Annotated in this window: 61 protein-coding genes and 1 pseudogene (2 of these 62 cut by a window edge); 48 read left to right on the top strand and 14 right to left on the bottom strand. The window is 63.1% G+C overall.

The genetic code is table 11. The annotated features are described in order from the left end of the window. The 3 genes from ASU23_RS14735 to ASU23_RS14725 all read left to right on the top strand — a co-directional run. A protein-coding gene (locus ASU23_RS14735; protein ID WP_003941992.1) for a phosphoglyceromutase crosses the window boundary here: on the top strand, positions 1 to 262 show its end. The gene continues 494 nt to the left of window position 1, outside the view; 262 of the gene's 756 nt are visible here — the last part of the coding sequence; its start codon lies beyond the left edge, outside the window; its stop codon occupies positions 260 to 262. 162 nt (positions 263 to 424) lie between these two features. Continuing rightward, positions 425 to 1660 (top strand): cell wall metabolism sensor histidine kinase WalK, encoded by a 1236-nt coding sequence (locus ASU23_RS14730; RefSeq protein ID WP_058038156.1) that lies wholly within the window; start codon positions 425 to 427, stop codon positions 1658 to 1660. Further along, complete coding sequence (locus tag ASU23_RS14725; protein ID WP_003942020.1) at positions 1657 to 2346, top strand: response regulator transcription factor; 690 nt, start codon at positions 1657 to 1659, stop codon at positions 2344 to 2346. The genes ASU23_RS14730 and ASU23_RS14725 overlap by 4 nt, the downstream gene beginning before the upstream one ends. Positions 2347 to 2433: 87 nt before the next feature. On the opposite strand, the gene ASU23_RS14720 is transcribed toward ASU23_RS14725, so the two are convergent. Beyond that, positions 2434 to 3219: a hypothetical protein gene (locus ASU23_RS14720; protein ID WP_003941928.1), complete on the bottom strand. Its 786-nt coding sequence runs from the start codon at positions 3217 to 3219 to the stop codon at positions 2434 to 2436. Positions 3220 to 3285: 66 nt separating this feature from the next. Between ASU23_RS14720 and ASU23_RS14715 the strand changes: the two genes are divergently transcribed. Genes ASU23_RS14715 through ASU23_RS14705 form a run of 3 tightly spaced genes read left to right on the top strand, consistent with a single transcriptional unit; the run spans position 3286 to position 6246 of the window. Beyond that, positions 3286 to 4236 (top strand): Ppx/GppA phosphatase family protein, encoded by a 951-nt coding sequence (locus tag ASU23_RS14715; RefSeq protein WP_003941975.1) that lies wholly within the window; start codon positions 3286 to 3288, stop codon positions 4234 to 4236. Then, on the top strand, positions 4236 to 5354 hold the full coding sequence (locus tag ASU23_RS14710; RefSeq protein WP_058038155.1) for a hypothetical protein: 1119 nt from the start codon (positions 4236 to 4238) through the stop codon (positions 5352 to 5354). The genes ASU23_RS14715 and ASU23_RS14710 overlap by 1 nt, the downstream gene beginning before the upstream one ends. Before the next feature lie 7 nt (positions 5355 to 5361). Beyond that, positions 5362 to 6246 (top strand): sugar phosphate isomerase/epimerase, encoded by an 885-nt coding sequence (locus ASU23_RS14705; RefSeq protein WP_042923251.1) that lies wholly within the window; start codon positions 5362 to 5364, stop codon positions 6244 to 6246. On the opposite strand, the gene ASU23_RS14700 is transcribed toward ASU23_RS14705, so the two are convergent. From ASU23_RS14700 to ASU23_RS14685, 4 genes are all read right to left on the bottom strand, one after another. Next, positions 6226 to 7659 (bottom strand): HAD-IB family hydrolase, encoded by a 1434-nt coding sequence (locus ASU23_RS14700; protein ID WP_058038154.1) that lies wholly within the window; start codon positions 7657 to 7659, stop codon positions 6226 to 6228. The genes ASU23_RS14705 and ASU23_RS14700 overlap by 21 nt on opposite strands. After that, positions 7656 to 9992: a glycerol-3-phosphate 1-O-acyltransferase gene (locus tag ASU23_RS14695; protein WP_007735324.1), complete on the bottom strand. Its 2337-nt coding sequence runs from the start codon at positions 9990 to 9992 to the stop codon at positions 7656 to 7658. The genes ASU23_RS14700 and ASU23_RS14695 overlap by 4 nt, the downstream gene beginning before the upstream one ends. Before the next feature lie 3 nt (positions 9993 to 9995). After that, the gene (locus tag ASU23_RS14690) at positions 9996 to 11462 is read right to left on the bottom strand and encodes a wax ester/triacylglycerol synthase domain-containing protein (protein WP_058038153.1); all 1467 of its coding nucleotides are present in this window, start codon (positions 11460 to 11462) and stop codon (positions 9996 to 9998) included. A gap of 155 nt (positions 11463 to 11617) precedes the next feature. Beyond that, on the bottom strand, positions 11618 to 12241 hold the full coding sequence (locus tag ASU23_RS14685; protein WP_003942051.1) for a TetR/AcrR family transcriptional regulator: 624 nt from the start codon (positions 12239 to 12241) through the stop codon (positions 11618 to 11620). Between the two features lie 150 nt (positions 12242 to 12391). Here ASU23_RS14685 and ASU23_RS14680 point away from each other — a divergent pair, with 150 nt between their 5' ends. The 7 genes from ASU23_RS14680 to ASU23_RS14655 all read left to right on the top strand — a co-directional run bounded on the left by ASU23_RS14680 (position 12392) and on the right by ASU23_RS14655 (position 17816). Next, a complete protein-coding gene (locus ASU23_RS14680) occupies positions 12392 to 13030 on the top strand; it encodes a MerR family transcriptional regulator (protein ID WP_058038152.1) in 639 nt (212 codons plus the stop codon). Further along, a complete protein-coding gene (locus ASU23_RS14675; RefSeq protein ID WP_058038151.1) occupies positions 13027 to 13872 on the top strand; it encodes a thioesterase family protein in 846 nt (281 codons plus the stop codon). Before ASU23_RS14680 ends, ASU23_RS14675 begins: the two co-directional genes overlap by 4 nt. A gap of 34 nt (positions 13873 to 13906) precedes the next feature. Next, positions 13907 to 14722 carry a pyrroline-5-carboxylate reductase gene (gene proC / locus ASU23_RS14670; RefSeq protein WP_003941923.1) on the top strand — a complete coding sequence of 272 codons (816 nt, stop codon included), beginning with the start codon at positions 13907 to 13909 and terminating at the stop codon, positions 14720 to 14722. Positions 14723 to 14872: 150 nt separating this feature from the next. Continuing rightward, positions 14873 to 15085: a helix-turn-helix domain-containing protein gene (locus ASU23_RS14665; protein ID WP_263284141.1), complete on the top strand. Its 213-nt coding sequence runs from the start codon at positions 14873 to 14875 to the stop codon at positions 15083 to 15085. 244 nt (positions 15086 to 15329) lie between these two features. Continuing rightward, positions 15330 to 15431 carry an AURKAIP1/COX24 domain-containing protein gene (locus ASU23_RS33410; protein WP_003402602.1) on the top strand — a complete coding sequence of 34 codons (102 nt, stop codon included), beginning with the start codon at positions 15330 to 15332 and terminating at the stop codon, positions 15429 to 15431. A 217-nt stretch (positions 15432 to 15648) separates the two neighbouring features. After that, a complete protein-coding gene (locus ASU23_RS14660; RefSeq protein WP_007735316.1) occupies positions 15649 to 16782 on the top strand; it encodes an NAD-dependent epimerase/dehydratase family protein in 1134 nt (377 codons plus the stop codon). Beyond that, complete coding sequence (locus tag ASU23_RS14655) at positions 16779 to 17816, top strand: lysophospholipid acyltransferase family protein (RefSeq protein WP_007735315.1); 1038 nt, start codon at positions 16779 to 16781, stop codon at positions 17814 to 17816. The genes ASU23_RS14660 and ASU23_RS14655 overlap by 4 nt, the downstream gene beginning before the upstream one ends. 39 nt (positions 17817 to 17855) lie before the next feature. On the opposite strand, the gene ASU23_RS14650 is transcribed toward ASU23_RS14655, so the two are convergent. Then, complete coding sequence (locus ASU23_RS14650) at positions 17856 to 18851, bottom strand: HAD family phosphatase (protein WP_003941873.1); 996 nt, start codon at positions 18849 to 18851, stop codon at positions 17856 to 17858. A 200-nt stretch (positions 18852 to 19051) separates the two neighbouring features. On the opposite strand from ASU23_RS14650, the gene ASU23_RS14645 reads away from it, so the two are divergent. The 12 genes and pseudogenes from ASU23_RS14645 (at position 19052) to ASU23_RS14595 (ending at position 27806) form a co-directional block, all read left to right on the top strand. Then, on the top strand, positions 19052 to 19312 hold the full coding sequence (locus tag ASU23_RS14645) for a glutaredoxin family protein (RefSeq protein ID WP_003941953.1): 261 nt from the start codon (positions 19052 to 19054) through the stop codon (positions 19310 to 19312). A 140-nt stretch (positions 19313 to 19452) separates the two neighbouring features. Continuing rightward, positions 19453 to 20340, top strand: a complete 888-nt coding sequence (locus tag ASU23_RS14640) for a redox-sensing transcriptional repressor Rex (protein WP_007735314.1) — start codon at positions 19453 to 19455, stop codon at positions 20338 to 20340. Beyond that, a pseudogene (locus tag ASU23_RS14635) lies at positions 20337 to 21659 on the top strand (glutamyl-tRNA reductase); the annotation flags it as partial. The gene ASU23_RS14640 and the pseudogene ASU23_RS14635, both read left to right, overlap by 4 nt. A 35-nt stretch (positions 21660 to 21694) precedes the next feature. After that, positions 21695 to 22669: a hydroxymethylbilane synthase gene (gene hemC, locus ASU23_RS14630; protein ID WP_007735311.1), complete on the top strand. Its 975-nt coding sequence runs from the start codon at positions 21695 to 21697 to the stop codon at positions 22667 to 22669. A gap of 60 nt (positions 22670 to 22729) precedes the next feature. Further along, positions 22730 to 24292: a bifunctional uroporphyrinogen-III C-methyltransferase/uroporphyrinogen-III synthase gene (locus ASU23_RS14625; RefSeq protein WP_003941969.1), complete on the top strand. Its 1563-nt coding sequence runs from the start codon at positions 22730 to 22732 to the stop codon at positions 24290 to 24292. Between the two features lie 75 nt (positions 24293 to 24367). Then, a complete protein-coding gene (gene hemB, locus ASU23_RS14620) occupies positions 24368 to 25342 on the top strand; it encodes a porphobilinogen synthase (protein WP_007735309.1) in 975 nt (324 codons plus the stop codon). Between the two features lie 49 nt (positions 25343 to 25391). Beyond that, entirely contained in the window at positions 25392 to 26054 is a 663-nt protein-coding gene (locus ASU23_RS14615; protein ID WP_003942024.1) for a hypothetical protein, read from the top strand. Between the two features lie 57 nt (positions 26055 to 26111). Beyond that, the gene (locus tag ASU23_RS34255; protein WP_003941930.1) at positions 26112 to 26267 is read left to right on the top strand and encodes a hypothetical protein; all 156 of its coding nucleotides are present in this window, start codon (positions 26112 to 26114) and stop codon (positions 26265 to 26267) included. A gap of 15 nt (positions 26268 to 26282) precedes the next feature. Further along, positions 26283 to 26720: a hypothetical protein gene (locus tag ASU23_RS14610; protein ID WP_003942066.1), complete on the top strand. Its 438-nt coding sequence runs from the start codon at positions 26283 to 26285 to the stop codon at positions 26718 to 26720. Then, positions 26713 to 27228 carry a hypothetical protein gene (locus ASU23_RS14605; protein ID WP_058038150.1) on the top strand — a complete coding sequence of 172 codons (516 nt, stop codon included), beginning with the start codon at positions 26713 to 26715 and terminating at the stop codon, positions 27226 to 27228. The genes ASU23_RS14610 and ASU23_RS14605 overlap by 8 nt, the downstream gene beginning before the upstream one ends. Then, positions 27221 to 27493, top strand: a complete 273-nt coding sequence (locus ASU23_RS14600; protein ID WP_051649637.1) for a hypothetical protein — start codon at positions 27221 to 27223, stop codon at positions 27491 to 27493. The genes ASU23_RS14605 and ASU23_RS14600 overlap by 8 nt, the downstream gene beginning before the upstream one ends. 31 nt (positions 27494 to 27524) lie before the next feature. Beyond that, positions 27525 to 27806 (top strand): metal-sensitive transcriptional regulator, encoded by a 282-nt coding sequence (locus ASU23_RS14595; protein ID WP_003942012.1) that lies wholly within the window; start codon positions 27525 to 27527, stop codon positions 27804 to 27806. Between the two features lie 12 nt (positions 27807 to 27818). Here ASU23_RS14595 and ASU23_RS14590 read toward each other — a convergent pair whose 3' ends face one another. Beyond that, positions 27819 to 28430: a TetR/AcrR family transcriptional regulator gene (locus ASU23_RS14590; protein WP_003942004.1), complete on the bottom strand. Its 612-nt coding sequence runs from the start codon at positions 28428 to 28430 to the stop codon at positions 27819 to 27821. 254 nt (positions 28431 to 28684) lie between these two features. On the opposite strand from ASU23_RS14590, the gene ASU23_RS14585 reads away from it, so the two are divergent. The 9 genes from ASU23_RS14585 (at position 28685) to ASU23_RS14545 (ending at position 38276) form a co-directional block, all read left to right on the top strand. Further along, on the top strand, positions 28685 to 29431 hold the full coding sequence (locus ASU23_RS14585) for a 3'(2'),5'-bisphosphate nucleotidase CysQ (RefSeq protein WP_042453014.1): 747 nt from the start codon (positions 28685 to 28687) through the stop codon (positions 29429 to 29431). After that, positions 29428 to 30333 (top strand): sulfate adenylyltransferase subunit CysD, encoded by a 906-nt coding sequence (gene cysD / locus ASU23_RS14580; RefSeq protein ID WP_019744365.1) that lies wholly within the window; start codon positions 29428 to 29430, stop codon positions 30331 to 30333. The genes ASU23_RS14585 and cysD overlap by 4 nt, the downstream gene beginning before the upstream one ends. Beyond that, on the top strand, positions 30333 to 32234 hold the full coding sequence (gene cysN, locus ASU23_RS14575; RefSeq protein ID WP_007735300.1) for a sulfate adenylyltransferase subunit CysN: 1902 nt from the start codon (positions 30333 to 30335) through the stop codon (positions 32232 to 32234). The genes cysD and cysN overlap by 1 nt, the downstream gene beginning before the upstream one ends. A 24-nt stretch (positions 32235 to 32258) precedes the next feature. Beyond that, positions 32259 to 32618 (top strand): nuclear transport factor 2 family protein, encoded by a 360-nt coding sequence (locus ASU23_RS14570; protein ID WP_042925649.1) that lies wholly within the window; start codon positions 32259 to 32261, stop codon positions 32616 to 32618. Beyond that, positions 32612 to 33403 (top strand): SDR family oxidoreductase, encoded by a 792-nt coding sequence (locus ASU23_RS14565; protein WP_054187831.1) that lies wholly within the window; start codon positions 32612 to 32614, stop codon positions 33401 to 33403. Before ASU23_RS14570 ends, ASU23_RS14565 begins: the two co-directional genes overlap by 7 nt. A gap of 22 nt (positions 33404 to 33425) precedes the next feature. Beyond that, the gene (locus ASU23_RS14560) at positions 33426 to 34571 is read left to right on the top strand and encodes a sulfotransferase (RefSeq protein WP_047268892.1); all 1146 of its coding nucleotides are present in this window, start codon (positions 33426 to 33428) and stop codon (positions 34569 to 34571) included. A gap of 88 nt (positions 34572 to 34659) precedes the next feature. Then, entirely contained in the window at positions 34660 to 35721 is a 1062-nt protein-coding gene (locus tag ASU23_RS14555; protein WP_058038149.1) for a DUF1214 domain-containing protein, read from the top strand. A 24-nt stretch (positions 35722 to 35745) separates the two neighbouring features. After that, positions 35746 to 37404 (top strand): ABC transporter substrate-binding protein, encoded by a 1659-nt coding sequence (locus ASU23_RS14550; protein WP_058038148.1) that lies wholly within the window; start codon positions 35746 to 35748, stop codon positions 37402 to 37404. Beyond that, on the top strand, positions 37401 to 38276 hold the full coding sequence (locus tag ASU23_RS14545; RefSeq protein ID WP_058038147.1) for a TIGR03619 family F420-dependent LLM class oxidoreductase: 876 nt from the start codon (positions 37401 to 37403) through the stop codon (positions 38274 to 38276). Before ASU23_RS14550 ends, ASU23_RS14545 begins: the two co-directional genes overlap by 4 nt. Here the strand turns inward: ASU23_RS14545 and ASU23_RS14540 are convergent. Beyond that, entirely contained in the window at positions 38267 to 38827 is a 561-nt protein-coding gene (locus ASU23_RS14540) for a TetR family transcriptional regulator (protein ID WP_003941925.1), read from the bottom strand. The genes ASU23_RS14545 and ASU23_RS14540 overlap by 10 nt on opposite strands. Before the next feature lie 131 nt (positions 38828 to 38958). Between ASU23_RS14540 and ASU23_RS14535 the strand changes: the two genes are divergently transcribed. Beyond that, entirely contained in the window at positions 38959 to 39975 is a 1017-nt protein-coding gene (locus ASU23_RS14535) for an ABC transporter permease (RefSeq protein ID WP_058038146.1), read from the top strand. A 40-nt stretch (positions 39976 to 40015) separates the two neighbouring features. Here ASU23_RS14535 and ASU23_RS14530 read toward each other — a convergent pair whose 3' ends face one another. Beyond that, a complete protein-coding gene (locus tag ASU23_RS14530; protein WP_024487810.1) occupies positions 40016 to 41947 on the bottom strand; it encodes an acyl-CoA dehydrogenase in 1932 nt (643 codons plus the stop codon). Positions 41948 to 42006: 59 nt separating this feature from the next. Then, on the bottom strand, positions 42007 to 42354 hold the full coding sequence (locus tag ASU23_RS14525) for a hypothetical protein (RefSeq protein WP_007735283.1): 348 nt from the start codon (positions 42352 to 42354) through the stop codon (positions 42007 to 42009). 110 nt (positions 42355 to 42464) lie between these two features. Between ASU23_RS14525 and hemL the strand changes: the two genes are divergently transcribed. The 7 genes from hemL to ASU23_RS14490 all read left to right on the top strand — a co-directional run bounded on the left by hemL (position 42465) and on the right by ASU23_RS14490 (position 50376). Continuing rightward, the gene (hemL, locus tag ASU23_RS14520) at positions 42465 to 43790 is read left to right on the top strand and encodes a glutamate-1-semialdehyde 2,1-aminomutase (RefSeq protein WP_058038145.1); all 1326 of its coding nucleotides are present in this window, start codon (positions 42465 to 42467) and stop codon (positions 43788 to 43790) included. A 66-nt stretch (positions 43791 to 43856) separates the two neighbouring features. Next, positions 43857 to 44516, top strand: a complete 660-nt coding sequence (locus ASU23_RS14515) for a histidine phosphatase family protein (protein ID WP_003941868.1) — start codon at positions 43857 to 43859, stop codon at positions 44514 to 44516. Next, a complete protein-coding gene (locus tag ASU23_RS14510; RefSeq protein WP_007735280.1) occupies positions 44513 to 45118 on the top strand; it encodes a TlpA disulfide reductase family protein in 606 nt (201 codons plus the stop codon). The genes ASU23_RS14515 and ASU23_RS14510 overlap by 4 nt, the downstream gene beginning before the upstream one ends. 2 nt (positions 45119 to 45120) lie before the next feature. After that, complete coding sequence (locus ASU23_RS14505; protein ID WP_007735278.1) at positions 45121 to 45969, top strand: cytochrome c biogenesis CcdA family protein; 849 nt, start codon at positions 45121 to 45123, stop codon at positions 45967 to 45969. Then, on the top strand, positions 45966 to 47630 hold the full coding sequence (locus tag ASU23_RS14500; RefSeq protein ID WP_042453041.1) for a cytochrome c biogenesis protein ResB: 1665 nt from the start codon (positions 45966 to 45968) through the stop codon (positions 47628 to 47630). The genes ASU23_RS14505 and ASU23_RS14500 overlap by 4 nt, the downstream gene beginning before the upstream one ends. Further along, positions 47627 to 48589: a c-type cytochrome biogenesis protein CcsB gene (gene ccsB / locus ASU23_RS14495; RefSeq protein ID WP_003941951.1), complete on the top strand. Its 963-nt coding sequence runs from the start codon at positions 47627 to 47629 to the stop codon at positions 48587 to 48589. The genes ASU23_RS14500 and ccsB overlap by 4 nt, the downstream gene beginning before the upstream one ends. A 143-nt stretch (positions 48590 to 48732) precedes the next feature. Beyond that, positions 48733 to 50376: a MinD/ParA family protein gene (locus ASU23_RS14490; protein ID WP_082661407.1), complete on the top strand. Its 1644-nt coding sequence runs from the start codon at positions 48733 to 48735 to the stop codon at positions 50374 to 50376. Between the two features lie 25 nt (positions 50377 to 50401). On the opposite strand, the gene ASU23_RS14485 is transcribed toward ASU23_RS14490, so the two are convergent. Together ASU23_RS14485 and ASU23_RS14480 are read right to left on the bottom strand one after the other, a co-directional pair. Further along, positions 50402 to 50608, bottom strand: a complete 207-nt coding sequence (locus ASU23_RS14485) for a hypothetical protein (RefSeq protein WP_003941996.1) — start codon at positions 50606 to 50608, stop codon at positions 50402 to 50404. A gap of 165 nt (positions 50609 to 50773) precedes the next feature. Further along, complete coding sequence (locus ASU23_RS14480) at positions 50774 to 50986, bottom strand: BldC family transcriptional regulator (RefSeq protein WP_003942029.1); 213 nt, start codon at positions 50984 to 50986, stop codon at positions 50774 to 50776. A 393-nt stretch (positions 50987 to 51379) separates the two neighbouring features. Here ASU23_RS14480 and ASU23_RS14475 point away from each other — a divergent pair, with 393 nt between their 5' ends. Next, positions 51380 to 51664 (top strand): DUF4229 domain-containing protein, encoded by a 285-nt coding sequence (locus ASU23_RS14475; RefSeq protein WP_007728513.1) that lies wholly within the window; start codon positions 51380 to 51382, stop codon positions 51662 to 51664. Next, the gene (locus ASU23_RS14470; protein WP_003941980.1) at positions 51661 to 52764 is read left to right on the top strand and encodes a PLP-dependent cysteine synthase family protein; all 1104 of its coding nucleotides are present in this window, start codon (positions 51661 to 51663) and stop codon (positions 52762 to 52764) included. Before ASU23_RS14475 ends, ASU23_RS14470 begins: the two co-directional genes overlap by 4 nt. On the opposite strand, the gene ASU23_RS14465 is transcribed toward ASU23_RS14470, so the two are convergent. Continuing rightward, positions 52662 to 53285, bottom strand: coding sequence for a GNAT family N-acetyltransferase (locus tag ASU23_RS14465; RefSeq protein WP_007728507.1), 624 nt, complete (start codon positions 53283 to 53285; stop codon positions 52662 to 52664). The genes ASU23_RS14470 and ASU23_RS14465 overlap by 103 nt on opposite strands. Before the next feature lie 122 nt (positions 53286 to 53407). Here ASU23_RS14465 and ASU23_RS14460 point away from each other — a divergent pair, with 122 nt between their 5' ends. From ASU23_RS14460 to ASU23_RS14445, 4 genes are read left to right on the top strand one after another with little or no spacing between them, the layout of a single operon-like run. Continuing rightward, positions 53408 to 54145 carry a 1-acyl-sn-glycerol-3-phosphate acyltransferase gene (locus ASU23_RS14460; protein ID WP_007728504.1) on the top strand — a complete coding sequence of 246 codons (738 nt, stop codon included), beginning with the start codon at positions 53408 to 53410 and terminating at the stop codon, positions 54143 to 54145. 54 nt (positions 54146 to 54199) lie between these two features. Further along, positions 54200 to 54451, top strand: coding sequence for an HTH domain-containing protein (locus tag ASU23_RS14455; RefSeq protein ID WP_003941869.1), 252 nt, complete (start codon positions 54200 to 54202; stop codon positions 54449 to 54451). A gap of 5 nt (positions 54452 to 54456) precedes the next feature. Next, positions 54457 to 55023, top strand: coding sequence for a Clp protease N-terminal domain-containing protein (locus tag ASU23_RS14450; protein WP_042925657.1), 567 nt, complete (start codon positions 54457 to 54459; stop codon positions 55021 to 55023). Between the two features lie 48 nt (positions 55024 to 55071). Further along, a complete protein-coding gene (locus ASU23_RS14445) occupies positions 55072 to 55452 on the top strand; it encodes a phage holin family protein (RefSeq protein ID WP_003941998.1) in 381 nt (126 codons plus the stop codon). Positions 55453 to 55464: 12 nt separating this feature from the next. Here the strand turns inward: ASU23_RS14445 and ASU23_RS14440 are convergent, their stop codons facing one another. Then, positions 55465 to 55846 carry the end of a 1,4-dihydroxy-2-naphthoate polyprenyltransferase gene (locus ASU23_RS14440; RefSeq protein ID WP_007728497.1) on the bottom strand. Its footprint extends 488 nt past the window's final position, so only the last 382 of its 870 coding nucleotides appear in the window; its start codon lies off the right edge, out of view — the gene reads right to left on this strand; the stop codon is at positions 55465 to 55467.

Raw genomic sequence — 55846 nt, 5'->3', positions numbered from 1 at the left:
CTGGGAGGACACCATCTCCCAGGAGCTGCTCGCCGGTCGGAACGTGCTGGTCACCGCGCACGGCAACTCGCTGCGTGCGTTGGTCAAGCACCTCGACGGCATCTCGGACGAGGACATCGCGGGCCTGAACATCCCGACCGGAATCCCGCTGCGTTACGACCTCGACGAGAACCTGAAGCCGCTCAATCCCGGCGGCACCTACCTGGATCCGGAGGCCGCAGCTGCCGGCGCCGCCGCGGTGGCGAATCAGGGCGGAAAGTAGCAACCCGATGATGTGCGTCGAGGCCCCCCGAACAGTGATTTCGGGGGGCCTCGGCCAACAGCAGATGAACGACGAACCAACGCCGTCCACCTGGCGGATTACACGGGTGGGAACGTCCGAACCCGCCGTAACCGACTCTTCGCGCGAACGTACGATTGCGCCGTGAGTGTCGTGATTGCAGTGCTGCTGGTCGTGGTCGCCGGCTTGGTCGGCTACCTCGTCGGCGGGGTGCTGGTACCCAGGCTGTCGTCGCGCCAGAGTCAGCGCTCGGACGAACAGACCGGGCTCACGATGTCCCAGGTTCTCGACCTCATCGTGTTGGCTTCGGAAAGCGGTATCGCCGTCGTCGACGGTTTTCACGACGTCGTGCTCTTCAATCCTCGCGCCGAGGAACTCGGTCTCGTCAAGAATCGTCTGGTCGACGAGCGAGCTTGGCGGGCTGCTCAGGAAGTTCTGCGGACGGGTCAACCCGTCGAGGTCGATCTGACGGCGCAGACCGCTCAGCGGGGCCGCGACAAGATCGCGGTACGTGGCACGGCCCGGTTGCTCAGCAAGGACGATCGCAACTTCGTGGTCCTGTTCGCCGACGACGATTCCGAGCAGGTCCGCATGGAGGCGACCCGACGCGATTTCGTCGCGAACGTCAGCCACGAACTCAAGACGCCGGTCGGTGCGATGAGCCTGCTCGCGGAGGCGCTGCTCGAGTCCGCTGACGACCCGGAATCGGTGCGCCACTTCGGCGAACGGGTGCTCGGTGAGTCGATTCGTCTGGGCAAGATGGTCACCGAGTTGATCGCACTCTCGCGTCTGCAAGGTGCCGAGAAGCTGCCGGATCTCGACGTGGTCGACGTCGACACCGTGGTGTCCGAAGCACTGTCGAGGTCGAATCTGTCGGCCGAGGCCGCCGGGATCACGGTCACCACCGACCATCCGAGTGGGCTGGAAGTACTCGGGGATCAGACTCTCCTCGTCACGGCATTGTCCAACCTCATCGAGAACGCTATTGCATACTCGCCCAAGGGTTCTCCGGTTTCCGTCAGTCGGTCGGTACGCGGCGACAATGTCGCGATCGCAGTCACCGACCGAGGAGAAGGCATCGCGAAAGCGGACCAGGAGCGAGTGTTCGAGAGATTCTTCCGCGTGGACAAGGCGCGGTCACGGCAGACCGGTGGAACCGGTCTGGGGCTGGCGATCGTCAAACACGTCGCGGCCAATCACAACGGCTCCATCGAACTGTGGAGCAAACCGGGTACAGGGTCTACCTTCACGTTGCAGATACCGGCACACGTGGAGTCGGACGACGACATCGACTCTGACAACGCGGGAACCGCCGGTTCCACGCGGATCGGCAGACGAGAACAAGGCAGTAGAGAAAACGGCATGGAGGCCAAACGATGACGAGTGTGCTGATCGTGGAGGACGAGGAGTCCTTGGCGGACCCGCTGGCGTTCCTGCTCCGCAAGGAAGGCTTCGAGACCACCATCGTCAACGACGGACCGTCGGCGTTGGCGGAATTCGATCGCTCCGGAGCGGACATCGTCCTGCTCGACCTCATGCTGCCCGGCATGAGTGGCACGGACGTCTGCAAGGCGCTGCGGTCGCGCTCCGGCGTCCCCGTCATCATGGTGACGGCGCGTGACAGTGAGATCGACAAGGTCGTCGGACTGGAACTCGGTGCGGACGACTATGTGACCAAACCGTATTCGGCGCGTGAGCTGATCGCTCGCATCCGTGCGGTGCTGCGCCGCGGGGTGGAGAACGAGGCGGACCTCGCCTCCGACAACGGGGTGCTCGAGGCCGGACCGGTACGGATGGACGTCGAGCGCCACGTCGTGCAGGTCGCGGGTAACCCGGTGACGTTGCCGCTCAAGGAGTTCGATCTCCTCGAGTACCTGCTCCGCAACTCCGGTCGGGTGCTGACCCGCGGACAGTTGATCGACCGCGTCTGGGGCGCCGACTACGTCGGTGACACCAAAACCCTTGACGTACACGTGAAGCGGTTGCGTTCGAAGATCGAATCGGATCCGGCCAAGCCGGAACATCTGGTCACGGTCCGTGGATTGGGTTACAAGCTCGAAGCGTGATCGAACCTCGTCGAGAAGAAATGTCGAGAAGAATTCAGCCGCTCACACGATCGTGTGAGCGGCTGAATTCTTTTTGTTCAGGCGGAGTCAGCCCTGAGCTTTGTTCTGAGCGATCGTGGTCGCCGGATGGACTGCGATGAGGCCGAGGCCCGCGCGACGCCTGCAGAGGCGAGCCAGCTCGTCGTACGCGCGCTTTCCGAGAAGTTCCGTCAACTCGGGCCCGTAGGACTGCCAGACCTGCCGCTCCCCGACATGAGCGTCGGGGGAGCCGGAGCAGTACCACGCGAGGTCGTCGCCGCCCTCACCCCAGCCGCGGCGGTCGTACTCGGTGATCGTGGTCTTGAGGATCTGGACGCCGTCCGGCCGGTCGACCCAGTCCTGGGTGCGGCGGATCGGTAGCTGCCAGCACACGTCCGGTTTCACCTCGAGCGGCTCGATGCCCTTCTTGAGCGCCATGGAATGCAGAGCGCAGCCCTCGCCTCCGGCAAAACCCGGCCGGTTGAGGAAGATGCACGCTCCTTTGTAGCGGCGGGTGCGCAGCGCGGGCTCGTCCTCGAGGTCGTCTTCTTCGACGTAGCCCTTCTTGCCGAGACCCTTTTCCATGAACTGCCAGTCTTCGGCTGTGAGCATTTTCACTGACGCATCGAGCTTGTCCTGATCTTCCTGATCGGAGAGGAAAGCGCCGTGCGAGCAGCAACCGTCGTCCGGGCGGTCTCCGATGATGCCCTGACACGCCGGCGTGCCGAACACGCAGGTCCAATGCGAGAGCAACCACGTCATATCAGCGGAAATGAGGTGTTCGGAGTTATCCGGATCGACAAATTCGACCCATTCGCGCGGGAAATCGAGATCGACCTCGGGGCTCGGAGTCATCTTGTGGGACCGGTCTGGGTTACCTGCTGTCACAAGGGCCGACCGTAGACCCAGTAACGTGGCGATGTGCGACTAGGGGTACTCGACGTCGGAAGCAATACCGTCCATCTATTGGTTGTGGACGCCCATCGGGGCGGCCACCCAACACCCATGAGCTCGACCAAGTCCACGTTGAGGCTGGCAGAGAACACCGACGACCGCGGCGATATCACCACGTCAGGAGCCGATCGGTTGGTCTCGACGGTTTCCGAATTCGCCGGTATCGCCAAGACGTCCGGGTGCGAGGAAATGATGGCTTTTGCCACTTCCGCGGTCCGTGACGCCAACAATTCCGAAGCCGTACTCGCCCGCGTCCGCGCCGAGACCGGAGTCAACCTCGAGGTTCTGTCCGGGGTCGACGAAGCCCGCTTGACCTTTCTGGCCGTGCGCCGCTGGTACGGCTGGAGCGCCGGACGCATCCTGAACCTGGACATCGGCGGCGGCTCGCTCGAACTCACCGCAGGTGGTGACGAGGATCCGGACGTCGCCTTCTCACTGCAACTCGGTGCCGGACGGTTGACGCGCGACTGGCTACAGGCCGATCCGCCGGGCAAGCGCCGGGTCGCTGTGTTGCGCGACTGGCTGGACGCGGAGTTGGTCGGACCAGCCAAGGAACTGCGCGCCGCCGGCGACTGGGACCGCACGGTCGGGACTTCGAAGACCTTCCGATCGTTGGCTCGGCTCACCGGCGCGGCCCCTTCTGCCGCAGGCCCCCGGGCAAAACGGACCCTGACTTCCAGCGGACTCAGGCAACTCATAGCCTTCATATCCAGGATGACGGCGGCGGACCGTGCAGAATTGGAAGGAGTGAGCTCGGATCGGTCACAGCAGATTGTGGCCGGCGCGCTCATCGCAGAGGCAACCATGCGGGCGCTCGGAGTGGACGAACTGGAAATTTGTCCCTGGGCACTGCGTGAGGGTCTGATTCTGCGAAAGCTCGACACAGAAATGGGCGGTGAATTGGTGGTGAGTGCTTGATGACCGAGGACAGTCAGCAGATTTCCGTAGCGGAACTGCTCAAGCGGAACGGTCAGAGCGTCGAATCCCGAGGTGGACGACGCCGGCGCGGCGTAGCCGGTGGCATCTCCGTCGCCGAACTGACGGGTGAGATCCCGATCGTTCGCCAGTCGGGATCGCGCGCGGCCGCCGAGCCCGAGTCCGACGAACCAGCAGCCCAGCCCGAAGCCGCTGCGCCGGAAAACTCTGCACCTTCAGCGCCGGCCGAGGCTGTCGCGGAAACCGCCAAGTCAGCCGAACCGGCACCGAAGGTTCCCGCCGATCGCACCGCAGCCTTCGCCGTCTCGTTCGACGACGACGATGACGATGACGAGCCGCAGGCACCCAAGGGTGAGTCGAAGCCGGTTGCTGCGCCGCCGGTCACCACTCCGAAGCCGACTTCCACACCTTCGCCGGGACAGACCTCGAAGTCCTCGCCCGGGCAGTGGGTGAGCCGGGCACCGCTCAACTCCTCGTCACCGACGCAGGTAACGCAGGAACCAGCCCTGCTGTCGGGTCAGACCCTGGCGGGCGACCTGATGCGTCAGGAGCGCGCCGCAACGCAGTCGCCGTCGTTGCGTCCGCCGATCCTGCCGCCGCGTGTCCCCACTCCCGTCGTGAAGGCACCTGCACCGACTGCTCCTGCTCCGGCCGCGCCGGAAGAGAGCACCGAACTGATCGACAAGATCGCAGACGCGGATGCCGGCGAGGCCGAATCGACCGCTGTTGTCGATCTGGTCAAGGCGCCGGCTGTCGATGACGGTGCAAAAAAGTCCAGTGCCGCCGCGGAGTCCGATGTCGAAACCGAACCGGCAGCGGAAGAGGCAGGCGAGCGTAACTCGATCCGTGAATGGGCAGTGCTTGCCGGTCAGGTGGTTGTTGCACTGATCGTCGGCGGCGCGATGTTCAAGGGCTTCGAGAAGCTGTGGGACATGCTGCCGTGGGTGGCGTTGGTGCTCGCGCTGATCGTGATCGTCGGCCTGGTTGCTGTCGTGCGGGTTCTGCGGAAGACGGACGACATCACGAGTTTCGTGATCGCGGTGGTCGTCGGCATGATCGTGACGCTCGGTCCACTGGCGTTCTTGTTGACCTCGGGTTGATCGGACGATGATCGGGGGATCGCAGCGCATGGTTCGTCGGCCGATAGCCGTCGGCCTGTCGACGGCTTCGGTATATCCGGAGAACACGGAAGCGGCATTTCGCTACGCCGCTGATCTCGGATACGACGGCGTCGAACTGATGGTGTGGGCCGAATCCGTGAGTCAGGACATCGGTGCTGTTGCCGCCCTCGTTCGCAAGTACGCCATTCCGGTGCAGGCGGTGCATGCGCCGTGTCTGCTGATTTCGCAGCGCGTGTGGGGTTCCGATCCGGTCGAGAAGCTCGAGCGTTCGGTGCGCACCGCCGAAACCTTGGGAGCGACGACGGTGGTCGTCCACCCGCCGTTCCGGTGGCAGCGCAAGTACGCCGAAGGCTTCGCGGAACAGGTTGTCGAACTCGAATCGAAGAGCAGCGTCGTTGTGGCGGTGGAGAACATGTTCCCCATGCGCGCCGACAGCTTCTTCGGCGGCAAGGACAAGTCCGCGGAGCGTCTGCGTAAACGTGGCGGTCCAGGGGCAGCGTTGTCCGCGTTCAGTCCGTCGTACGACCCGACCGATTCCGATCATGCTCACTACACACTCGACCTGTCGCACACCGCGACGGCGGGCATGGATGCCCTGGAGTTGGCCTCCCGTATGGGCAAGGGGCTCGAGCACCTGCACCTGGCCGACGGTCGCGGGGCGTCGATGGACGAGCACCTGATTCCGGGGCATGGCTCACAGCCGTGCGCGGAGTTGTGTCAGCAATTGGCTGCGAGCGAATTCAGCGGCCAGGCAGTCATCGAGATCAACACACAGAACGCGCGCACCCGGCGGGAGCGGTCGTCGATGCTGGCGCAGGCGCTCGCGTTTGCACGCGAGCACCTGGCACGCTCAGCGGTGGCCGGCAAGTAGCGCAGCTTCGAACTGCGCGCGCACCTTCTCGACTTGTGCGTCGAGGTCTTTGGTCTCCCAGCCTTCGGTCGAGATGGGATCGAGCACCGAGACATAGACCGGGCCTGGATGGGCGACAAGCGAATTGCGCCACATCCGTTCACCCGCGTTGTGAATCACCACGGGCACGATCGGCACACCGGCTTGGATCGCCAAGTGGAATCCACCCTTCTTGAAAGGGCCCAGACGTGGCGTCGGAGAACGGGTGCCCTCCGGAGCTATGACTATCGAGACACCATTCCTCAGCTTGTCGACTGCCGGTTGCAGTGCAGCCTTCGCCTTCGTGGTGTCGGTGCGGTCGATGTAGGCGACGTCGAGCAGTGCACCGACGGGCATGAACCGCGGATCGCTTGCCGCTTCCTTCTTCGCGACGCCGGTCACGTCACGCTTGATCACGGTGCCCAGGACCAACATGTCCAGGGAACTCTGATGGTTGAACATGAACACCGCCGGGCGGTGATCCCACACGTTGTGCTCGCCGTCGATCTCGACGTCGATGCCCAGCAGTGAGAGCGAGATGTCGGGGCCGTACGTGCCGACCAGGTTCGCACCCAGTTGACGGTTCCCGGTGACAATGCCTGCCGACGCACCGAGGGCGGCGGTGGCAGCAAGCGCGCCCATGGCCGTCGCCGTTCGGATCGTGGAGATCGGTGTTGCGCCTCGTTGCGGTTTACGCAGGCTGACCGAAGGCCAGTGATTGCGCAACGCGATCTTGGCCAGACCACGATCGGGATTCAACGCGACAGGTCGCCCGACGGCCTCGAGCATGAAGACGTCTTCGACACCGTTGGAGTACGCAAACGCGTTCTTCAGATCGGCGCCCATCTTCTCGGCATAGCCTGCAAGGGCATTGGCCTTGGCCGGCCCCCACAGTGCGGGCGAAGACAGTTCGCCGGTGAGCATGCCGTCGACGACTTCGGGTTCGGTGCACAGCACGTCTTCGATGTCGAGATCTTCGGCGACGTACTTGGCCTGGAACGGAGTCGCCGACGTAGCCATCACGATCGTGTGGCCGGCTCGCCGGTGTGCCGCCAGTAGCCCGCGGGCTTCCGGGTAGATCATCGCGGCGATTTCCTGCTTGAACAGCCGTCGGCCCCAGTCGTTCAGTTCCTCGACGGTACGGCCGCCCAAGGCTCGAACGCCGATGTCCATCAGTGCTCCGACGTCAGCACCGCGGAATTGGGTGTCGATCGCGGCACCGGTGGTGCGCAAGAGTTCGCCGACGCTGATATCCAAGCGTCGCAGGCGGTCTCGGTACACAACGCTGGCCGAGTACCCGCTGATCAAGGTGCCGTCGAGGTCGAAGGCGGCGATCGTTCCGGGCCCGGGCGGGGCGGCTTCGATGGCGGAGTGCAGACGCTCGAGTCCGGTCACAGTCCTACTTCCTCGTTCGCGGCGGGCGCTCGGTTTGCTTCTGGAATGGTCACTACCGCAGCGGCGTCCGGTACCGGCATCGCCACCTGATCGAGTCGTGCATGCGCGAGTGCGCGAAGGTGACGCAGGCGCTCGACCTGAACCTTGATCTCGGCAGCGAATGCCAGGCGCCGGGCCCGGACTCCGTCGTCGTCGACTTCGATCAAGTTACGGTTGCGCGCCAAATTCAGTGCGGTGGCGAATAATTCGCCGGAGACGGATTCGTTGCTGGCGATCTGCTGCCGCAGTCGACGCTGATGTGCGACGTCGATGCAGTTGCTGATGAACGACTTTTCGTCGAACGATGTCGAAATCGGCGCGAGCACAAGCTGATCGGCGACAACCTGGTACGCCTCGAGGAACGGTTGGAGCACGCGGTGCGCGAGGTACGGGCGAACCGTCTCGATCATGTGCTCGGTTCGTTTGTCGTCGGCCATGACGGTTTCCCACTCGGGGTCGATCAGCGTCAGCTCGGTCCGCATCTCCTGCTCGAACGTGTCCCGGTCACTGAAGAAGAACTCGAATTTCAACAAATCTCGGATGCGCTTGGCCTCTGCCCACCCGTCCCCGATGGGGTCCTCGAACCGCTCTTCGACGGCTGCCTGAAGTACGAGTTCGGTGATGGCACGCACGACAAGAAAGTGAATCGTGTTGTTGCGGTAGAAGGCAGCGACAAGATGCTGGTCCTTGCCGAGGTAGAAGACCTGCTCGCCGCCCCGATCGAAGCGCTCGAGCACCCCGGAATCGACGTGTGTCTGCAATGCCTTCTCGATGACACGCGGATCGGACAGTTCGACGTCGCCGGCGATCGGAAGATTTCGCGCGGTGATGTAGCCGAACAGCGGCGTGAGAATCGCGGTGAGTTCGCGAACTGTCAACGCCCGGTCTTCGATTCCGAGGAACGCCAACATCGCCAGTGAAGACACGGTCACCGGGGTGACCTCGTTGATGCGGTGACACACCTCGATGCCGGCCTTCTGAATGGCGAGGCGCTGATCGGTTTCCTGGCTGAGTGCGTCCGCGAGTGAGAGCGGCCGGCCGATGGTCACGTGCGCGACACCGTTGCGCTTTCCCTGGGCGCGTACGTAACCCACCATCCAGCGCAGGCCTTCCGGTGTCTTCTCGGCGCCGAGCGCCTCGGCAGCCATGGCCCCGACCTCGTAGAGTTGGTCGTAGCTCAGCGCAACCGGGACGAGGTACACGTCGGACGCTCCGCTGACCTGAAATGCCTTGGTCAGGTAGGTCAGGAGACCGAAGCGCGGCGGGCGTAGTTTCCCGGTACGTCCGCGTCCACCTTCGATGTACCACTCCAGATTGAAGCGCTTGGTCAGCAGATAGCGCATGTACTCGTGCATCGACCACTTGTAGACCTCGTCGTTGCCGATGCTTCGACGAATGAAGACGGTGCCGCTGCGCTTGAGGATCGAGCCCATGGGCCAGAAACTGATGTTGAGGCCGCCCATGACGTGATTGAGCGGCAAGCCGTTCGCGATCAACGCCGGACGCAGGACGAGGGGATCGAGGTACGAACGGTGACTGGGGAGGAAGACCAGTGAGTGTTCCTTGTTCAGCTCACGGAGTTCCTCGAAGCGGCTCGTGTCCACGTCCAGCTTGTAGGCGCGAGCGAAGTAGCGGCCCAGGCGATCCCACACCGCGATGGCTTGGCGACTCTGGGTGGCAACCATTTCTTCGAGAGCTTCACGTGCGCGGCGATCGACTTCGGCGACGGCGATGTTCAACCGGTCGGCCAAAGCCATGACCTCGGTGGCGAATCGGCGGGTGTCGGTGATCTCGTCGACGACGAACCGCGACACCTTGTACTGGCCACCCAGTAGGCCCAATTCGGCGCGTTCGAGTGCCAGAGCGGCCTGCCGTCGGATGAACTCCGGTAGCGAACCGCCACCGCTCTTTTCGAGGCGACGCTCGAGATCGCTCAGTGGTGCGGGTTCACCTTCGATGACCTGGCACCGTGAGGGGTCGGTGCGCAGGGTTCTGCGTTGTGCACCGCGTCCGGGGTGGAGAGGATCGCGTGGTGCCAGCGCATCACGTAGTCGCACCGCCACGTTGTGCTTGGTATGGGTGTCCGGAATCCACACCACGCGAAGCGGTGCGAGCATCGGGTCGTCGGTCCGTGCCGCCAGTTCTGCCAGGGTCTTGTCGGTGATGTTGACGGTGACCGGCCGAGTTTCGGATGAGCTTGCCTTGTCGGCAAGCCACTTTCGCAGCACGCCGGCTTCGGCCTCTGTCATGGTTTCGGTGAGGTACACGCGCGGGTTGGTCGTGTTCTCGCTCATGACTCACGCACCTTCCGTTGTGACTCCGAGAGCGACGATCTCGTCCAGGCTCTCCTGCAAGCACTGCATCAGCAGCGCGGGTTTTGTGATCGCAGCGGTGTCGAGATTGATTCCGATACAGCACACCCCGACGTGGGAGACCAGTGTCGCCATTGCCGCGCAACCGGGCGCCGGGCCGAACGGGAACATCCGCTCGATCTTCGCTCCGGCGAGATAGACCGGTACCGGTACGCCGGCGACGTTGCTGGCCTGCAGGTCCAGACCCGTCGACTGTGACAGATACCAGTTCGCGAGTAGATAATTCGGCAGGCGGGCGAGGATCGGGGCGGCGACGTCGATAGCGTCCAACGCCGGTTCCTCACGCAGACTCAGAACGATCTCTCGCACCTGCCTGATGCGTTTGGCCGGATCGGTTTCGGAGACCGGGCCGTTGAAGCGAACGGCTGCAAACCTGTTGCCGCCGTTGGCGTCTGCGCCCGTACGCATGCTGATCGGCATACCCATCGGAATGCTGTCGACGGACTGTCCGAAGGCTTCGTGGTAGCGACGGAAGCCGCCGAGCAATGCGGCGACGTAAGCGTCGTTGAGTGAGCCGCCGGCAGCTTTTGCTCCGGCCTTGAGCTCGGGAACACCCACTTCGAGAGTTCCGAACCACCGTCCGAGACCACGATCGTGGAGCAGAGGGGAACCGGAACGAGCTGGGGGAGTGACGATCTTGCGGAGTGAATTGGCGTAACCGAGGACCTCGGAAGCCGTCGTGATCGGACTCGAGATCGCCGTGGTCGCAACATTGGTGGCACCGCGGACCAGCTTGGCGATACGCGAGGGCGCACGCCGGATCTCGCTGACGACCTCCTCGCCGAAGGCGCCCACCGATGACAGATGCTCAGGAGCAGGCGGTGTGCGGTCGGGCTTGTTCGGAGTGGGGTCCGGGCGTCTGCTGTGCAGGAGCGTCATCATCTGGATGCCGCCCATGCCGTCGGTGATGGAGTGGTGAGTCTTGACCACGAACACGGCGCGACCGTCGTCGAGACCTTCGATGAGCAGCGCGCTCCACGGCGGTCGAGCCTTGTCGAAAGGTTCCGTCGCAAGGTGACGACACATGCGCAGTGCGTGATCGAAGTCCGCCGGTGCAGGTAGGCGGACGCGTCGTAGGTGGTAGCCGATGTCGAACTCGGGATCGACGGACCACACCGGATTGCCCAGCTGCATTGCCGGTTCCACTGCTCGCATACGAATACGCGGAACCACGTGCGATGCCCACTCGACTGCGTCGAGAAGTCGATCCCAGTCCGGGGCACGATCGAGTACCTCTACCGCAACGATCGGTGAGCGCAGTTGCGGCTGCGCCTCTTCCATCCGCCACATTCCAGTCTCGAAGTCGGACATCGTGCGGTTCGCCCCCCAGGCGACCGCGGAAAGGTCGACGTCGACCGCGCTAGGAGGAACAAATGGATTGCTGTTGGCCATACGTCAAGAACTCCCTCGGTCTGCGGATCCACCCCGCGCATCTCTGCTTCTAAGTGTGGACCCGCGACCGTGGGCGCGTCCCGGTTTCGGTGTCAGCCGACAGGTGTGACGTTCGTCAGTTAAGGGCTAATCGGACATGCCGGGAAGTTCAGTGCTCAAGAAGTGACGCCGACGGCTTTCAGGGCTATCTCGCGGTAGAGAACACTGACTTCGCGCGGAGTCTGCGGTCCGTCGAGTCGATACCAGAGGACGACGGACTGACACATTCCCAGTAGTGCACGGCCCGTTCCGGTGATGTCCGGGACCGTGAACTCACCGCTCTCGACGCCTGCCGTCAGTACGTCGACGAGTAGGTTCTCGAGCTTCTTTCGCTTGGCGGCGTAGCTCTTTCGTTCCGCGTCCTCGAGGTACCGCAGTTCGGAATCGAGGAAGGCTATGTCGGAGCGACTGGTCATGTGCAGAACACACGCCTCGACGAGATTGCCGAACTGTGCCGTCGGCGACGGTCCGGCAGCGTCGACCGCAGCGCTCGCGCGTGCGGTGACGTTCTCGATGCCCGGTTCCATCAGCGCGACGAGGATGCCCTGTTTGTTGCCGTGGTGGTAATACAGCGTCGGCACGGTGACACCGGCACGTTTTGCGATGTCACGAACCGACGCTCCGTGGTAACCGAGTTCGTGGAACACCTCGAGTGCGGCGGTGAGCAGGGGAGTCAGCGTCAGTGGTTCCACGATGCGCCACTGTTCGTCGGGCTGAGCCTCCGACTGCAAATCCGTCATTCCGCCTGTTCGCTCCGTTCGGAAATTTCTGGTGATGTGCGCAAAGAAGGTTCAACCCTAGCGCAAGGCGTGTCCTCCTTACCGATGCTCGGCCATCATTGGATAGCATCACTATCCAGTAATGGGTCGAGCGAGTTGGACGGAGGAGCGGTGAAGGTTTCCGAACTGGCCGCACAGTCCGGCGTTGCACTGGCCACTATCAAGTACTACCTCCGTGAAGGTCTGCTGATGCCTGGTGAGCCGACCAGCGCAACGGGAGCGAGGTACGGCGAACAGCACGTCCGGCGACTCGCGTTGATCAGGGCCCTGGCCGGGGCGGGACTCGCGATTCCACGGATTCGCGCGGTGCTCGAACTGGTGGACAGTGACGAGCGATCCGAATTCGAGACTTTCGGCCGCGCAATCGCGCAACTACCCCCGTACGTCGAACCTGAACCGGATCCAGAGTTCCCCAGAGCTCGCAAGGTTCTGGAGTTTCTCGGTCAGGTCTTCGAGCCGAGGTACGTGGCGGTCGCGCACCTCGAGCGGGCACTGATCGGCCTCGAGGATGCAGGACTGAGTCTCTCGGACGAGCGCCTGCGCGCCTACGGCGACCACATCCGAGGGATTGCCGAAGTGGAAATCGAGCTGATGCCTACCAGTTCGACCGAGGACGGCATTCGCTATGCGGTCCTCGGAACCGCCATGTACGAACCCGTCCTGACAGCTTTGCGACGCCTGGCGCACCAAGATTTGGCCGCACGACATTTCCCGCAACACCGAGAAAGCACCGAACAGGAAAATCGATGAGCACCAGTCCCTTTCAAGATCTCAATCGCCTCACCTCGCTCGGCGACGGGCGATACACCGCAACGATCGATTCGATCTGGACCATCGGGCCGAAAGTGCACGGCGGCTCCATGATGGCTGTGTGCGCCGCTGCAGCGCGTCAATGTCTGCGAGACGGCGCAGGTGAGAACGACTCGCTTCTGAAGATGCAGCCACTCGCAGTGAGCGCCAACTATCTGTCGGCCCCAGATCCGGGTGAAGTCGAACTGGAGGTGATCGTCCGAAAGCAGGGACGCCAGGTCGCGTTATTAGACGTCGAGTTGAGCCAGGCGGGCCGCAGCGCTGTTCGCGCGGCGGTCACGCTCGGATTCCTCGATGACGGCGACCCCACCTTCGTCACGGCCTCGTCGATCGACGACATGTCACCGGAACCGCCGGAGAGTGCGGTGGCAGTCATCGGCGATCACCCGATGGCGCAGGTCGTGCATGTCGGTCAGGGTTGCGACATGCGAATCGACACCACCTCGGCACACTTCCTGACCGGCAGCCAAGGCGAGGCCGAGGTCAGGATGTGGGTCCGTCCTCGACCCGAGGACGAAAACGACCTCGACACCGCTGTGCTGTTCGCGATCATGGCGGGTGACATCAGCGCGCCGGTGACGATGAACCGCGGCCTGTTCGGGTGGGCGCCGACTGTGCAGTTGACGACGTACCTGCGCCGACTGCCGACGCCGGGATGGCTTCGCGTGCGGGCGAGCTCGGATGTTCTGGGCAGCACGTGGTTCGAAGAGGATCATGCTGTTCTCGATTCGACGGGCGCAGTCGTCGTCCAGAGTCGTCAATTGGCGATGATGCCCCGCTAGGGTCGATCGCTGCGGTCGTGGCAGGCTGTTCGCCATGACAAGAATTGCGATTATCGGTGGCGGCAAGATCGGCGAGGCGCTGATCTCCGGGCTGTTGCAGGCCGGCCACGCCATCAAGGATCTGGTCGTCGCCGAGCAATATCAGCCTCGCGCAGACGAATTGATCGCCGAATACTCCATCCGCGTCAGCACGGTCGCCGATGCCGCCGAGGGTGCGGACGTCATCGTCATCGCGGTGAAGCCGAACGACGTCGAGTCAGCGCTCACGGCGTTGACGAAGGTCGATCTGGACGGCGACCTCGAACAATTGATCGTTTCCCTTGCGGCGGGAATCCCCACGGGATTCTTCGAAACGCGTCTGCCCGCAGGGTTCCCGGTCATCCGCGTCATGCCGAACACCCCCATGTTGGTCGGGGAGGGCGTGAGCGTGCTCTCGCCCGGACGGCACGTCAAGGCCGAGCATCTCGAGCTCGTACGCGGCATCCTCGGCAGCGTCGGCAAGGTGGTCACGGTTCCCGAATCGCAGATCGACGCGGTCACGGCTGTCTCCGGTTCCGGCCCGGCCTACTTCTTTCTGGTCGCCGAAGCGATGATCGACGCGGGAGTCGGTCTCGGCCTGACGCGCCCGGTCGCTACCGAATTGGTGGTGCAGACGATGGTCGGTTCCGCAGCGATGCTCGATCGCACCGGCGACAGCGCGACGGATCTTCGCGCCGCGGTGACGTCACCGGGCGGAACGACGGCTGCGGCACTGCGTCAGCTCGAAGCGGGCGGCCTGCGGACGGCGTTCTTCGATGCCTTGGATGCCGCCAAGTCGCGCTCGGCCGCAATGGGTGCAGCTGCGGATTAGTCGTCCGTTTAGCCACACCCGTCGCTTTAACCCCACCAGTACAGCTAAGCTCGACTTAGTACGTACGTGTCTGTTCCGCCGGAGGGGAAGCCGGCGGCGCGAGTCGTGCTGGAGGTATGTGGATTAATGGTGTCTGCAAACAAGCCGTCCATGGGTTCGTCCCACGACGGAAAGCCGGCAGTGGCCGGCACGCAATTCCTCACTGTTGCTGAGGTAGCAACTTTGATGAGGGTGTCGAAAATGACTGTGTACCGGTTGGTACACAGTGGCGAATTGCCCGCTGTACGAGTGGGCCGTTCGTTCCGTGTACATGCGAAGGCAGTGCACGATTACCTCGAAACCTCGTACTTCGATGCCGGCTGACCAGCCGGTTCGAAGAGGATGACCTCGGCGTGAGCCGAGTCGCGGGCACAGCGGTTGCTGTGCCGGAGGCTCGGTTTATGCCGAGTGACTCCACACCGGTACGATGAGTCACTGTCGTACCAGCAAGCTGGTGTCGTAAGGCGCTGAGCTAGTTAAAACGAGGGCCAGGCGCCAATTGCTTGGCGCAGGCGTACGTGACCGGCGTGCGCAGGAACGCTAGAGAAGAACGTGAGGGACACCCGCTATGGGTTCAGTGATCAAGAAGCGTCGCAAGCGCATGTCGAAGAAGAAGCACCGCAAGCTGCTTCGTCGTACCCGAGTACAGCGCAGGAAACTCGGTAAATAAGCAGTACCTGTTGATGCCCGCCACCCCTTCCGGGGTGGCGGGCATCAACATATTCGGGGGGAAGCGATGTGTGCCACGTCTCATTGGCTGGGCGGTTTGTCTTGAATGGCCGAAATTTGGGTAGTCAGCGCGGGACCCCCTCTGCCCGTAAAGTGGGGGAAAATCGCGGGAGGGACGCTTCGGCAGAGCGCGTTTCTACTGGATATGGGGGTACTTGGTGGTTGAAGGTGACAACACTTCAGGGGGCACGACGCCTCGCGTCGTACTGGTGACCGGGGCGAGCAGATTTCTCGGCGGCTACCTGGTGACCAGGCTTGCGCAGAATCCGTCGATCGAGCGTGTCATCGCCGTCGACGCCGTCAGTCCGAGCAAGGACATGATGCGCAGAATGGGCCGCGCGGAATTCGTGCGAGCAGACATCCGCAATCCGCTGATCGGCAAAGTGATCCGAAACGCCGAGGTCGACACCGTCGTGCACGCGTCGACGCTTCAGAAAGCCCCCAAAGCCGGCAGCCGCGCCGCGATGAAGGACATGAACGTCATCGGCGCCATGCAACTGTTCGCGGTCTGCCAGAAAGCGCCGACGGTTCGCAAGGTGATCCTGCGCTCGGCTTCGGTCGTCTACGGGTGCAGTGCCAAGGATCCCGCTCAGTTCACCGAAGAAATGAGTGCGCGCCGCCGGCCGCCGGGCGGATATGCCCGCGACAGCCTCGAGATCGAGGGATACCTCCGCGGAATGGGGCGTCGGCGCCCGGACATCTCGGTCGGGATTCTGCGGTTGGCGCCGTTGATCGGACCTCAGCTGACTGCAACCGTCGGGCACTACGTCACCGCCCCACTCGTGCCCACCATCGTCGGGCGCAACGCGCGCCTGCAATTGCTCCACGTCGAGGATGCCCTCGCGGCGCTGGAGAAGGCGACCATCGGACACGCTTCGGGTACGTACAACATCGCCGGCGACGGAGTGGTCATGATGTCGCAGGCGATCCGCCGGGCAGGCAGGGTGGAAGTTCCCATGCCGCTCGCTCTGTTCCGCAGCGTCGGGAGCGCGTTGGTGGGGTCGTCCATGAGGCTGTACACCGACGAGCAACTCGAGTACTTCCGGTTCGGCTGCGGACTCGACACCACTCGCATGCGCAGCGAGCTGGGGTTCGAGCCGCGATGGACCACCATGCAAGCACTCGACGATTTCATGCGTGCGATGCAGACGCGCCGGATCATCAAGTCCGAGTGGATCGATCGGGCGGAGAATGCGTTGACCACCATCCTCGGCGGTGACACCGCCGCGGCGGCAACAAGTGCAGACGTGATGCACATGCCGCTGTCGGGACGAAGTGCGGTGAAGGGGTGACTGACGTGGCGAAGGTAATTCCCCTGCGGCCCAGCGCAACTCACACCGGAAAGTCGGCAACTTCCCGTTCGCGTGAGTCCGTCACCGGTGCGGAGCGTGACATCCGTGAACAAAGTGAACGTCGGCATCCGTCCGGAGTGTCCTCGGCGGCCGACCACGGCGGTGAGAGCACGTTCGTCGATTCGGCCAGGTCGGCGATCGTCGACCAGATCGCCTCGGCAGCAGAATTCCTCCGACGTCGGGTGTCCGGCGACTACGAGGTCGACGAGTTCGGGTTCGACCCGCATTTCGCGGACAACGTCGTCATGCCGATGTTGCGCCCGTTGTTCGAGAAGTGGTTTCGCGTCGAGGTCAGTGGGATCGAGAACATTCCCCTCACCGGGGGAGCGCTTGTGGTCGCCAACCACGCCGGTGTGATCCCGATCGACGGACTGATGACGTCGGTTGCCGTGCACGATCACCATCCAGCGCATCGTCCACTGCGAATGTTGGCTGCGGACATGGCATTCGAGATGCCAGTGGTGGGTGGACTGGCGCGCAAAGCCGGTCATACGTTGGCCTGCAACCCCGACGCCGAGCGTCTGCTCAACGACGGTGAAGTCGCGGCCGTGTTCCCGGAAGGATTCAAGGGCATCGGGAAACCGTTCAGTGAGCGGTACAAGTTGCAGCGGTTCGGGCGCGGTGGCTTCGTGTCGGCCGCAATGCGAACCGGTGTTCCGATCATTCCGTGCTCGATCGTGGGTTCGGAGGAGATCTATCCCAAAATCGGTGATCTCACCACACTCGCACGCGTTCTCGGTCTTCCGTATTTCCCGGTGACACCGCTGTTTCCACACTTCGGGCCGCTCGGCCTGGTTCCGTTGCCGTCGAAGTGGTACATCGAGTTCGGAAAGCCCATCGTCACCGACACCTTCGAGAGCGGTGCCGCCGACGATCCGATGGTCCTGTTCGAGGTCACGGACCACGTCCGGGAAACCATTCAGCAGACGCTGTATCGACTGTTGGCCAAGCGTCGCAACGTCTTTCTCGGCTGAGTTCGGTCCGGATCGCTGCTCGATCCGGACCGAACCCGCTCAGACGTTCTGTTCTTTGCGCCTGGCGAGAATTGCCGCGAGCGCCCCGCCGACCGCTCCGAGCACCAGCGCCGTCGGTACGCCGATCTTGGCGGCCTTTCGTCCGGTGCGGAAATCGCGAACTTCCCACCCGCGGTTCTTCGCGAGTTCACGAAGATCTGCGTCGGGATTGATCGCCACCGGTGTCCCCACCAACGAGAGCATCGGAACGTCGTTGTGGCTGTCGGAGTAGGCGGAACAGCGCTTGAGATTGAGTCCTTCACGCACCGCCAACGTCCGTACGGCGTGCGCCTTGCCCATGCCGTGCAGGATGTCGCCGACGAGTCGGCCGGTGAAGACGCCGTCCTCACTCTCGGCGACAGTGCCCAAGGCGCCGGTCAATCCCAGTTTCTCGGCGATGACCTGAGCCAGTTCGACCGGAGTTGCCGTCACCAACCACACCTGTTGTCCGGCGTCGAGGTGCATCTGGGCCAACGCCCTCGTGCCTGGCCAGATCTTGTCGGCGATGACCTCGTCGTAGATCTCCTCGCCGAGGCGGGCGAGTTCGGCGGTGGATCGACCGGCCACGAAGGACAGTGCTTTCTCGCGGCCTTCGGCGACGTCGTCGCTACTTTCTCGGCCGGTGACTCGGAACTTGATCTGCTTCCACGCGAAATCCACCAGATCCGAGGTCTTGAGATACTTTCGTGCAGCGAGACCACGGGCGAAGTGGATGATCGACGCACCCTGCACCATGGTGTTGTCGACGTCGAAGAATGCGGCGGCCGTGAGGTCGCGCGGAACGGCCGGGGGCTCTTCGCCGGTTTCCGGTTCTGTGGGGTTGGCAGCTTCGTGCAATGCCAGAGCTGCGTCAGCGCTCGCCTCGCCGGCGAGATTGGCTCGAACTTCCGACTCACTCGGGCCCAGCGGATTCTTCACATGGCGACGTCCGGGGAGAATGACCCCGGCAAGCCCTGATCCGAATCCGGAGCCGTTCGGTAGTGATCGCGCAGGCACCCGCACCTCCCGTGTTGCATTCTCGAGCAGAGAACTCTTCGAGTCAGCCTATCCTCCGCGATGAGGCCCGATGGGTTGGATGGTGACCTTCCCTGTGGTGTGTGACGTTCCTCTCCGCCGATTTGGCACCGAGTGGGGCTCCGGAGGCACACTCGACCGATCAAGTAGATGGCGTCCCCGTAGAAGAAAGGTATGCGTCGATGACTGCAGCTACGCATGAAGTGACCCTGTTGACACGCGCAGGATGCGCGTCCTGCGTCGGCGCGGCGGAGGTCCTGCGACGGGTCTGTTCCGAGTTCGAGCTGGAATTGACGTGCATCGACGTGGACGAAGCTGCCGCGACGGATCCAGAGCTGAGAGCGGAGTACGGAGACAGATTGCCCGTCATTCTTCTCGACGGACGCGAGCACGGTTACTGGGAAGTCGACGAGGAGCGCCTTCGTGACGATTTACGCAAGTAAGGCAACCCTCAAAGTTGTCCGCGGAGCCGCTTTGCAGGTGAACGGCACATCGAACCCGTCTCGAGCAACTTTGTGCATGGGTTCACAAGCGGTTACCGTGGTGTGAACATTCCCCCGGAGCATCGTGGAGGTCGACAGTCGTGTCGACCGGACGAGGAGCCAGCGACGTGACCGAACCGCACCAGACGCATGAGCCTGTGGCTCAGCGCGTCACCGGCGCTGCGGGCTCTTCCGTCACCGACGCTTCCAGCGCCTCGGTTACCGACCCGATCGCTCAGGATCGCGTCATCCCCCAGGCTACGGTGACGCGCTTGGCCGCATACCTGCGGGTCCTCGGAGTGATGTCCGACCGGGGTACCTCCATCGTCTCGAGCGAGGAACTCGCGCAGGCGTCAGGTGTCGGATCAGCGAAGTTGCGTAAGGATCTGTCGTTCCTCGGACCCAACGGCGTCCGCGGCGTCGGGTACGACGTCAACAGGCTCCGCATCCGCATCGAGCGTGCACTCGGACTCGATCGTGGGCACAAGGTCGTTCTCGTCGGAGTCGGAAACCTCGGCAAGGCACTGGTCGGCTACGGCGGATTCAGCCGCCGCGGTTTCGAGATGGTCGGACTCTTCGACAGTGACGCAGATCGAATCGGAAGCAGAGTCGGGGATCTCGTCGTGCGCAGCACCGAGGAACTGACCGTCGCCTGCCGTGAACTGAATGCGACCATCGGCGTCATCTCCACACCGGACGAGGCAGCTCAGGGCGTGTGCGACCAGTTCGTCAGCGCCGGGCTGCGCTGCATCATGAGTTTTTCGCCGATCGCCCTCGACGTTCCCGATCACGTGGAACTGCGACGTGTAGATCTAGCCGTCGAGATGCAGGTTCTCTCCTTCAACAGTGCGCGCAATGCCGATCAGGCATCCAGCGCGCCGCGAGTACGAGTGGCTCACGCCGCATCCGCTTCGTCAGTCCCATCCACCAGTTCACCCGCTCCGGTCGGAGCAGGTTCGACAAGAAACGGATCAGTGATCGCGCCGTGAGTGTTCTGCTTGTCGGGGTCTCGCATCGAACCGCGCCCGTCCCGGTGCTCGAGCGAGTAGCTGTCACCGACACCGATCGTCCGAAGCTGATCGACAAGCTTCTGGCGTCTTCGCACATCTCCGAAGCGATGATCGTCTCCACCTGTAACCGGGTGGAGGTCTACGCGGTGGTGGACGCGTTCCACGGTGCACTCACCGAGGTCGGTGAAATCCTGGCCGACCATTCGGGTCTCGACCTGACAGCGCTGCACGCTCACGCGTACGTCCGCTACAGCGAAGCAGCCGTCGAGCACCTCTTCGCGGTGGCCAGCGGCCTCGATTCCATGGTGATCGGCGAACAGCAGATCCTCGGCCAGATCCGTTCGGCCTACGCATCTTCGGATGCGCAGCAGGCCGCCGGACGCGTCGTCCACGAACTGGCTCAGCAGGCACTGCGCGTCGGCAAGCGAGTGCATTCCGAAACCGGAATCGACTCCGCCGGAGCATCAGTCGTGTCCGTGGCTCTCGATCGTGCAGCGGGCATCATCGGTGAGGGCGGCCTGGTCGGCCGCACTGCCGTGGTTGTCGGTGCAGGCTCGATGGGCGGTCTGTCGGTTGCGCATCTCACCCGCGCCGGAATCGCACGCATCGTCGTCGTCAACCGGACACAGGAACGCGCCGAGCACCTGGCAGAGACGGCACGCTCCAACGGCGTCGACGCCGACGGTGTTGCCTTCGATCAGCTTTCGGCCGCGATGGCGCAGGCAGATGTCATGGTCACCTGTACCGGCGCGGTCGGGGCAGTGGTCACCCTGGCGGATGTGCACCGCGCACTCGCCGAGCCCGATCGCGACAACACCAAGCACCTCGTCATCTGCGACCTCGGGCTGCCGCGCGACATCGATCCCGCCGTCGCCGGCCTGCCGGGTGTGACCGTTCTCGACATGGAGACGCTGCAGCGTGATCCAGCGGCAGGCGCCGCCGCCTCTGACGCAGATGCCGCACGCACCATCGTCGCCGGCGAGCTTGCGACCTACCTTGCCGGACAGCGCCTCGCGGAGGTCACTCCGACCGTGACGGCTTTGCGTCAGCGCGCCGCCGACGTCGTCGAAGCCGAACTGATGCGACTCGATTCGCGTCTGCCCGGCCTGGACGATCCGCAGCGCGACGAGGTTGCACGCACCGTGCGACGCGTCGTGGACAAGCTGCTCCACGCCCCGACCGTGCGCGTCAAGCAACTGGCGTCGGCCCCCGGCGGCGACTCCTACGCAGCAGCGCTGCGCGAACTCTTCGAACTCAGCCCCGGATCTCCCGCGGCCGTGGCCACACCCACCGATCTGGTGGACGGCGACCGCACTGGAAGGGACCTGCAGGCATGAGCGTCACCACCCCTCGATCGGGGAGCCCGCTGCGGATCGGCACTCGCGGAAGTCTTCTCGCGACCACGCAAGCCGGTACCGTGCGCGATGCCCTCATTGCGGCCGGACATCCCGCCGAGTTGGTCATCATCAAGACCAAGGGCGACCAGTCCACCGATCCCGTCCAGAAGATCGGCGTCGGAGTGTTCACGGCAGAGCTTCGAGAAGCCTTGCTGGACAACCGCGTCGACGTTGCTGTGCATTCCTACAAGGACTTACCGACCGCGCAGGACCCGCGTTTCGTCATCGCGGCGATTCCGCCACGCGAAGATCCGCGTGACGCGCTGGTCGCCCGTGACGGTCTGGTCCTCGGGGAGCTTCCGGCCGGTTCCAAGGTGGGAACCTCGGCGCCGCGCCGTGTTTCGCAGCTGAAGGCACTCGGTCTCGGCCTCGACATCGTGCCGTTGCGGGGCAACCTGCAGCGCCGTCTCGGCAAGGTCGAATCCGGTGAACTCGACGCCGTGATCCTCGCTCGCGCCGGCCTGTCTCGTATCGGTCTGCTCGATCTCATCACCGAGAACATCGAGCCCGTGCAGATGCTCCCCGCTCCGGCGCAGGGTGCTCTGGCCGTCGAATGCCTTTCTGCCAATGTGGAATTGGCGGCGATCCTAGCCGAGCACGACGACGCGGGTACCCGGGCGGCAGTTACTGCCGAGCGCGCCCTGCTCGCCGAGTTGGAAGCCGGCTGCACCGCTCCGGTGGGAGCGATCGCGGAGATCGTCGAATCCCTCGACGACGACGGCAGAATCTTCGACGAACTGTCGGTACGCGGCTGCGCAGCCGCCATCGACGGTTCGGACGTCATCCGTACCGGCGCAGTGGGTGCGCCGGACAAGGCCGAGGAACTCGGCCGAGCGGTAGCGCGCGAGTTACTCGAACTCGGCGCCCGAGAGTTGATGAACGTGACTACAGGCGAGGCAGCCGATGTTTGACGCCCCACTTTGCACTTGCACCAAGTTCCCATTTCGATACAGCGCACTGGAGAATCACCGATGACCCGAGTCCGAAAGAACACTCCCGGACGGATCCTGTTCGTGGGATCGGGACCGGGCGACCCCGCCCTGCTCACCGTTCGCGCACGTGACGTCCTCACCGGCGCCGCAATGGCATTCACCGATCCGGATGTCGACAAGGGCGTCGTCGCACTCGTCGGCATCGACATGGGCCGCGACGAGGAGACCGGCGAGCTGATCGCGGACGTGCGTCCGGCACTCGGCGAGCCTGCCGAGGTTGCAAAGACATTGGTGCACGAGGCCAAGAACGGCCACGACGTCGTGCGTCTGGTCTCCGGCGACCCGCTGACCACGGATTCCGTGATCGCAGAGGTCACCGCAGTCGCCCGTACGCAGGTTCAGTTCGAGGTTCTCCCGGGTCTGCCTTCCGGTTCGGCTGTGCCGAGCTACGCCGGCATGGCGCTCGGCTCGGGTCACACCGAGGCCGACGTTCGCGGTGAAGTCGACTGGGCTGCTCTGGCCGCTGCACCGGGACCGCTTGTCCTGCACGCGACGTCCGGACATCTCGCCGAGACCGCCAGCGCGCTGGTCGAGAACGGCTTGGCCCCGCAGACGCCTGCTGCGATCACCGTCCGCGGTACCACTCGTCAGCAGCGAACCGTCGAGGCAACTCTCGCGACGCTCAACGAAGCCGGATCCGAACTGGTGGGCTCGCTCATCGTCACCGTCGGCAAGGTTGTCGCGCAGCGCAACAAGATGTCGTGGTGGGAATCGCGCGCTCTGTACGGCTGGACCGTCCTCGTGCCGCGCACCAAGGATCAGGCCGGCGAGATGAGCGACCGTCTGGTCACTCACGGAGCGATCCCGATCGAGGTTCCGACCATCGCCGTCGAGCCGCCTCGCAGCCCGGCTCAGATGGAGCGTTCGGTCAAGGGACTCGTCGACGGTCGCTACCAGTGGGTCGTCTTCACTTCCACCAATGCTGTTCGCGCAGTGTGGGAGAAGTTCGAAGAGTTCGGCCTCGACGCTCGCGCCTTCTCCGGTGTGAAGATCGCCTGCATCGGTGAAGCAACCGCAGCCAAGGTGCGCTCGTTCGGCATCAACCCCGAGCTGATCCCGACCGGTGAGCAGTCCAGCGAAGGCCTGTTGGCCGAATTCGCCCCGTACGACGACGTTTTCGATCCGGTCAACCGGGTTCTGTTGCCGCGGGCGGACATTGCGACCGAAACCCTCGCAGAGGGCCTGCGCGAACGCGGTTGGGAGATCGACGACGTCACCGCCTACCGCACCGTCCGGGCAGCGCCGCCGCCGGCCGAGACCCGCGAGATGATCAAGACCGGTGGATTCGACGCCGTCTGCTTCACCTCGTCCTCGACCGTGCGCAACCTCGTCGGCATCGCCGGCAAGCCGCACGCCCGCACGTTGGTCGCGTGCATCGGCCCGAAGACGGCCGAAACCGCTATCGAGTTCGGTCTGCGCGTCGACGTGCAGCCCGAGACCTCGCAGGTGGGACCGCTGGTGGAGGCTCTCGCCGAGCATGCTGCTCGTCTGCGCGCCGAAGGTGCTTTGCCGCCCCCGCGCAAGAAGTCTCGAAGGCGCTAGCGCACCCGTGAGGGGTTGAGGAGTCTGTGGACTCCTCAACCGCTCACAGGTTCCGACGAAGGAGGGCTACTTCTCGTGTTTCCTACTCATCGCCCTCGCCGGCTCCGGCGCACTCCTGCGCTCCGGCGACTCGTGGCAGAGACCTCGCTCGAACCCCGGCACCTCGTTTTGCCGATGTTCGTCGCCGACGGCATCGACGCACCGCGTGAGATCAGTTCCATGCCAGGCGTTTTCCAGCACACCCTCGATTCGCTGCGGTCCGCAGCGGTGGAAGCGGTGGAAGCCGGCGTCGGTGGCCTGATGCTGTTCGGTGTCCCGAAGGCGGAGGACAAGGATCCCCAGGGGTCCGGTGCCTCCGATCCCGACGGCATCCTCAACGTCGGATTGCGCGCTCTGGCAGACGAACTCGGCGATTCGACGGTCATCATGGCCGATACCTGCCTCGACGAGTTCACCGATCACGGCCACTGCGGCGTGTTGACTGCCGGCGGCGCTGTCGACAACGACGCGACCTTGATCCGATACGTAGAAATGGCTCTCGCGCAAGCTGAATCGGGTGCGCACCTGCTCGGCCCCAGCGGCATGATGGACGGTCAGGTGGCTGCGATCCGTGGTGCACTCGATGCTTCGGGGTATGTCGATGTCGGCCAGCTCGCCTATGCCGCGAAATATGCGTCAGCGTTCTACGGGCCGTTCCGTGAAGCCGTCGGATCCTCACTGCAAGGCGACCGTCGTACGTATCAGCAGGACGGCGCCAATCGCCGCGAGTCGATGCGCGAGGTAGACCTCGACGTCGCCGAGGGCGCCGACATGGTGATGGTCAAGCCTGCAATGTCCTACCTGGACATTCTGCGTGAGACCGCCGACCGGTCCCCGGTTCCGGTCGCTGCGTACCAGATCTCGGGGGAGTACTCGATGATCACTGCGGCCGCGCAGAACGGGTGGATCGATCGGGACGCGGCGATTCTCGAATCGCTCATCAGCATTCGCCGCGCCGGTGCCGACGTGGTCCTCACGTACTGGGCGTCGGAAGTTGCCGGATGGCTGTGACGGAGTCACGCATGGTGGCTGCGCCGGTATCGACCGATACGCTGGTGTCATGACCGAGCAGTGGCCGCCGTCGCGCCAGGAACCGCCCCGCCGGGAACCTCCCTACGAGAACCAGCCGTTCGAGAATCAGCCGTACCGCGAACTCGGACCGATGCCGACGGGTCAGATCCCGGGATACGGCCCCGGTTACAACGGATACCCGGGACCTGCGCCGAAACCCGAGCCGCCGACGGACGTCGTGACTGCGATTCAGTTGTGGTGGGCTGTGACGGCGCTGGGGTTGGTCCAGGGCGGCGCGATGATCTGGATGCTGCTCGGGCAGAAGTCGATGTTCGTCGACGAGATGCTCAGAAATCAGGCAGCTGTCGACGCCGGTCTGACGCGTTCCGACGTGGAGGGCATGTTCCCACTGGTCATCGTATTCTCTGCGGTTTTGGTCGTGATCGTCACCGCCGTGTTCCTTCTGTTCGTGCGCGCGATGAGTCGCGGCAAGAACTGGGCTCGAATGTTGCTGACGTTCTGTGGCGTCTTCATGCTGGTCTCCGCGATCCCGGTGATCTTCGGGCTCGGCGGAGACGGCGGCGCGGCCACTCTGCTGTTCGGCGGAGCGGAAATCCTGCAGGCAGTTGCTGCTGTCGGGGCGATCGTGATGATGCACCGAAAAGAGTCCAATCCGTACTTTCTTCGTTTCCCCCCGGCGGGGAACCGGTAGGTAGCTCGGGGTACTGTGAAACGGGTCACTGAAGTAGTAGGGGAGAGGTCGGACGCGATGAGTTCTCAGGAAGCCCTGCGTACGGAAAGCACCCACGACGCGCCACTGCGCCAACGTGGTTCACGCACCGAAGTGATCTTGTTCGCGATCCTCGGAGCCTCTGTTCTGGTGACACTCCTGATGCTCATGATTCCGGGCATCGTCAGCGGATAGCGCACACTTGAACCCGTGAGTATCTCTACGAAGGTCAGGCGCCCGACGGCTGTCGAGGCAGCATTCTGGCTGTGGATCGCCAGCGCGTTCCTGCTCATACTCTTCGGCCTGATCAATGTCACCAGCGCTTCGTATTCGTTGCGTGAGCAGTTCACCGATCAAGGCGTTTCGGCCGGAAACATCGACATCTACGTCACCTTCGTGCGGGTGTCAGGGCTGGTTCTGCTGTTGACCGGCCTCGCGATCGGCGGCCTCGCCGGTCCCACTCGCGCCGGAAGGGCGCTGTGCCGACGGATCCTGGTGATCGTGTCCGGAGTGTTCGCGGTGCTGCAGATCGCGCTGGTCGTGGCCGGGATAAGTACCGTGCTCGCGCTGGTTGTTCCCGTCATGCTGATCTGTGCCTGCGTCGCGATCTACCGCGACACCACCCGAAGTTGGTTTGCCCGTGGCTGATCGCGCGCCGGAAATCGGCCCGGACGTTCTGTACTACGAACCGGGTTCTCGGTGGTGGGCCGTCGCGTTCGGTCCGATCTTCTGCCTGATCGCCTTGGTCATCGAGCTGTTCACCGGCCCGGTGGTGCATTGGTTCGGTCTGGCGATGTTCGCCGTGATCCTCACCGGATTGGTCTACGTGCAGGTGATCGCAGCACGGCGGCACGCGAGCGTACTTCTGACGGCGACCACGTTGCGTCAGGGAACCGAAGAGGTGCCGATCACCGAGATCGCCGAGGTGTTCCCGGAGTCCGACGACGCTGCCTACGAGGACGAAATGGAACCGTGGGAAACGGCACGCGCGCTCGGTGAGCTGTCCGGAGTGCCCAGGCGTCGGCACGGTATCGGCTTACGTTTGACCACCGGGGGATTGGTGCGGGCGTGGGCAAAGGACGATCAGGCACTTCGCGAGGCGTTGAGTCAGGTCGTTGTGGTTGGTGTCGAACCGGACGGGTCTGCCGATGACTGAGCCACCGCCATCCCCGCGTGTCGACGTGAAGACGTGGATCGGTGTACTCGGTATCGTCGCCGCAACGATTCTGGCGGTCGTGTGCTGGCGAGCGGGTACGACGACGTCCGACTTCGGACCGATACTGGAGGGCGCTCCACCGTTCGAGAGCACGCACTACGACGGTCTCTGGATCTCGGGCGCCGGGTTGTCGATTCTGGTTGCGGGGCTGATGGCCATCGATGTCGTGCGCCGCGTCCGGGTGGGCTTCGTCGCATCGCAGTAGCCCTCATACGGGTAGGGGGTATAGTTGCGGTATGAGTAGTTACAGCCCCGAGCAGGACGATCTGCTCAAGCGCCTTCGTCGTATCGAAGGTCAGGTAGCCGGAATTTCACGCATGGTCGCAGACGACCGGTACTGCATCGACGTGCTCACCCAGGTATCCGCCGCGACGAGCGCGTTGCAGTCCGTGTCCCTGAAGCTTCTCGACGCCCACCTTGCGGGTTGCGTCGTCGAAGCTGCCAAGCAGGGTGGTCCGGAAGCGGACGTCAAGATCAAGGAAGCTCAGGCGGCCATCGCTCGCCTCGTTCGTTCGTAAGGTGTCGGTCCGTCACTCCGTGATGGACCGCGCGAGCGCCCGGGCGGAGAAGCTCACGAAGTACTCGGGTGTGACTTCTTTGGCGATGTTGATGACGATGGTGTCCGACAGGCCTTTGAGTCCGGAGAGCACGAGATGGATCAACGCGGGGTCGTCGATCAACCGGCTCCCTTCGGCTGCAGCAGATTCGGTGAGCGCTCGAATCAATGCCGAGTTGTAGACCGCTACGGATGCGTGAAGTTCCCGCATGCTTTCTCGGTCGGACCCGGCCATGCCTTCGATGTCGCGCCAAGTGGTGGTGAGTCGACCCACCCGTGCCCAGTGCCGAGCAAACTCGGAAATCATGGACTCGAGTAAGGCGCTCAGTCCCTGCTCGCGGGGGAGCGAGTTCACGAAGTCCGCCATTTCCAGCTGACTTTCGCTGAGGAGGGCGGCGAAGATGTCCTGCTTGTCGACGAAGTACTGGTAGATCAGGCCAGTGCTGGTGCCGGCTCGTTTGGCGACAGCGCGGATCGTGAGCGCGGAGTAGCCTCCTTCGTCCAGAAGCGAGATCGCCGCGTCGAGAGTTCGGCGTCGACGCACTTCGGCGTCGCCGTAGATCGACTTGCTGCTGGTACTGCTCATTTGATCACCGTAGTCGCGGTGGTCGGCATCCTCAATTCACATCGAACACTGTTCGTTGTCGAACGCCACCCAGAAACCAATGTGACTCAGATCATAGAATGAACATTGTTCGAAATAGAATGAACATCGTTCATTCTGGTGTTACGGTATGGCGCAGACCACATCGAGGCCAGTGCAAAGCGCTGGACACTCTGCGGTCTGCCTGACCTTTCTTCCCGTATCGATCGGGAGGTCTACACAGTTGTGGAGTACCTATGACACGCACTAACGATGAACGCGCGGCGATCGACATCGCCGCTGCGGCTGGAGAACTTCTGCTCGACCATCGGAAATCCCTCGGCGAAAACGACGGTGATGTCGCGACTTTCAAGAACGCGGCCGATCGGCTCAGTCATGAATTCATCGTCGCCGAACTTGCCCGACGCTTTCCTGCGGATGCAGTGCTGTCGGAGGAAGGGGCTGACGACCTCGCGAGGCTGGCTGCGGATCGGGTGTGGATCGTCGACCCTCTCGACGGCACCCGTGAGTACGGCGAGGCCGGACGATCGGACTGGGCCGTTCATGTTGCGCTGACCGAAAACGGTGTCCTCACAACCGGTGCGGTCGCAATGCCTGCCCTTGGCGTCACCTATTCGAGCAGCGATGATCGGACCGAACGGGATGCCGCGACGCCGGTTCGAGTCGTCGTATCGCGGACGCGTCGTCCGGAACCGGTCATGCGCATGGCCGACTCGATGGGCGCGGAGTTGATCGAAATGGGATCCGCCGGAGCCAAAGCAATGGCGGTCGTCTCGGGTGAGGCAGACATCTACGCACATGCGGGCGGACAGTACGAGTGGGATTCGGCGGCGCCCGTTGCTGTCGCACATGCTGCGGGACTGCATGTTTCGCGTATCGATGGCAGCGAACTGCGCTACAACCAGGAAAACCCGTGGTTGCCGGATCTGCTGATCTGCCGACCCGAACTCGCCCCGAAAGCACTGGAGGAACTGGGCCGATGACCGCGACACTGACGCACCTCGAACGACTCGAAGCCGAGAGCATTCACATCATGCGTGAAGCTGTTGCCCAGAGCGAGAACCCGGTGATGTTGTACTCGGTGGGCAAGGACTCCGCCGTGATGCTGCATCTGGCGCGCAAGGCCTTCTATCCGTCGAAGCTGCCGTTTCCGCTTCTGCACGTCGATACCACGTGGAAGTTCCGTGAAATGTACAAACTTCGTGACAGTACCGCCGCTGCAGGCGATCTCGATCTGATCGTCCACACCAACCCGGACTGCGTGAAGCAGGGGATCAACCCGTTCACTCACGGCAGCGCTGTCCATACCGACATGTGGAAGACCGAAGGCCTCAAACAAGCCCTCGATCACTACAAGTTCGACGCTGCATTCGGCGGCGCCCGCCGTGACGAAGAAAAATCCCGCGCCAAGGAACGCATCTTCTCGATCCGATCAGCTGCGCACCGTTGGGATCCCAAGCAGCAGCGACCGGAACTGTGGCGGATGTACAACGTCCGCAAAGCGCCGGGCGAGAGCCTGCGCGTCTTCCCTCTCTCGAACTGGACCGAGCTGGATGTGTGGGAATACATACGCCAGGAAGAGATTCCGATCGTTCCGCTGTATTTTGCCGACAAGCGGCCCGTCGTCGAGCGGGACGGTGCGCTGATCATGGTCGACGACGACCGGATGCCCTTGCTGCCGGGAGAGACTCCGGAACTCAAGAGCGTTCGTTTCCGCACCCTCGGCTGCTACCCGCTGACCGGAGCCGTCGAATCGACCGCCACGAGCCTGACCGAGATCATCTCGGAAATGTTGCTCACCACCACTTCCGAACGCCAGGGACGGGTCATCGACCACGACTCCAGTGCGTCGATGGAGAAGAAGAAGCAAGAGGGGTACTTCTGATGACTGTTTCCTCGGATCTGATCGCTGACGACATCGAGGCGTACCTCGAACGTCATGCGAACAAGAGCATGCTGCGATTCATCACGTGCGGCAGCGTCGACGACGGCAAGAGCACCTTGATCGGCCGTCTGCTCTACGAATCGAAACTCGTCTTCGACGACCAGTTGACGGCGCTCGAAGCCGATTCGCGCAAGAGCGGAACCCAGGGGGAGGGGCTCGATTTCGCGCTCCTGGTCGACGGTCTCGCCGCCGAACGTGAGCAGGGCATCACGATCGACGTCGCCTATCGCTACTTCACGACCGAGCGACGCAAGTTCGTCGTCGCCGATACTCCGGGGCACGAGCAGTACACCCGAAACATGGTGACGGGCGCGTCGACCGCCGATCTTGCTGTGATCCTTGTCGATTCCCGCAAGGGGATACTGACTCAGACCCGCCGGCACTCGTATCTGGTGTCGTTGCTGGGGATCAAGCACGTGGTGCTTGCCGTGAACAAGCTCGACCTCGTCGACTACTCGCAAGAGGTCTTCGATGCCATTACCGCGGATTACGCAGAGTTCGCTCACGAGATCGGTCTGGACGGGTTCGTCGCCATCCCGATGTCGGCATACATGGGTGACAATCTCACCGAGCGCAGTGCGAATACCCCGTGGTATTCCGGACCAAGCCTGATCGAGCATCTCGAAAGCGTGGACATCGACGATGCTGCCGCCGCGGCTCCGTTCCGGATGCCGGTGCAGTGGGTCAACCGGCCGGACCTCGACTTCCGCGGATTCTCCGGCCAGATCGTTTCAGGCACCGTATCTCCCGGAGATCCCATCCGCGTGCTCCCCAGTGGAAAGACGTCCACAGTCGAGCGCATCGTGACCATGGGTGGCGACCTCGACGTTGCCGGTGCGGGCCGCTCGGTCACCATCACGCTCGCCGACGAGATCGACATCAGTCGCGGTGATGTGCTGTCCATCGGCGACAATCCGCCGGCCGTAGCCGATCAGTTCGAGGCCTGCATCGTCTGGATGGGTGAGGCTCCCATGCTGCCCGAACGGCCGTTCCTGTGCCAGATCGGTACCGTCACAGTCACTGCGCGCATCACCAAACCGAAACACAAGATCAACGTCAACACTCTCGAGAAGACCGCAACGACTACTCTCGCGCTCAACGAAATCGGTGTGTGCAACCTCAGTTTCGATCGACCGGTCCCGTTCGACCCGTACGTCGGCAACCGTGACACCGGTAGCTTCATCCTCATCGACCGCCTCACCAACGGCACTGTCGGTGCGGGCATGATCACGCACTCGCTGCGTCGATCGGACAACATTCACTGGCAATCCGTCGACGTCGACGAGGCCGCGCACACCAGGCTCAAGGGACACCAACCCGCAGTTCTGTGGTTCACCGGTCTCTCCGGTTCGGGAAAGTCGACCATCGCGAACGATGTCGAGCGTCAACTGCACGCACTCGGCGCGCACACCTACCTCCTCGACGGAGACAACGTCCGTCACGGGCTGAATCGAGACCTCGGATTCACCGAAGCCGACCGCGTCGAGAACATCCGTCGCGTCACCGAGGTCACCCGACTGATGGCGGACGCCGGTCTGATCGTGCTCGCGTCCTTCATTTCACCGTTCGAGGCCGAGCGTCATGCCGCCCGCGAATTGATCGGCGACGAACAGTTCGTCGAAATCTTCGTCGACACCGCGCTTGCCGTCGCAGAGGAGCGAGATCCCAAGGGGCTGTACAAGAAGGCTCGACGGGGCGAGTTGGTGAACTTCACCGGCATCGATTCGCCGTACGAACCGCCGCAGAACCCTGACATTCACATCGACACCAGTGTCACGACGACCGAGGACGCTGCGATCGCGATCGTCGACCATCTCCGCGCCCGCGGAACCATTTCTTGATCCGCCTGAACACGAGGAGCATCCATGCCTGACAGGGCTGAAATAGTTTCTGCCGTAGAAGATTACGTCAAGTGTCTCGGACGTCACGACGTCGACGGACTGGTTGCGCTGTTTGCGCTCGACGCAGTTCAACACGAACCGCTGGGGGTCCAGACCTACCGCGGAATCGACGAGATTCGCGAATTCGATACCGCGAACGCGCAGGTCGATTTCACAGTCAGCCTGCTCGGTCCGATTTCGGTGACGGGAAAGTACGCAGCCATGCAGCTTCGGGTGCAGCGCGCCGGTATCCCTGACTTCGCTGCCACCGATGTGTTCGAGTTCGACGAGAACGGCAAGATCATCTCCCTGAGTGTTGTTCTCGATCCGCAGGCGCTGTGCTGACCCATCAGGGCCTGCTGGCAGGCAAGGTTGTCGTCGTCTCGGGAGTGGGCCCGGCGCTGGGTCGTTCGATTGCGCTGCAGAGTGCGGCGGCCGGAGCGAAGGTTGTTCTGGCTGCCCGCACACCCGAGCGCTTGGAATCGGTGGCAAGGGAGATTCGAGACCGCGGCGGAATCGCGTTGGCCGTCCCGACGAACCTCACCGACGTCGATTCGATCGCTTCGTTGGCGGAGACAACTGTCGCTGAGTTCGGTGCGGTGCATTGCTTGGTGAACAACGCATTTGTTCAACCCGCGCAGGTCCCGCTCCTGGACGCCGACGTGGTGTCCATCCAGTCGGGCATCGACATCAACTTGCTCGCGGCGTTGAACGTCACCAGAGAATTTGCTCCGGCATTGATCGAGTCGCACGGGTCCGTCGTGATGGTCACGTCCATGGTGTTGCGCAACCAGCTTCCCGGGTTCGGGGCCTACCGCATCATGAAATCCGGGCTCCTGGCAATGGCACGCAGTTTGTCGATCGATCTCGGTCCCAAGGGCGTTCGAGTCAATTCGGTTGCTCCCGGCTATATCTGGGCGGACTCGGTCAAGAACATGTTCGAGAAGAAGGCGGCGGCGGCAGGAGTCGACCCCAAGATGATCTACGACGAGATCGCAGCGGGCGCCGATCTGCGCCGATTGCCGGAGCCAGATGACATCGCAAACGCTGTCGTCTTCCTCCTGTCCGATTCAGCGAGGGCCATCACAGGGCAATGTCTCGACGTCAACTGCGGTCACACGCACCACTGATCAACTCATACAAGGACTAGCCATGACACAGGATTACGACGGCATCGGTTCCATCGATGACCTGCACCAGGCTGCGCGCGAGGCGGCCGGGTACGAAAACTTCGGCAGCGAAAGCTATCTCGAAGGACTTCGAGTTCTCCTCGAGTCGTTCCAGAACGAGGCCGACCTCACTCCTCACGGCAAGGTGATCGCTCGCAAGATGATCGTCGGAGCGCTCGCGGGTCGCCTGACCAGTGAGGCCGGATTCGCGAAATATCCAGAGCACGTAGATGTTCCGATCGAACGCCCGATCTTCGTGGTCGGGTTGACCCGCACCGGCAGCACCGCGCTGCACCGTTTGCTCGGTGCCGACCCAGCGCATCAGGGCGCCGAGATGTGGCTCGCCGAGACGCCGCAGCCGCGCCCCGAGCGCGACACGTGGTCGGAGAACGAAGATTACGTTCGCTCCGACGCCTTCTACCGTGCTCGCCAGCGTAACGAGGCAGACCTGATGAAGGTTCATTTCATGGGGGCGGAGGAGGTCGAGGAATGCTGGCGGCTGCTGCAGCAGACGATGCTCTCGACCGCGTTCGAGACGGTGGCGTACGTGCCGAGTTACACCCGGTGGCTGGCGGAGCAGGACTGGACCGAAACATATGCGCGGCACAAGAAGAACCTGCAGTTGATCGGGCTGCACGACCAGGACAGACGGTGGGTGCTCAAAAGCCCGAGCCATGTCTTCGCGATCGACGAGATCATGTCGGTCTATCCGGATGCACTGTTCGTTCGGACCTTCCGGGACCCGTTGACATCGATGGCGTCCACCTTCAGCCTCGTCGAGCAGGGCGGACACGACATGTCGAGGGCCTTCGATCGTCCGGCCATCGGGCGCACGCAACTGGAGTTGTGGGCGCGAGGGAATGCGAACTTCAACAATGCCCGTAGCCGTTACAACCCCGATCAGTTCATCGACGTCGACTACAAGGACTTCATCGCCGATGCGGTCGGCACCGTCGAGAAGATCTATGCACAGTTCGCCCTGCCCTTCACAGACGACGCCCGCGCCGCGGTGGAGGCGTCGCATCAGGCCAGCCTTGCCGAGCACCGTCGTCCGTCGCATCGCTATTCGCTCGAGGATTTCGGCGTGAGCGCTGCCGACGTCGAAGCGAAGTTCGCCACCACACCCTGAAGCCCTCCGGCCCTGTGCGCCTTTTTGGTAGTGCCGACTACCAAAAAGGCGCACAGGGCGAAGCCCCAACCGAAACAAGGAGATTCACATGAATGCTGTTTGGGAAAAGTTCTGCGCAGATCTGCTCGAGGTCGGAAAGGTCCTGGAAGACGAGATCGTCCCTCAGGATCCGCTGACTCAAGCCGAGGGCGTCCGCTACCTGAGTCGGTTGCTTCGGTACGGCACGATCAACTGTGTCGAGTACACCGATCCACGGTGGCCGCAGTTCTCGTCGGCTCCGAACCCGAACATGATGACGAAGATCGGTGCCGACAACCCGGACAACGTCTACATGCGCGCCAACATTTCCGGTAAGTACAACTACCGGATCATCGGCACCCGAGGCACCGTCCCGCTGATCACCTTCGGCTCGCGCGTAAATCGGTACCACATCGACGGCACCATGCTGCAGACCGGCGATCTGCATATCCACGACCTCGAGGTCGACGAGAACGGCCGTTTCGAGTTCATCGCGAGCGTCGACAAGCCCGACGAGGGTGCTTGGCTGCCTTTGGCGCCCGACAGCAACCTCATCTCCGTTCGGCAAACTCACAGGGATCGGCGCAACGAGGTCATCGGTGATCTGACCATCGAATGCCTGAACCCGGACGGGGAGTTCGTCCCGTTGAGTCCGGAAGAGATCGGCGAGCGCCTCACCAAGTCCGTCGGGATCGTGAAGGGGATGGCGGAGACCTTCCTGGAATGGTCGCGCAAATTCCAGCCGCACACCAACGAGATTTTCGACTGGGGACAGGACTACTTCCAGGATGCCGGCGGCGATCCGACGATCTTCTACTTCCACGGTTACTGGAAGCTCGCCGAGGACGAGGCGTGGGTCATCGAGACCGAGGTTCCGAACTGCGAGTACTTCAACTTCGTGCTGCAGAACTTCTGGGTCGAGTCCCTCGACTACAACCGCACGAACATCTACATCAACAATCACACCGCGAAGCTCAACGACGACGGCACCATGACAATCGTCGTGGCGGCGAAGGATCCGGGTTATGGCAACTGGATCGACACCGATTCGCATGCCGAGGGGACATGGGCGCTGCGCTGGATCAAGGCGGACTCGCACCCGATCCCGACGTCGAAGGTAGTCAAGATCTGACACGCTGACGGAGATTGGGAACGTATGTACACCAGGAAGATTAGGTTCGGCCCTCGCTTTGTCGCGCTCGGGCTTGCCGGTGCATTGATGTTGGCCGGCTGCGCGTCGAGCAGTGGGGACAACTCGGGATCGGCTTCATCGAGCAGTAGTGGCGCAGCTGGTTTTGTGGGCGCCCCAGATGTGGGGGAGCGGATCGACGGCGGTGTTCTCACCTTCGGGTCCTATTCGTTCCCTTCCTCGTTGGACCCCACGAGAACGCAAGCCGCCGGTTCGACCGGCGGAACCGAAATGGCCGCGATTTACGACACGCTGGTACGCAGCGACTCCACAAACGGGAGCTTCGTGCCACAACTCGCGAAGACACTGTCGAACAACAGCGACTTCACTTCGTACACCGTCACTTTGGCTGATGGCCTCACCTTCAGCGACGGAAGTCCGCTCGACGCGGAAGCGGTGAAGTGGAGTATCGATCGATTCGTGGCAGGCAAGGGTGATGTATCGCAGACCTGGCTCAACATCGTGGATCGGATCGAGACGCCCGACGCCACCACAGTCGAATTCGCGCTCGAGCGGCCCTGGCGTCAATTCCCGGCGCTGTTGTCGCTCGGGCCCGGAATGATCGTTGCGCGAAGTTCAGGGGGAGAGGCAGGGTCGGTTTCAGGAACCGGGGAGGGAGCGTTCACACCGATCGGGGCGGGTCCGTTCACCTTGGCCAAGTTCGCCCCGCACGAAGAACTGGTACTCGCCGCACGCACGGATTATCAGGGCGGTAAACCTCCACTGGACACAGTGCGGTTTGTTCCTACATCGGGCGCGCAGTCTCAGTACGAATCGTTGAAGAGCGGCCAGATCGACATGACGTACATTCTCCGCGACGAGGCCGTGATCGAACAAGCTCTCGACGACGGATACTCGGGTTACCTCAGTCCGACCGGACAGAACGGGATCGGCACGATCAACAACCGTGAGGGCAAGCCCGGGGCTGATGTTCGCGTCCGTCAGGCGATCGCCTACGGGGTGGATCCGGCGGCGGTCAATACCCGGGCGAACAACGGATTGGGCACCGCCAGTTCCGAACTGGTCCCGCAGACGTCACGTTGGTACAACAACACAGCAGGCATTCCGTTCGATCAGGTGAAGGCAAAGGCGCTGCTCGATCAAGCGAAGTCCGACGGGTACGACGGGAAACTCCGCTACCTCACCACCTCGGAGCCGAGCCAACAGGCGACGGCACTGACGGTTCAGGCGTCGCTGAACGCGATCGGTTTCGACGTCACCATCGACTACGCGACCGATGTGACCGATCTGGTTCGACGGGTATACAAGGACCACGATTTCGACATGACCAGAGGTGGCGCTCCGGTCGGAGAAGAAGCGCCGTACCTCAATTTGTACAACAGTATGGCCAGTGATTCGAAGAACAACCCGTCCGGCTTCGCGGACCCGGAGATGGACGCGATGATCACAGCTGTGCAGACGGCATCAACGGACAATGCTGTCCGTGAGGCGATCAGCAAGGTGCAGGAGTACGCCAACGCGACTGTGCCTTACGTGATCTGGGGGCCGGCGTCGGTGTTGACCGCATGGGACGGCAACGTTCACGGCGTCGTACGCAACATCACCGACATCATGTTCTTGGGCGGCGCTTGGATCTCGCCCAACGGCGAAACGGTGGAACGATGAAGTGGTCCTTGGCGGGTGCGATGATCGACGCCCTGGAACTGTGCGAGTTGGCGCAGGTCGCCGAAGAGGTGGGGTTCGACGGAATCGCGATGCCGGATTCCGTGTTCTATCCGGAGCAGGTGTCGGCGCCGTACCCGTACACTGCTGACGGGAAGCGGATGTGGGCGCCGGAGACGCCGATGCCTGATCCGTTCATTGCCATGGCGGCGATGGCGGCCGTCACATCGCGAATTCAGTTCTACACCAACGTGTTCAAACTTCCACTGCGCGATCCGCTGTTGACAGCCAAGCAGGTCGCGACCATGGCCGTGATGTCGAGGAACCGCGTCGCTCTCGGCGTCGGTTTGTCCTGGATTCCCGAGGAATTCACCTTCACCGGTACCGAGATGCGCACCCGCGGCGCGCGTACCGACGAAGCCATCGAGATCATCAAGGCGGTGTGTGCGGGACGTGGGCCGGAATGGGTCGAATACCACGGCAAGCACTACGATTTCGACGCTCTGATGATCAGTCCTGCTCCGGAGATTCCGGTTCCGATCTACATCGGTGGGCACAGCGAACCGGGGTTGCGTCGTGCAGCCAGGCTGGCTGACGGTTGGATGTCGGTGAACACGACCAAAGCCGAATTATCCTGCGCCATCGATTGTCTCACGGAATTGCGGGTCGAGTACGGTCGTGCCGATGTTCCTTTCGGCGTCAACGTCTCGCCGACGGATGTTCGTGATCTGGACGGATATCGCGAACTCGAGACTCTCGGAGTCACGGAAATCAGAGTTTTGCCCTGGTATCGCTACGGAGTTGACGCCGGTGATCGTCAGGGGCGACTCGACTCCGTTCGGCGGTTTGCCGAGGAGGTCATCGCTCAGTACTGATCGATCAGCGTCTGCATCGCCCGGCCGTAGAGTTTTGCCAACTCGTCGCGATCTGCGGACTGGGGGATACTCTCGTCGCTGAGGACGCTCAACAGCCCGGACACCTGGGCGGAGACCAGGAGTGCGCGGGTGTACGCGTCTTCGCCGTCTAGACGAGCGGCGAGATTGGTGGCGAATACTCCGGTCATGTCTCTGAGTCGCTCCCGGATGCGTGGACTGTCCGACGCTCGCATGAGCGCTGTGTACACCGACAGCATCCGGGCGTCGGCCTTGCCCAGGACGAAGGCGGCGATTCGCTCACCGAGGGTGTCGAGTGGGCCGTCGAACTGGCCTTCGAAGTAGTCCGCAACCGGCGTGGTTTCCAGGAACAGTGCTTCTTTGGACCCGAAATGCCGGATGACCAGGGCCGGATCGATTCCGGCAACTTTGGCGATGGCGCGAACTGACGTGCCGCCGAACCCGTGCTCGCCGAACAGTTGGAACGCCGCCGCGCGAATCGCCTCGGATGTCGAGGGTTGCTCCTGCTCTGGCGTGTGCCTCGTGGGTGTCACGACATCGACCTCCGTGCTCGCTCGCCGACCGCGTTGTCAACGGCGTTGACTATAACGTGTCAACGGTGTTGACTGTTGAGTCTGTCAACGGTGTTGACAGCTAGATGCGGTTAGTGAAGAGAGCGTGGAATATGACAGATACCGACGTCCGAGTACCCAGCGAAGAAGTTGTCGATCCGCCGACCAATTGGAAGATGGTGGGCAGTGGACTCGCATTTCCGTTGTTCTTCGTCATCATGTTCTGCCTGTGCTACGTCAGCGCCTTCCATGCGCCGACGCCGAATCAGGCACCGATCGTGGTGGTCGGGTCGCCGTCCGTCACGGCCCCGCTGATCGACGGAATCCAGGCTTCGTCGGGTGACAAGTTCGACATCGTTGCCACAGCCAACGCCGCCGACGCACTCTCTCGGATCGACAACCGCGATGCGATCGGCGCCATCGAGATCGGTGACACCGTGACCGCACATATCGCCACCGGCGCGGGCGCCTCGACGGTTTCCGTGGTGAGCAGCTTGGCGCATTCGGTTGCGGAGCAGACGGGGCAGCAGGTCACGGTGATCGACTCGGCGCCTGTCACGGCGCGCGACTCCTCGACTGTCGGACTCTTCTACTTCCTGATCGTCTGCACCCTCGGTGGCTACCTGGCCATCACGGTGCTCAGTCAGGTTGCGCCGAGAATGCGGTTGCGCGAGCAGTATTCGATCCTGGCCGGTGCGGCGATACTCACCCCGCTCATAGCCTTCGGCATCACCAGCATCTTCATGCACGCCTTCGGGGCGTCGTTCGGCCAGATCCTGCAACTGCTGGGAATCTCGATGGTTTACACGTTCACCGTCGGTGCGGTGAGCATTCTGCTCAATCGACTGCTCGGCCAAGCCGCGATCTTCGCGGTGCTGACGGTGCTCGTTTTCATCAACTTCCCGAGTTCGGGTGGTGCCATTCCGGTGTCGTTCCTGCCGGGATTCTGGCAGCACATCCATTCGTTCTGGCTCGGATCGGCAGCCATGGAGCCCATCCGCTCCGTCATCTACTTCAGTGGCAACGGCGCCGGACCGCACCTGCTCGTTCTGGGGATCTGGCTGGTCGCGGCACTCGGCCTGACCGGACTGCTCGCCTCTCGCCAGTCGAAAAAGGCAGCAGCGCACTGAGTGTGGTGGGGCCGGCGATTGCCGACCCCACCCGAACCCTTTACTTCAGCCGTACCGCGTCGGTGCCCGGTCCGTCGAGCATCGCGGACCCCAGCAGGATGTCCGGAATGCCGAACCCGTCGATCAGTGTCTCGACGTGGGGGCGCAGGGTGCGGCAACGCTCGTTGATTCCGCGCGTCACGGCCTTCGAACGCTCCACCGACAGATGCCGGTGCTCCATGAACCAGGCCTTGTCCTCTTCGATCACGGACAGTGCGTAGAGATCGCACACCTCGCCGAAGAGTTCCTTTGCGGTCTCGTCCTCACACGAGTCGATGCCGGCGACGAATGCTTCCAGGATGACGCGCTCGATGTGCGCCTGAGCGGCTTTGAGTACGTGGTCCTGCACGAAGTTGAACGCGTCGAACGGGTTCTCCTCGCGCTTCTGTGCTGCCTGCAATCGCCTTGCCGCAGTGGCGAGTAGGTACTCTTCGCGGTCTTCGAACATCTTCATCTGGGTGCCGCGATTGAAGAGGCTGCCGTCCTCTTCGTTGTCCTGGCGAGTGTCGACGATCGTCTGCAGGATCTGCTGCGCTGCCGTGCGTTTCTTGACCACGTCGGAGACCGTCGTAGCGGCGAAGCGCATCCAGTCGACAGGGCTCATGCCGCGGACTTCGTCGGCGTAGGAGGTGAGGAGTTCTTTTGCGACCAACTGCGTCAGAACGTGGTTGTCACCCTCGAACGTGGTGAAGACGTCGGTGTCCGCCTTGAGTGCGGTGAGGCGGTTCTCGGCGAGATAGCCTGCGCCGCCGCAGGCTTCGCGTGCCTCCTGGATGGCCCGAGTGGCATGCCAGGTGTTGGCGGCCTTGAGTCCGGCGGCGCGACCTTCGAGTTCGCGCTGCTCCTGCGGATCCGGGTCGTCGCTGCTCTGGATGTCGTGCATCGCGGCGACGAGTTCGTTCTGTGCGAACTGCAGAGCGTACGAGCGGGCGATCAACGGCAGCAGACGCTTCTGGTGGACGAGGTAGTCCATGATCAGGACTTCGTCGTCACTCTTCGGAGCACTGAACTGCCTGCGCTGCAGGGCGTATCGACCGGCGATGGCCAATCCGACGCGGGCGGCCGCTGCCGCGGAACCACCGACGGTGACACGTCCACGAACCAGTGTGCCGACCATCGTGAAGAAACGACGGTTCGGGTTCTCGATCGCCGAGCTGTACGTGCCGTCCTCGGCGACGTCGGCGTAACGGTTGAGTAGATTCTCACGCGGGATGCGGACCTGGTCGAAGACGATGCGGCCGTTGTCGACTCCGGGCAGTCCACCCTTGAGCCCGCAGTCGGACGTCGTGACGCCGGGGAGGTCGTTGCCGGCGTCGTCACGAATCGGCACGACAAAGCAGTGGACGCCCTGACTTTCGCCTCCGGTGATCAGCTGTGCGAACACCGCTGCGACGGTGGCGTGCTGGGCAGCGCCGCCGATGTAGTCCTTGCGAGAGGACGGAGTGGGGGAGTTGACGACGAACTCGCCCGTCTCGACGTCGTAGGTCGCCGTGGTTTCGAGTTCCTGGACGTCGCTGCCGTGACCGGTCTCGGTCATCGCAAAGCAACCGAGCAGGTCCAGATCGATCAGCGGCTTGACGTACGCCTGGTGGTGACGCTCGGTGCCGAGGTTTTCGATGGCGCCGCCGAACAGACCCCACTGGACGCCGGCCTTGACCATCAGTGAGAGGTCGGACATCGCGAGCATCTCGATGCTGGTGACGGCGCCACCCGCGTCGCCCGTTCCGCCGTGAGAGACGGCGAAACCGTTTGCGGCGTACCCGAGATCGGCGAGGACCCGCATCTGTTCGAGAGCCTTGGAGCGCGCAATGGCGGTGTTGGGTGTGTAGTGCGGAGCAAAACGTTCGTCGTTCAATTCGCCGCGAACGCGCTCACGCACCTCCCGCCAGCGTCCGTCGAGTGTTGTCCTGAGGTGGTCCGCTGTGGTGGCCATGGAACCGACGATAGCGCGTAGCGCACCGCGGGCAACCCGGTTCGATCCCAACCTCACATTCAGCAGGAGCCCGCGGCACCCGCTTCGATTCCTTGGCGGAAGAGTTCCTTCTCGCTCTCGGACATAGCCTGGTACGAAGGGTCGTTCTCGACGATCTTCAGGAAGTCGGCGCCCGCCGTCTGGGTCGACGTGTCGCCGCTCTGAACACGCTGCTGAACGTAGACGGACACCGCCGAACACCCGCCGAGAAACGCGGGGTCGGTGCTCGTCGCCGCGGTGGTTCGAGCCGAGTCGGTGGCGCTCGGCGGCGACGAAACTGTCGCCTTGTCGTCGTTCGAAGCGTCCGAACCACACGATGTGAGAAGAATCGCAGCCGAGACCATCAGCGTCGTCAACAGTCGCTTCATGCCCGGAATCGTCTCACGCGGGGCCCGGTTCGACCGGAAAACTCGCCTCGAGCACCGAAGTCCTACACCCTGTCGTTGTCAGATTCGACAGAACTGGGACACTGGAAGCCGTGACTGTGTCTTCCGGTGATCCCGACGTGCATGCAACGAACTCCGCTCGGCTCTTCGAACGTGCCGGCAACGTGATTCCGGGTGGCGTCAACTCGCCCGTCCGCGCGTTCGGTTCGGTCGGCGGAACACCGCGATTCATTCGCGAAGCATCCGGCTACACCCTCACCGACGTCGACGGAAATAACTACGTCGACCTGGTGTCGTCCTGGGGTCCGATGATTCTCGGGCACGCTCACCCGGCAGTCGTCGAAGCCGTTCGCGAAGCCGCGCTCGGAGGTCTCTCCTTCGGTGCGCCGACCGAAGGCGAAGTCGCTCTCGCCGAGGAAATCGTCGCCCGCGTCGCGCCCGTGGAAAAGGTTCGCCTGGTCAACTCCGGAACCGAAGCCACGATGAGCGCAGTCCGCCTCGCCCGCGGATTCACCGGGCGGACCAAGATCGTCAAGTTCTCCGGTTGCTACCACGGCCACGTCGACGCCCTTCTCGCCGACGCCGGATCCGGCCTCGCGACGTTCGGGCTGCCGACCTCTCCCGGCGTGACCGGCGCTCAAGCAGAAGACACCATCGTCGTGCGCTACAACGATCTCGACGCGGTGGCCGCGGCCTTCGCGGCCAATCCCGGCGCCATCGCGTGTGTCATCACCGAAGCTGCCGCCGGAAACATGGGCGCCGTCGCACCGCTTCCCGGTTTCAACGAGGGACTGCGTCGTCTCACCCGTGAGCACGGCGCACTCCTGATCATGGACGAGGTGATGACCGGATTCCGCGTCAGTGCCTCGGGTTGGTACGGCATCGACAACGTCGCAGGCGACCTCTACACCTTCGGCAAGGTCATGAGCGGCGGACTGCCCGCCGCAGCATTCGGCGGCCGCGCCGACATCATGGGCCACCTCGCACCGGACGGTCCCGTCTACCAGGCAGGCACCCTCTCGGGTAACCCCGTAGCCGTCGCCGCCGGACTCGCGAGCCTGCGCGCCGCCGACGCCGAGGCGTACGCCAAGCTCGGCCGGAACGCGACCGCCCTCGGCGACCTCATGACCCAAGCACTCACCGCCGAAGGCGTCGAACACCGAGTGCAGTACGCAGGCACCTTGGTGAGCGTGTTCTTCACCGAGAACACGGTGACCAACTACGACGAAGCCAAAGCCGCGCAGACCTGGCGATTCCCCGCCTTCTTCCACGCACTGCTCTCCCGCGGCGTGTACCCGCCGCCGAGCGCGTTCGAAGCGTGGTTCGTCTCCGCAGCACTCGACGATCGAGCCTTCTCGATCATCGCCGACGCCATGCCGCACGCAGCCAAGGCCGCAGCTGCTGCCGTCAAGCCCTGACCAGTTCCCATTCCAGAACACCCGCACGCTTCCGACATCCATCATCTTCAGCGAGGACCCTCGACTGTGACCGACGCCGATCACCCCGACCACACGTCCACCCGCACCATCGTCCACGTCCTGCGCCACGGCGAAGTACACAACCCGCGCGGGATCCTCTACGGACGGCTCCCGGGCTTCCGGTTGTCGGTGGCGGGCGAAGCTCAGGCTCGTGCGGTCGCGTCGGTGCTCGCCGATCACGACATCACCCACGTGGTCGCGTCGCCGCTGCAGCGGGCGCAAGAGACCGCGACTCCGATCGCCGAGGCACACAAGCTCGACATCGTCACGGACGAAAACCTGATCGAGGCAGGCAACGAGTTCGAGGGTCTCAAGGTTGCCGTCGGGGACGGTGCGCTCTCGCGTCCGCGTCACTGGTGGAAACTGCGTGACCCGTTCACCCCGTCCTGGGGCGAGCCCTACCTGCAGATCGCGCATCGCATGCTCGCAGCCGTCAATGCCGCACGCGTCGCGGCAGTCGGACACGAAGCCGTCGTCGTCAGCCATCAGCTCCCGGTCTGGACACTGCGTCGATTCCTGCAGGGCGAGCGTCTCTGGCACGACCCCCGTCACCGTCAGTGTGGACTGGCCTCGTTGACTTCACTGGTCTACGAAGGCGACACCCTGGTCGACATCGTCTACTCCGAACCTGCCGGCGCCTCCGACCCGAGAGTGACAGGAGCATGATTTCGCGCCGCATCGCCGCAGCATTCGCAGCCGCTGCGTCGGCGATGCTTCTTCTCTCGTCCTGCGCGACCGGCGACGACGCCGTCGCACAGGGCGGAACTTTCGACTTCGTCTCACCGGGCGGACAAACCAAGATCTTCTACGATCCGCCGTCCGACCGAGGCACCATCGGCAAGCTCTCCGGGCCCGATCTGATGAACGAAGGTCAGAAGGTCGGTGTCGAGGACTTCGAGGGCAAGGTCGTCGTTCTCAACGTCTGGGGTCAGTGGTGCGGACCGTGCCGCGCCGAAGCCGACGACCTGGAACAGGTCTACGAGCAGACCAAGGATTCGGGCGTGCAGTTCCTCGGCATCAACGTCCGCGACGACACCAAGAACAAAGCGCAGGACTTCGTGGTCGACAACAAGGTCTCGTACCCGTCGATCTACGACCCGTCGATGCGTTCGCTGATCGCCCTCGGTGACGGCTACCCCACGTCGGTCATTCCGACGACGATCGTCCTGGACCGCCAGCATCGCGTCGCCGCGGTGTTCCTCCAAGAACTTCTCGCCGAGGATTTGCTGCCCGTCGTCCAGCGAGTAGCTCAGGAAGACGCGCAGTAAAGATGACAACCACGACCACTACGCTGCTGGCCGGCAGCGACACACTGAGTGCCGGTGTGGGCGAAGCGTTTCAGAACGCGGCGTCGTCCGGTCCGCTTCTGCTCGCCCTCGGCGCCTGTGTGCTCGCCGGTCTGGTGTCGTTCGCTTCACCGTGCGTCGTGCCGCTCGTTCCCGGCTACCTGTCCTACCTGGCCGGCGTCGTCGGTGCCGACGCTCCCGCGATCACCGCCGAAGAAGCGAAGACGCGGACGATCACCCGGAGCAGTCGACTGAGGGTGGCCGGTGCGGCCGGACTGTTCGTCGCGGGCTTCACCGTTGTGTTCGTCCTCGCGACCGCGTCGGTATTCGGCGTGATCTCCACGCTGCTCGTCAACCGCGAGGTCCTGATGCGAGTGGGCGGTGTCGTCACCATCGCAATGGGTCTCGTCTTCATCGGGCTGATTCCGGCGCTGCAGAAGGACGTTCGTTTCGAACCGCGTCGCGTGTCGTCACTGGTGGGTGCGCCGCTGCTCGGGGGAGTGTTCGCTCTGGGCTGGACGCCGTGCCTCGGTCCGACATTGGCAGGCGTGATGTCCGTAGCGGCGGGAACCGACGGGATGACGGCCGCGCGTGGTGTCACGTTGATCGTCGCGTACTGCATCGGACTCGGCCTGCCGTTCATCATCTTGGCGCTGGGATCCGCGCGCGCGCTGACCGGCGTCGGCTGGTTGCGTCGTAATGCACGCACCATTCAAATTTTCGGCGGAATCATGTTGGTGGCAGTGGGGATCGCCCTCGTCACCGGCGCGTGGGACCAGTTCGTCGGCTGGGTTCGCGACGCATTTATCTCGGAGGTGACGCTGCCGATATGACAGCTGACGACAATAACGACCACCCGAAACCCGTGCTGCCGAAGCAGTCGGTGATCGGTCGAGTCGTTGCACTCGGGCGCAACACCTGGCGCGGGCTCACCTCGATGCGGACCGCGCTGGTACTGCTGTTCCTCCTCGCGCTCGCTGCGATCCCCGGCGCCCTGCTGCCACAGCGAACCCTCAACGAGGGCAAGGTCACCGACTACATCGCCGCGCGTCCGACGCTCGGTCCGTGGATGGACCGCCTCGAATTGTTCGACGTGTTCAGCAGTTTCTGGTTCACCGCGATCTACGCATTGCTCTTCATCTCGCTGGTCGGCTGCATCCTGCCGCGTTGCGTGGAGCACGCGAAGGCGCTGCGCACCCGTCCGGTGAATGCGCCGCGCAATCTTGCTCGCCTGCCGCACCACACCACGAGCGTCGTGGACGGCGAGACTCCCGACGAACTTGCTGCCCGGGTGTCGAAAGAACTGCGCGGGTGGCGCGTCGAAACGCGTCGCGGCGATTCGAAATCACGACGCGAAGGCGAGATCACCATCTCGGCGGAGAAGGGATACCTCCGCGAGTTCGGCAACCTCGTGTTCCACCTCTCGCTGGTCGGATTGTTGATCGCGATCGCCGCGGGCAAGTTGTTCGGCTACGAGGGCAATCGCATCGTCATCGCCAACGACGGCCCCGGGTTCTGCACGACCTCGCCGGCAGTGTTCGACTCCTTCGTCGCCGGTCTGAGCCTCGACGGCACCGGCATGACCCCGCTGTGTGTACGTGTGAAGAATTTCCAGGCCGACTACCTCGAGACCGGTCAGGCCGAGATGTTCACCTCGGACATCTCGTACCAGGCAGGCGACGACCTCGAGTCCGATACCTGGCGGGACACGACCATCCAGGTGAACCACCCACTGCGGATCGCCGGCGATCGTGTGTACCTGCAGGGACACGGATATGCGCCGACATTCACCGTCACGTTCCCGAACGGTGAGACCCGCACCGAGACGCTCCAGTGGCGTCCGGACGACGCCACGACGTTCCTGAGCAGTGGTGCGATGCGCTTCGACCCGCCGGGCGGCATGTATCCCGATGCGGACGAGCGTCGGAAGAATCAGATTGCCATCGAAGGATTGTTCGCGCCCACCGCGCTGTTCCACGGCAACCTGCTGTCGTCGAGTTACCCGGCGATGAACGATCCGGCAGTCGCCATCGACATCTACAAGGGCGACACCGGACTCGATACCGGTAACCCGCAATCGCTGTTCGAACTCAACACCGAACTGATCAATCAGGGCCGACTGGTCAAGCAGGATCGAGTCAATCTGTTTCCGGGGGAGAGCGCGACGCTTGCCGACGGAACCCAGGTGCGATTCGATGGTGCCGTCGACTTCGTGAACCTGCAGGTCTCCCACGATCCCGCTCAGGTGTGGGTGTTGGTTTCGGCGTTGACCATGATGGCGGGCCTACTCGTCTCGCTCGTGATCAAGCGTCGCCGCGTCTGGGCACGTATCTATCCAGATGACGAACGACGTACTGTAGTAGAACTTGGTGGGCTTGCCCGCACCGACCACGCAGGCTGGGGCGACGAGTTCGACCGCCTCGCCGACCGCTTGCTGAAAAGCAATCCGACCACCGCGGTGAACCAACCGCACGCGCAGGAGAACGCCCGATGACAACGAACGAGACACTCGCGCAGTACAGCGACTGGGCCTTCAAGTCCGCCTTCACCGTGCTCGTGCTGGCGTTTGTGCTGCTCATCGTGCAGTACGCGTCGGCCAGAGCAAAGGCGGTCCAGGACAAGGAACTGGTCTCCGCCGGCGGTGTCGACGCGTCCGTGCCTGGCAGGGTCGCGGAGACTCCGAGCAAGTCGCTCTCGGAACGATTCGGCGGAATGGGCCGAGCTGTCCTGGTCGTCGGAACGGTGCTGATCATCGCGTCGATCGTGCTCCGCGGATTTGCGACGGAACGATTCCCGCTCGGCAACATGTACGAGTTCGTGGCGATGGCGTGTGCGGCGTCGTTGCTGGTCGGGCACGTCCTGTTGATCAAGCCGGCGTACCGTCCGATGTGGGTCTTCCTGCTGGTGCCGGTTCTGATCTTGATGTTCCTCGCCGGCACGGTCCTCTACGCCGACGCGGCTCCCGTGGTGCCGGCGCTACGCTCGTACTGGCTTCCGATTCACGTGACGATCGTCAGCGTCGGCTCCGGAATCTTCATGATCGGCGGTATCGCGAGCCTTCTGTTCCTGCTGCGACTGAAGTTCCCGCCCGGTGACGAAGGCACGAGCATCGGTGGCCGGATCGCAGAGCGACTGCCCGATGCCCAGACTCTCGACCGCTTGGCGTACAAGAGCACGATCATCGCGTTTCCGCTGTTCGGCGCCGGCGTCATCCTCGGTGCCATCTGGGCGGAAGCTGCGTGGGGACGCTTCTGGGGTTGGGATCCGAAGGAGACGATGTCCTTCATCGCCTGGGTGATCTACGCGGCCTACCTGCATGCGAGGGCAACGTCCGGGTGGCGGGAGACGAAGGCCGCCTGGATCAACATCGCCGGTTTTGTTGCGATGCTGTTCAATCTCTTCATCATCAACATGGTCGTCTCCGGCTTGCACTCCTACGCGGGACTCACCTGATCCTCTCGAGGTACCGTGGGTGGCTGCCGACCGGTCTGTAGGTATTACCGGTAGGTACGTCAGGGGCGGGCAACAGTTACGATGCAGCTTGGCGAATTACTAGCTGTCTGGTAGCTGTGGGATCGACGAGGGGGAGCGGCGAGATGGCCGACAAGATTGAAGACGCCGGAGCAGGATTGTGGGAGCCGGTGCGCCCTGCCGAGCCGACGCGGCGCGAGCCGCGCGCATCCGCGCCCGAGCCGTCATCGGACTCGGTTCCCAGCGACGTTCGTAGTCTCTTCGTGGCCCCGGTCGACTCCGGGCCGCTCCAGCAAGTCGCCGGCCAGGCGCCCAGTGCACCCGCCGCTCCGCCGCCGACGACGACCCCAGCGGCTCCGGTGCCAGGTCCCAAGACTCCGGTCATCCAGTATCCGGCAGCGCAGCCAGGCCCGATCAACGGCCAGTTCTCGACCTCGCCTGCGATGCCGATGCAGACCTACGAACCTACGAATCGTGGAGGGTCGCTTCCGGATTCACGAACTGGCGTTCCGCAGCCTGTTCAGAATTCGCAGCCTGTTCGGAACCTGCAGCCTGTCCAGAATTCGCAGCCCGGCCCGACGGCGCATTCATCCGCGAGACCGCTCCAGCAACCGCAGGCACCTTTTTCGCCCGGCGTCCATCCGCCCAATCCCGCGATTCGGCAGTTCGGTCATCCCGGCGCTGCGCCGGTGCAGAACGGCCACGCCCTCCAGAATGGTCAGGCCGTGCCGATGGCCCCGCCGACGGCGCCACCTACTCGCGCTCCGATGCCGCAGACCGGACTCACCTCGGCTCCGGACAGTCGCTTCGAGTCCGCTCTCCCGATGACTGCGCAAGATCTCTCGGCTGCGCTCCTCGTCAAGCGGCCTGTCCGGCCTGCGCCGGTGGGCGGCTGGCGCAAGGCGCTGTACACGTTGTCCGGCCGATCGGTGAACCTCGGAAACGGTGCAAAGGAGCAGCACCTCGTCGAGTTGACGCGCCAGATCAACCAGCCGCTGCAGGGCTGCTACAAGGTTGCGGTGCTCAGTCTCAAAGGCGGCGTCGGAAAGACCACGACCACAGCGACACTGGGGTCGATGTTCGGCTCGATCCGCGGCGATCGCGTCGTCGCTGTCGATGCAAACCCCGACCGGGGAACGCTGAGCCAGAAGATCCCGCTCGAAACTCCGGCAACAGTGCGAAACCTGCTGCGCGACGAGAACAGCATCGAGAAGTACAGCGACGTCCGTGGCTACACATCGCAAAATCGACACCGGCTCGAAGTGCTTGCCTCCGACAGCGATCCAGCAGTTTCAGAGGCCTTCAGCGGTGGGGACTACACGCGCACGGTCGACATGCTCGAGAAGTTCTACAGCATAGTTCTGACCGACTGCGGCACCGGATTGATGCACTCGGCGATGCAGGCCATTCTCGAAGGTGCAGATTCGTTGATCGTCGTCAGTTCCGGTTCCGTCGACGGTGCACGTAGCGCCTCCGCAACACTTGACTGGCTCGACGCTCACGGTTACAGCAGGCTGGTCGCCACGTCCGTAGCTGTCATCAACGCGGTACGGCCTCGCTCGGGCAAGGTTGATCTGCCGCGGGTCGTCGAGCACTTCGAGCAGCGCTGTCGAGCGGTGAAACTGATTCCGTTCGATCCGCATTTGGAAGAGGGCGCCGAAATCGATCTGGACCGGCTGCGTCCAGGTACTCGGGAAGCGGTGCTGGAGTTGGCTGCGGTGGTTGCGCAGGACTTTCCGGCCTCCCCGTTCGCGTTGACGGGGCGGTAATCGGATAGCCGGGCGAGCCCGGACGCTACGTCGACGCGTCAGTCGGCGGTACGTCCGGACCTTCCGTGCGCTTGCGTCGTGTTTGCTGGTTCACATTCCACAGGAATTCGGGATCGTCATCCGGCCCGCGTACACCGCTCACCGGGGTGCGCGTCGACGGATCGGGCCCGAATGCCTTCCACATCAGAACGATCAATGTCACCAAACCCACCAACGCCAACAGATACAACACGGCGCACCTCCTCAGGGAACTGAAGTCGAGCCTACTCAGTCTCCGCCCCGCTTCACCAGAAGTGGTGCGGACAAGCGTTTCGGCTCAGTGCGCTAGTGCTGTATCTGTCGGGTACTGCAAGATCTGTCGGGTACTGCAAAGTGCTTCGAAGTGAGGTGAAGTTGCTCAGTTGTTGTCTGCTTCGGTGGTCAGCGAGCGCAGAAGCTGCATGACCTCGGTCTCACGGAATCGACGATGTCCTCCTGGCGTGCGAAGCGAGCCCAGTCGTCCTGCGTGTGCCCAGCGGGTCACGGTCTTGGGATCGACATGAAACAATGCCGCTACCTGTCCGGGCGTCATGAGTGCGTCTGCGGCGGTATTGAAGGTTGGTGCGCTCATTGTGAGGTCCTCCATGTTGATGTCGAACGTTTGACGAACAGTGATTCCGAACCGAGCAGTGATTCCGAACTTTGGTTCCGAACCGGTGTGTCGACCAGTTGCCAAAAACCTGCGTCGAGTTTGTTTCGAAGTCCTTCGCTCACATTCGACCGTTTTCTGAGTGGTAGCGCAATGTTTGCACAGATATAGCCGGGTAGTCGATCTTTCAAGAAAAAGTAATGTTTAAGTAAAGGACAAAATGGATATAGCGGGCTCGGTCCCACCCGTATTCGGAATGGGTAACCTGAGAGGGTGAGTCAGTTGTCTGAAAACCCCGAAAATGTTCCTTCTGAGCCGGTCAAGGCCAGTAAACCTTCCGCAAACTCTGGGCAAGCAAAGTCGGCTTCCGGGCCGGTGACCAAGGGTCAACTAGCCCGCGACGTGGTGCTGTACTCGGTCGCTCGGCTGCTGCTTGTCGTCGTGATCGGTGCCGTCATCATCGGTGGCGGAAAGCTCGCCGGCACGGACGTTCCCTTGATCGTCGCGGCGCTGTTCGCAGTTCTGATCGCGCTGCCGCTGTCGTTGCTGCTCTTCGCGAAACTGCGCAAGCGTGTCAATGCGGGCATTGCGGCGGTCGACGCCCAGCGTCGGTCCGATCGTGACGATCTTCGCTCCAAGCTGCGCGGAGACGGGCGGTGACCACGGGGTCGCTCGACGTCGACCGTCGGACCTCACGCCAGTGGGTCGACAACGCGGTGCGGTTGATCGAAGCCGACGCGCAACGCAGCGCGGACACACACCTGCTGCGCTATCCGCTGCCGAGTAACTGGACCGTCCAGCTTTATCTGAAGGACGAGTCGACCCACATCACGGGGAGTCTCAAGCATCGACTCGCACGGTCGCTTTTCCTCTACGCGATCTGCAACGGCTGGGTTACCGAAGAGACCACTGTCATCGAAGCGTCGTCCGGATCGACGGCTGTCAGCGAGGCGTATTTCGCGAAGTTGCTGGGCCTGGATTTTGTTGCGGTGATGCCCGCGAGCACGAGTCCCGCCAAGATCGCGTTGATCGAGGCGCAGGGGGGACGTTGTCATTTCGTGAGCGATCCGTCGTCGATCTACTCGGAATCGCATCGGCTCGCGAGTGAGTTGAACGGTCACTACATGGACCAGTTCACCCACGCCGAGCGCGCGACGGATTGGCGCGGAAACAACAACATCGCCGAATCGATCTTCACTCAGCTCGAACACGAGGAACATCCGATTCCCGACTGGGTGGTCGTCGGAGCCGGGACGGGCGGAACCGGTGCCACGATCGGCCGCTTTCTTCGTTACCGGAAATTCGACACGGGGCTGTGCGTGGTGGACCCGGAGCACTCCGTGTTTTTCGACGCGTGGCGAGCGAGCGATCCGTCGATCGTCGGTACGCGAGGTTCCCGGATCGAGGGCATCGGCCGTCCGCGCGTCGAACCGTCGTTTGTCGGTCAGGTGGTCGACCGAATGATCAAGGTGCCGGACGCAGGCTCGATCGCGGCCGCCCGGCACGCCAGCGCAGCCCTGGGGCGCAAAGTGGGCGGCTCGACGGGGACGAACCTGTGGGGAGCTTTTGCGTTGATTGCCGAAATGATGGCGGCCGGGCGCAGCGGCAGCGTCGTCACCCTCCTGTGCGACGGCGGAGAGCGTTACTCGGGCACCTATTACAACGACGAATGGGTGGCTTCGGAAGGGATCGACCTGCTCGGCCCGACGACAGTGCTGGACGAGTTCGTCCGTTCGGGTGCGTGGACGGCCAGTTCCTGAATCGCCGGCGCCGGACCGTGTGACGGGCGGCTCATCGTCACGCGCGGCCAGGCGTCCAACCCGGACGACTGCTCGTCCGTTCTGATGCGTATCAGGCCGGGGGAGAGCGTGTTCTCGGCCAGGCGCACGAACCCGAGGCGCTCGTAGTACGGCGCGTTCCACGGAACGTCGACAAACGTCGTCAGAGTCACGAGATCGTGGTGATGGTCCGCCGCCCATTCGGTGACGGCGTCGATCAGCTGGGCTCCGAGGCCTTTGCGGGCATGATCGGGGTGAACGGAGACCTGTTCGATATGCGCGCCGCCGTCCACGATCTCGACGAGTGCGTACGCAACGGGCACGTCGTTCGCGTCGGTCTGAACCCAGATGTGCTCGGCCGCGAGAAAATCGTTCAACTCGTCGAGCGTCGGCGGTGGATCGTCTGCGATGGCGTCCATCCCGATGTCTCGGAACGGTTCGCCCGCGGCGACCTCGATCTGTTGCAGTGCGGGTAGGTCGGTGGATATGGCCGAGCGGATCACAGAAACCGTTTTACCTCGAGAAGTGCGTTTCTCCCAGCGCTACGCCTTCTGTAACGCAAACCTACGCAACCGTAGGTTGTGTATCGTTTGGTCAAGGGGCACTTCTCCAGCGAGGGCGGATCATGGGCAATCCTGAAGTTTCACTCGACAATTACGAGGCTGTGTACGAGTACTACCGCAGTCATCAGCAGAACCGATTCGTGGCGAAGCTCGCCTATGCCGCATTGGCGCTGAAGTACCGCCCGCGAGTGAGGTACGCGCCGGGTGCGGAAGCTGCGCTGAAGACTCTCCTGGAACGTAAGACGCAGTTGGTCGTGGCAGTCAATCATCTGACCGAGAGCGACCAGTTCACGCTCGCCGCGACCGCGTGGCGTACTCCGTTGCGTCGAGTGATCGGACGGACCCGGGTCCTCGCCAAAGACGAACTCTTCGTTGATCCTTCACAGCGCAAGAAGGTCGACATGATGGGCAGCATCCCGGTTTTTCGCAGCAAGAACTACGGCCTCCGTGCAGTTTCGGATGCCGGCCGAGTGATGATGGACGTCGCGGCCGAGCGGCTGGGCAACGGGGACTGTCTGGCGATTTTCCCGGAAGGGACGTGCAACACCGAAGATCCGACGCGGCTGCAGCACGTCAACAGCGGAATCGGCCACATCGTCGCGCGCGCCGAGAAGTTGGGATGCTCACCGGCGCTGGTGTCGATCGGCATCAATTACGGTCCGGTGGCCGGCGACGTCAAGGCCGCGAGTGTCTTTGTCGGAATGCCGGTGACCGAACTTCCGGACAAGCCGATGGATATCGCCCGAACTGTGCAGGCCGACTTGCAGGTGGCAGTGGACGGGGCCGTCGCCGGGTACTAGGCGCGCCTGTCAATTTTGGTTGACAAATTCCGGTTGTCAACCTAAATTGACAACATGACCGAAGCAACCTCTCTCGCTGCTGCCGCCGGTAGCCCGGATCCCACCGAGGGATTGCGTGCTGTTCGAGCGCTGCGTCGTCTACTCGAAAAACTCGAGGCCATTCAGGTCGCCAATGCGCGCCGTCACGGATGGTCCTGGCAGGCGATCGCGGAAGCTCTCGAGGTCAGCCGTCAAGCCGTCCACAAGAAATACGCGTCCGCGCAGTCGGAATCGATGCTGCGTTCACTGCGCGAGAAGGGCAGGTAATTGCCATGTTCGAAAGGTTCTCCGCACAGGCTCGAGGCGTCGTTGTCGATGCTGTCGCCGGCTCCGGTCCTGTCACTCCGATGGAACTGTTGACCGCGCTGCTCACCTCTGATCGGGGCATCGCCACCGAGGTGCTCACCGAGTCTGGTGTCACGCTCGACGTGATCCGCCACGCCGGCGCCGGCTCGAACGAAGGTAGCTCGAACAATTTCGACGACGACGCCGAGATACTCAAGTCGATCGGCATCGATCTCGATGCGGTTCGGGAGAGTCTCGAGCAGTCCTTCGGCGAAGGTGTGCTGGACGAGACTCCTGTGCCGGACGGCGTCGATACTTCTCGCAAGAGCCGATTCGGGTTCCCTCGTTCACGATTCGAGAAGGACTCCAAGAAGGTGTTGGAACTCTCGCTCCGTGAAGCGCTCGCGCACAAGGACAATCGCATCGGCGCCGAACACATCCTGCTCGGCATCCTGCGTGTCGCCGACGGGCCTACCCGTCAGGCCCTCGAAACGCAGGTCACGATGTCGGCGATCCGTGAGCGGTTGGAAGCGAAGATGAATCGCGCGGCCTAGATTCGGCACGGTTCCGCATGCACGGGAGGGATGTGCCAGCATTCAGACATGACATTTCTGGCACGTCTCATCATCAACGGCATAGCCATCTGGCTGGCGTCGGCGTGGGTCACCGGCATCACGATCGCCAACCACGACAACGGCACCTGGGGCACGGTTCTCGTGATCGCGGTGATCGCTTTGATCTTCACGGTGGTCAACGCGTTCATCAAGCCGGTAGTGCAGCTTCTCTCGCTACCGCTGCTCATCCTGACTCTCGGATTGTTCACGCTCGTGATCAACGCCCTCATGCTGATGCTGACGGCGTGGATCTCGTCCGGAACGTCCTACGGCTTGACGGTCGACGGCTTCTGGACGGCAGTCTGGGGCGCGCTGATCATCTCGATCGTGAACTTCCTGCTCAGCGCGTTCGTCCCGGACAACCGTTGAGTCCGTCGACTTTCAGGCGAGACTGAGCGCAACTGCGGTCGCGGCACCCCAGACGAGCATGGCGAGTCCGGTGTCGCGCAACGCGGGGATCAGGGCCATACCCTGCCCGCCCGAACGCAGTGGGGCGTTGGCTCGGATTGCCAGTGGCAACGCCAGCAATCCGAGCAATGCCCACGGAGTACGCAGGATCAGCAGCAGGGTCGCGACGAACGGGACGGCCAGCAGGATCACGTGCAGCGTGCGTGTCCTGGCGTCGCCGAGCCGGACTGCGAGAGTGATCTTTCCGGACTCGGTGTCGGTCGGGATGTCTCGAAGATTGTTGGCAACGAGCACCGCGCTCGAGAACGAGCCGATGGCGATCGCGCCGGCCAGCCCGGCCAGATCCACCCGCTCG

Source organism: Rhodococcus sp. KB6 (assembly GCF_001445685.1).
In the GTDB taxonomy this organism is placed as follows: Bacteria; Actinomycetota; Actinomycetes; order Mycobacteriales; family Mycobacteriaceae; genus Rhodococcus_F; species Rhodococcus_F qingshengii.
Note: the sequence above shows the minus strand (reverse complement) of the source record. Positions and strands in the feature narration are given on the sequence as shown.

Bases quoted from the DNA above. Each gene is read 5' to 3' on its own strand.
- ASU23_RS14510 (WP_007735280.1), top strand. From the start codon at position 44,513: ATGATTTCGCGCCGCATCGCCGCAGCATTCGCAGCCGCTGCGTCGGCG.
- ASU23_RS14570 (WP_042925649.1), top strand. From the start codon at position 32,259: ATGCCTGACAGGGCTGAAATAGTTTCTGCCGTAGAAGATTACGTCAAG.
- ASU23_RS14535 (WP_058038146.1), top strand. From the start codon at position 38,959: ATGACAGATACCGACGTCCGAGTACCCAGCGAAGAAGTTGTCGATCCG.
- ASU23_RS14675 (WP_058038151.1), top strand. From the start codon at position 13,027: ATGAGCACCAGTCCCTTTCAAGATCTCAATCGCCTCACCTCGCTCGGC.
- ASU23_RS14695 (WP_007735324.1), bottom strand. From the start codon at position 9,992: ATGAGCGAGAACACGACCAACCCGCGCGTGTACCTCACCGAAACCATG.
- ASU23_RS14590 (WP_003942004.1), bottom strand. From the start codon at position 28,430: ATGAGCAGTACCAGCAGCAAGTCGATCTACGGCGACGCCGAAGTGCGT.
- ASU23_RS14530 (WP_024487810.1), bottom strand. From the start codon at position 41,947: ATGGCCACCACAGCGGACCACCTCAGGACAACACTCGACGGACGCTGG.
- ASU23_RS14600 (WP_051649637.1), top strand. From the start codon at position 27,221: ATGACTGAGCCACCGCCATCCCCGCGTGTCGACGTGAAGACGTGGATC.
- ASU23_RS33410 (WP_003402602.1), top strand. From the start codon at position 15,330: ATGGGTTCAGTGATCAAGAAGCGTCGCAAGCGCATGTCGAAGAAGAAG.
- ASU23_RS14690 (WP_058038153.1), bottom strand. From the start codon at position 11,462: ATGGCCAACAGCAATCCATTTGTTCCTCCTAGCGCGGTCGACGTCGAC.
- ASU23_RS14595 (WP_003942012.1), top strand. From the start codon at position 27,525: ATGAGTAGTTACAGCCCCGAGCAGGACGATCTGCTCAAGCGCCTTCGT.
- ASU23_RS14560 (WP_047268892.1), top strand. From the start codon at position 33,426: ATGACACAGGATTACGACGGCATCGGTTCCATCGATGACCTGCACCAG.
- ASU23_RS14665 (WP_263284141.1), top strand. From the start codon at position 14,873: ATGGGTTCGTCCCACGACGGAAAGCCGGCAGTGGCCGGCACGCAATTC.
- ASU23_RS14460 (WP_007728504.1), top strand. From the start codon at position 53,408: ATGGGCAATCCTGAAGTTTCACTCGACAATTACGAGGCTGTGTACGAG.
- ASU23_RS14625 (WP_003941969.1), top strand. From the start codon at position 22,730: ATGACCCGAGTCCGAAAGAACACTCCCGGACGGATCCTGTTCGTGGGA.
- hemC (WP_007735311.1), top strand. From the start codon at position 21,695: ATGAGCGTCACCACCCCTCGATCGGGGAGCCCGCTGCGGATCGGCACT.
- ASU23_RS14555 (WP_058038149.1), top strand. From the start codon at position 34,660: ATGAATGCTGTTTGGGAAAAGTTCTGCGCAGATCTGCTCGAGGTCGGA.
- ASU23_RS14455 (WP_003941869.1), top strand. From the start codon at position 54,200: ATGACCGAAGCAACCTCTCTCGCTGCTGCCGCCGGTAGCCCGGATCCC.
- ASU23_RS14545 (WP_058038147.1), top strand. From the start codon at position 37,401: ATGAAGTGGTCCTTGGCGGGTGCGATGATCGACGCCCTGGAACTGTGC.
- ASU23_RS34255 (WP_003941930.1), top strand. From the start codon at position 26,112: ATGAGTTCTCAGGAAGCCCTGCGTACGGAAAGCACCCACGACGCGCCA.
- ASU23_RS14445 (WP_003941998.1), top strand. From the start codon at position 55,072: ATGACATTTCTGGCACGTCTCATCATCAACGGCATAGCCATCTGGCTG.
- ASU23_RS14685 (WP_003942051.1), bottom strand. From the start codon at position 12,241: ATGACGGATTTGCAGTCGGAGGCTCAGCCCGACGAACAGTGGCGCATC.
- ASU23_RS14490 (WP_082661407.1), top strand. From the start codon at position 48,733: ATGGCCGACAAGATTGAAGACGCCGGAGCAGGATTGTGGGAGCCGGTG.
- ASU23_RS14450 (WP_042925657.1), top strand. From the start codon at position 54,457: ATGTTCGAAAGGTTCTCCGCACAGGCTCGAGGCGTCGTTGTCGATGCT.
- ASU23_RS14500 (WP_042453041.1), top strand. From the start codon at position 45,966: ATGACAGCTGACGACAATAACGACCACCCGAAACCCGTGCTGCCGAAG.
- ASU23_RS14710 (WP_058038155.1), top strand. From the start codon at position 4,236: ATGACCGAGGACAGTCAGCAGATTTCCGTAGCGGAACTGCTCAAGCGG.
- ASU23_RS14705 (WP_042923251.1), top strand. From the start codon at position 5,362: ATGATCGGGGGATCGCAGCGCATGGTTCGTCGGCCGATAGCCGTCGGC.
- ASU23_RS14505 (WP_007735278.1), top strand. From the start codon at position 45,121: ATGACAACCACGACCACTACGCTGCTGGCCGGCAGCGACACACTGAGT.
- ASU23_RS14615 (WP_003942024.1), top strand. From the start codon at position 25,392: ATGACCGAGCAGTGGCCGCCGTCGCGCCAGGAACCGCCCCGCCGGGAA.
- ASU23_RS14725 (WP_003942020.1), top strand. From the start codon at position 1,657: ATGACGAGTGTGCTGATCGTGGAGGACGAGGAGTCCTTGGCGGACCCG.
- ASU23_RS14645 (WP_003941953.1), top strand. From the start codon at position 19,052: ATGACTGCAGCTACGCATGAAGTGACCCTGTTGACACGCGCAGGATGC.
- ASU23_RS14585 (WP_042453014.1), top strand. From the start codon at position 28,685: ATGACACGCACTAACGATGAACGCGCGGCGATCGACATCGCCGCTGCG.
- cysD (WP_019744365.1), top strand. From the start codon at position 29,428: ATGACCGCGACACTGACGCACCTCGAACGACTCGAAGCCGAGAGCATT.
- cysN (WP_007735300.1), top strand. From the start codon at position 30,333: ATGACTGTTTCCTCGGATCTGATCGCTGACGACATCGAGGCGTACCTC.
- ASU23_RS14480 (WP_003942029.1), bottom strand. From the start codon at position 50,986: ATGAGCGCACCAACCTTCAATACCGCCGCAGACGCACTCATGACGCCC.
- ASU23_RS14550 (WP_058038148.1), top strand. From the start codon at position 35,746: ATGTACACCAGGAAGATTAGGTTCGGCCCTCGCTTTGTCGCGCTCGGG.
- ASU23_RS14525 (WP_007735283.1), bottom strand. From the start codon at position 42,354: ATGAAGCGACTGTTGACGACGCTGATGGTCTCGGCTGCGATTCTTCTC.
- ASU23_RS14720 (WP_003941928.1), bottom strand. From the start codon at position 3,219: ATGACTCCGAGCCCCGAGGTCGATCTCGATTTCCCGCGCGAATGGGTC.
- ccsB (WP_003941951.1), top strand. From the start codon at position 47,627: ATGACAACGAACGAGACACTCGCGCAGTACAGCGACTGGGCCTTCAAG.
- proC (WP_003941923.1), top strand. From the start codon at position 13,907: ATGACAAGAATTGCGATTATCGGTGGCGGCAAGATCGGCGAGGCGCTG.